This is a genomic window from Bradyrhizobium sp. 197, from assembly GCF_023073375.1.
Classification (GTDB): domain Bacteria; phylum Pseudomonadota; class Alphaproteobacteria; order Rhizobiales; family Xanthobacteraceae; genus Bradyrhizobium.
In genome coordinates this window covers 57,672-115,342 of record NZ_JADPJJ010000074.1, presented here as the reverse complement: position 1 = coordinate 115,342, position 57,671 = coordinate 57,672, and the positions used below count along the sequence as shown (strand labels likewise).

50 protein-coding genes and 1 pseudogene (2 of these 51 cut by a window edge) are annotated in these 57,671 nt (G+C 64.8%); 38 read left to right on the top strand and 13 right to left on the bottom strand.

Going from position 1 to position 57,671, the window contains the following annotated elements; genetic code table 11:
* From IVB27_RS17325 to IVB27_RS17315, 3 genes are all read left to right on the top strand, one after another.
* On the top strand, nt 1-232 hold the final stretch of the coding sequence (locus IVB27_RS17325) for an RND family efflux transporter (protein WP_247345100.1). The gene continues 698 nt to the left of window position 1, outside the view; the window shows 232 of its 930 coding nt (coding positions 699-930); its start codon lies beyond the left edge, outside the window; the stop codon is at nt 230-232.
* Nucleotides 232-3,381: an efflux RND transporter permease subunit gene (locus IVB27_RS17320; protein WP_247444599.1), complete on the top strand. Its 3,150-nt coding sequence runs from the start codon at nt 232-234 to the stop codon at nt 3,379-3,381. The genes IVB27_RS17325 and IVB27_RS17320 overlap by 1 nt, the downstream gene beginning before the upstream one ends.
* Nucleotides 3,382-3,445: 64 nt before the next feature.
* Nucleotides 3,446-3,685 carry a DUF433 domain-containing protein gene (locus tag IVB27_RS17315; protein WP_247345106.1) on the top strand — a complete coding sequence of 80 codons (240 nt, stop codon included), beginning with the start codon at nt 3,446-3,448 and terminating at the stop codon, nt 3,683-3,685.
* 11 nt (nt 3,686-3,696) lie between these two features.
* Here the strand turns inward: IVB27_RS17315 and IVB27_RS17310 are convergent, their stop codons facing one another.
* Nucleotides 3,697-4,371 carry a Crp/Fnr family transcriptional regulator gene (locus IVB27_RS17310; RefSeq protein ID WP_247345109.1) on the bottom strand — a complete coding sequence of 225 codons (675 nt, stop codon included), beginning with the start codon at nt 4,369-4,371 and terminating at the stop codon, nt 3,697-3,699.
* Nucleotides 4,372-4,632: 261 nt separating this feature from the next.
* Between IVB27_RS17310 and IVB27_RS17305 the strand changes: the two genes are divergently transcribed.
* From IVB27_RS17305 to IVB27_RS17295, 3 genes are all read left to right on the top strand, one after another.
* Complete coding sequence (locus tag IVB27_RS17305) at nt 4,633-6,699, top strand: AsmA family protein (protein WP_247345112.1); 2,067 nt, start codon at nt 4,633-4,635, stop codon at nt 6,697-6,699.
* A gap of 250 nt (nt 6,700-6,949) precedes the next feature.
* Entirely contained in the window at nt 6,950-9,397 is a 2,448-nt protein-coding gene (locus tag IVB27_RS17300; RefSeq protein WP_247444598.1) for an adenylate/guanylate cyclase domain-containing protein, read from the top strand.
* A 295-nt stretch (nt 9,398-9,692) separates the two neighbouring features.
* Nucleotides 9,693-10,520: a hypothetical protein gene (locus tag IVB27_RS17295; protein ID WP_247444597.1), complete on the top strand. Its 828-nt coding sequence runs from the start codon at nt 9,693-9,695 to the stop codon at nt 10,518-10,520.
* Here IVB27_RS17295 and IVB27_RS17290 read toward each other — a convergent pair whose 3' ends face one another.
* Together IVB27_RS17290 and IVB27_RS17285 are read right to left on the bottom strand one after the other, a co-directional pair.
* Nucleotides 10,521-11,789: a Spy/CpxP family protein refolding chaperone gene (locus tag IVB27_RS17290; protein ID WP_524536488.1), complete on the bottom strand. Its 1,269-nt coding sequence runs from the start codon at nt 11,787-11,789 to the stop codon at nt 10,521-10,523.
* Nucleotides 11,790-11,947: 158 nt separating this feature from the next.
* The gene (locus IVB27_RS17285) at nt 11,948-12,949 is read right to left on the bottom strand and encodes a LysM peptidoglycan-binding domain-containing protein (protein WP_247444595.1); all 1,002 of its coding nucleotides are present in this window, start codon (nt 12,947-12,949) and stop codon (nt 11,948-11,950) included.
* A gap of 261 nt (nt 12,950-13,210) precedes the next feature.
* Here IVB27_RS17285 and IVB27_RS17280 point away from each other — a divergent pair, with 261 nt between their 5' ends.
* From IVB27_RS17280 to IVB27_RS17255, 6 genes are all read left to right on the top strand, one after another.
* The gene (locus IVB27_RS17280) at nt 13,211-15,874 is read left to right on the top strand and encodes a bifunctional diguanylate cyclase/phosphodiesterase (RefSeq protein ID WP_247444594.1); all 2,664 of its coding nucleotides are present in this window, start codon (nt 13,211-13,213) and stop codon (nt 15,872-15,874) included.
* 314 nt (nt 15,875-16,188) lie between these two features.
* Nucleotides 16,189-17,184, top strand: a complete 996-nt coding sequence (locus tag IVB27_RS17275) for a helix-turn-helix domain-containing protein (protein ID WP_247444593.1) — start codon at nt 16,189-16,191, stop codon at nt 17,182-17,184.
* A 98-nt stretch (nt 17,185-17,282) separates the two neighbouring features.
* Nucleotides 17,283-17,573: a hypothetical protein gene (locus IVB27_RS17270; RefSeq protein WP_247444592.1), complete on the top strand. Its 291-nt coding sequence runs from the start codon at nt 17,283-17,285 to the stop codon at nt 17,571-17,573.
* A gap of 108 nt (nt 17,574-17,681) precedes the next feature.
* Nucleotides 17,682-18,887: an NAD(P)/FAD-dependent oxidoreductase gene (locus IVB27_RS17265; RefSeq protein WP_247444591.1), complete on the top strand. Its 1,206-nt coding sequence runs from the start codon at nt 17,682-17,684 to the stop codon at nt 18,885-18,887.
* A gap of 93 nt (nt 18,888-18,980) precedes the next feature.
* Complete coding sequence (locus tag IVB27_RS17260; RefSeq protein ID WP_247444590.1) at nt 18,981-19,898, top strand: MBL fold metallo-hydrolase; 918 nt, start codon at nt 18,981-18,983, stop codon at nt 19,896-19,898.
* Between the two features lie 207 nt (nt 19,899-20,105).
* Nucleotides 20,106-20,465, top strand: a complete 360-nt coding sequence (locus IVB27_RS17255; protein ID WP_247345139.1) for a hypothetical protein — start codon at nt 20,106-20,108, stop codon at nt 20,463-20,465.
* 29 nt (nt 20,466-20,494) lie between these two features.
* Here the strand turns inward: IVB27_RS17255 and IVB27_RS42990 are convergent, their stop codons facing one another.
* A complete protein-coding gene (locus tag IVB27_RS42990; RefSeq protein ID WP_279666951.1) occupies nt 20,495-20,617 on the bottom strand; it encodes a hypothetical protein in 123 nt (40 codons plus the stop codon).
* 96 nt (nt 20,618-20,713) lie between these two features.
* On the bottom strand, nt 20,714-20,890 hold the full coding sequence (locus IVB27_RS17250; RefSeq protein WP_247444589.1) for a hypothetical protein: 177 nt from the start codon (nt 20,888-20,890) through the stop codon (nt 20,714-20,716).
* A gap of 132 nt (nt 20,891-21,022) precedes the next feature.
* Here IVB27_RS17250 and IVB27_RS42985 point away from each other — a divergent pair, with 132 nt between their 5' ends.
* From IVB27_RS42985 to IVB27_RS17240, 3 genes are all read left to right on the top strand, one after another.
* On the top strand, nt 21,023-21,154 hold the full coding sequence (locus IVB27_RS42985; protein WP_256467631.1) for a hypothetical protein: 132 nt from the start codon (nt 21,023-21,025) through the stop codon (nt 21,152-21,154).
* A 120-nt stretch (nt 21,155-21,274) separates the two neighbouring features.
* Nucleotides 21,275-22,399 carry a lactonase family protein gene (locus IVB27_RS17245; protein WP_247444588.1) on the top strand — a complete coding sequence of 375 codons (1,125 nt, stop codon included), beginning with the start codon at nt 21,275-21,277 and terminating at the stop codon, nt 22,397-22,399.
* 313 nt (nt 22,400-22,712) lie between these two features.
* A complete protein-coding gene (locus tag IVB27_RS17240) occupies nt 22,713-23,600 on the top strand; it encodes an efflux RND transporter periplasmic adaptor subunit (RefSeq protein ID WP_247345150.1) in 888 nt (295 codons plus the stop codon).
* Between the two features lie 166 nt (nt 23,601-23,766).
* On the opposite strand, the gene IVB27_RS17235 is transcribed toward IVB27_RS17240, so the two are convergent.
* Nucleotides 23,767-24,615: a caspase family protein gene (locus tag IVB27_RS17235; protein ID WP_247444587.1), complete on the bottom strand. Its 849-nt coding sequence runs from the start codon at nt 24,613-24,615 to the stop codon at nt 23,767-23,769.
* 418 nt (nt 24,616-25,033) lie between these two features.
* Between IVB27_RS17235 and IVB27_RS17230 the strand changes: the two genes are divergently transcribed.
* From IVB27_RS17230 to IVB27_RS17220, 3 genes are all read left to right on the top strand, one after another.
* Nucleotides 25,034-26,764 carry a hypothetical protein gene (locus IVB27_RS17230; RefSeq protein ID WP_247444586.1) on the top strand — a complete coding sequence of 577 codons (1,731 nt, stop codon included), beginning with the start codon at nt 25,034-25,036 and terminating at the stop codon, nt 26,762-26,764.
* 129 nt (nt 26,765-26,893) lie between these two features.
* Nucleotides 26,894-27,634, top strand: coding sequence for a thermonuclease family protein (locus IVB27_RS17225; RefSeq protein ID WP_247444585.1), 741 nt, complete (start codon nt 26,894-26,896; stop codon nt 27,632-27,634).
* A gap of 161 nt (nt 27,635-27,795) precedes the next feature.
* Nucleotides 27,796-28,983, top strand: coding sequence for a pyridoxal-phosphate-dependent aminotransferase family protein (locus tag IVB27_RS17220; protein ID WP_247444584.1), 1,188 nt, complete (start codon nt 27,796-27,798; stop codon nt 28,981-28,983).
* Nucleotides 28,984-29,132: 149 nt separating this feature from the next.
* On the opposite strand, the gene IVB27_RS17215 is transcribed toward IVB27_RS17220, so the two are convergent.
* The 4 genes from IVB27_RS17215 to IVB27_RS17200 form a co-directional block, all read right to left on the bottom strand.
* Nucleotides 29,133-29,525: a transposase gene (locus IVB27_RS17215; protein ID WP_247444583.1), complete on the bottom strand. Its 393-nt coding sequence runs from the start codon at nt 29,523-29,525 to the stop codon at nt 29,133-29,135.
* Nucleotides 29,522-30,130: an IS5 family transposase gene (locus tag IVB27_RS17210; protein ID WP_247444582.1), complete on the bottom strand. Its 609-nt coding sequence runs from the start codon at nt 30,128-30,130 to the stop codon at nt 29,522-29,524. The genes IVB27_RS17215 and IVB27_RS17210 overlap by 4 nt, the downstream gene beginning before the upstream one ends.
* 81 nt (nt 30,131-30,211) lie before the next feature.
* The gene (locus tag IVB27_RS17205) at nt 30,212-31,639 is read right to left on the bottom strand and encodes a serine hydrolase domain-containing protein (protein WP_247444581.1); all 1,428 of its coding nucleotides are present in this window, start codon (nt 31,637-31,639) and stop codon (nt 30,212-30,214) included.
* 145 nt (nt 31,640-31,784) lie between these two features.
* Complete coding sequence (locus IVB27_RS17200; RefSeq protein ID WP_247444580.1) at nt 31,785-32,846, bottom strand: AraC family transcriptional regulator; 1,062 nt, start codon at nt 32,844-32,846, stop codon at nt 31,785-31,787.
* Nucleotides 32,847-33,128: 282 nt separating this feature from the next.
* On the opposite strand from IVB27_RS17200, the gene IVB27_RS17195 reads away from it, so the two are divergent.
* The 3 genes and pseudogenes from IVB27_RS17195 to IVB27_RS17185 all read left to right on the top strand — a co-directional run bounded on the left by IVB27_RS17195 (nt 33,129) and on the right by IVB27_RS17185 (nt 37,468).
* Complete coding sequence (locus IVB27_RS17195; protein WP_247444579.1) at nt 33,129-34,046, top strand: pirin family protein; 918 nt, start codon at nt 33,129-33,131, stop codon at nt 34,044-34,046.
* Nucleotides 34,047-34,123: 77 nt separating this feature from the next.
* A complete protein-coding gene (locus tag IVB27_RS17190; protein ID WP_247444578.1) occupies nt 34,124-35,038 on the top strand; it encodes a phosphoribosylaminoimidazolesuccinocarboxamide synthase in 915 nt (304 codons plus the stop codon).
* A gap of 213 nt (nt 35,039-35,251) precedes the next feature.
* Nucleotides 35,252-37,468, top strand: a pseudogene (locus IVB27_RS17185) (SulP family inorganic anion transporter).
* Nucleotides 37,469-37,588: 120 nt separating this feature from the next.
* Here the strand turns inward: IVB27_RS17185 and IVB27_RS17180 are convergent.
* Both IVB27_RS17180 and IVB27_RS17175 read right to left on the bottom strand, forming a co-directional pair.
* Nucleotides 37,589-39,082, bottom strand: a complete 1,494-nt coding sequence (locus IVB27_RS17180) for an NAD-dependent succinate-semialdehyde dehydrogenase (RefSeq protein WP_247444577.1) — start codon at nt 39,080-39,082, stop codon at nt 37,589-37,591.
* Between the two features lie 113 nt (nt 39,083-39,195).
* The gene (locus tag IVB27_RS17175) at nt 39,196-39,516 is read right to left on the bottom strand and encodes a hypothetical protein (protein WP_247351513.1); all 321 of its coding nucleotides are present in this window, start codon (nt 39,514-39,516) and stop codon (nt 39,196-39,198) included.
* 366 nt (nt 39,517-39,882) lie between these two features.
* Here IVB27_RS17175 and IVB27_RS17170 point away from each other — a divergent pair, with 366 nt between their 5' ends.
* Entirely contained in the window at nt 39,883-41,076 is a 1,194-nt protein-coding gene (locus IVB27_RS17170; RefSeq protein WP_247444576.1) for a serine hydrolase domain-containing protein, read from the top strand.
* Nucleotides 41,077-41,163: 87 nt separating this feature from the next.
* Nucleotides 41,164-42,858 carry an AMP-binding protein gene (locus tag IVB27_RS17165; protein ID WP_247444680.1) on the top strand — a complete coding sequence of 565 codons (1,695 nt, stop codon included), beginning with the start codon at nt 41,164-41,166 and terminating at the stop codon, nt 42,856-42,858.
* Nucleotides 42,859-42,957: 99 nt separating this feature from the next.
* On the opposite strand, the gene IVB27_RS17160 is transcribed toward IVB27_RS17165, so the two are convergent.
* Nucleotides 42,958-43,959 (bottom strand): adenosine kinase, encoded by a 1,002-nt coding sequence (locus IVB27_RS17160; RefSeq protein WP_247352882.1) that lies wholly within the window; start codon nt 43,957-43,959, stop codon nt 42,958-42,960.
* A gap of 126 nt (nt 43,960-44,085) precedes the next feature.
* Between IVB27_RS17160 and murJ the strand changes: the two genes are divergently transcribed.
* The 15 genes from murJ to IVB27_RS17085 all read left to right on the top strand — a co-directional run.
* Complete coding sequence (gene murJ / locus IVB27_RS17155) at nt 44,086-45,645, top strand: murein biosynthesis integral membrane protein MurJ (RefSeq protein WP_247444575.1); 1,560 nt, start codon at nt 44,086-44,088, stop codon at nt 45,643-45,645.
* 121 nt (nt 45,646-45,766) lie between these two features.
* Nucleotides 45,767-46,819, top strand: a complete 1,053-nt coding sequence (gene trpS / locus IVB27_RS17150) for a tryptophan--tRNA ligase (protein WP_247444574.1) — start codon at nt 45,767-45,769, stop codon at nt 46,817-46,819.
* A 107-nt stretch (nt 46,820-46,926) separates the two neighbouring features.
* Complete coding sequence (locus IVB27_RS17145; RefSeq protein WP_247352877.1) at nt 46,927-47,421, top strand: universal stress protein; 495 nt, start codon at nt 46,927-46,929, stop codon at nt 47,419-47,421.
* Nucleotides 47,422-47,593: 172 nt separating this feature from the next.
* The gene (locus tag IVB27_RS17140; protein ID WP_247444573.1) at nt 47,594-48,163 is read left to right on the top strand and encodes a NifU family protein; all 570 of its coding nucleotides are present in this window, start codon (nt 47,594-47,596) and stop codon (nt 48,161-48,163) included.
* A 168-nt stretch (nt 48,164-48,331) separates the two neighbouring features.
* The gene (tsaB, locus tag IVB27_RS17135; RefSeq protein WP_247352873.1) at nt 48,332-49,027 is read left to right on the top strand and encodes a tRNA (adenosine(37)-N6)-threonylcarbamoyltransferase complex dimerization subunit type 1 TsaB; all 696 of its coding nucleotides are present in this window, start codon (nt 48,332-48,334) and stop codon (nt 49,025-49,027) included.
* Complete coding sequence (gene rimI / locus IVB27_RS17130; protein ID WP_247352871.1) at nt 49,024-49,509, top strand: ribosomal protein S18-alanine N-acetyltransferase; 486 nt, start codon at nt 49,024-49,026, stop codon at nt 49,507-49,509. Before tsaB ends, rimI begins: the two co-directional genes overlap by 4 nt.
* Nucleotides 49,510-49,548: 39 nt before the next feature.
* Entirely contained in the window at nt 49,549-50,004 is a 456-nt protein-coding gene (locus tag IVB27_RS17125) for a Fur family transcriptional regulator (protein WP_247444572.1), read from the top strand.
* Nucleotides 50,005-50,685 carry an HAD family hydrolase gene (locus IVB27_RS17120; RefSeq protein ID WP_247444571.1) on the top strand — a complete coding sequence of 227 codons (681 nt, stop codon included), beginning with the start codon at nt 50,005-50,007 and terminating at the stop codon, nt 50,683-50,685.
* A gap of 190 nt (nt 50,686-50,875) precedes the next feature.
* On the top strand, nt 50,876-52,270 hold the full coding sequence (gene miaB, locus IVB27_RS17115) for a tRNA (N6-isopentenyl adenosine(37)-C2)-methylthiotransferase MiaB (protein WP_247444570.1): 1,395 nt from the start codon (nt 50,876-50,878) through the stop codon (nt 52,268-52,270).
* Nucleotides 52,271-52,274: 4 nt separating this feature from the next.
* A complete protein-coding gene (locus IVB27_RS17110; RefSeq protein WP_247352864.1) occupies nt 52,275-53,336 on the top strand; it encodes a PhoH family protein in 1,062 nt (353 codons plus the stop codon).
* 62 nt (nt 53,337-53,398) lie between these two features.
* On the top strand, nt 53,399-53,908 hold the full coding sequence (ybeY, locus tag IVB27_RS17105) for an rRNA maturation RNase YbeY (protein WP_247444569.1): 510 nt from the start codon (nt 53,399-53,401) through the stop codon (nt 53,906-53,908).
* A gap of 1 nt (nt 53,909) precedes the next feature.
* Nucleotides 53,910-55,028: a hemolysin family protein gene (locus tag IVB27_RS17100; RefSeq protein WP_247352860.1), complete on the top strand. Its 1,119-nt coding sequence runs from the start codon at nt 53,910-53,912 to the stop codon at nt 55,026-55,028.
* Nucleotides 55,025-56,638, top strand: coding sequence for an apolipoprotein N-acyltransferase (gene lnt / locus IVB27_RS17095; protein ID WP_247444568.1), 1,614 nt, complete (start codon nt 55,025-55,027; stop codon nt 56,636-56,638). The genes IVB27_RS17100 and lnt overlap by 4 nt, the downstream gene beginning before the upstream one ends.
* Before the next feature lie 210 nt (nt 56,639-56,848).
* A complete protein-coding gene (locus tag IVB27_RS17090) occupies nt 56,849-57,262 on the top strand; it encodes a helix-turn-helix domain-containing protein (RefSeq protein WP_007603895.1) in 414 nt (137 codons plus the stop codon).
* Between the two features lie 125 nt (nt 57,263-57,387).
* Nucleotides 57,388-57,671, top strand: partial view of a M20 family metallopeptidase gene (locus tag IVB27_RS17085; protein ID WP_247444567.1) — the beginning only. It continues 844 nt past the right edge of the window; 284 of the gene's 1,128 nt are visible here — the first part of the coding sequence; the start codon lies at nt 57,388-57,390; its stop codon lies beyond the right edge, outside the window.

Genomic DNA, 57,671 nt, shown 5'->3' with positions numbered 1-57,671 from the left:
CGTCGCGGTTCCCAAGACCGCGATCGACCATCTCACCGTGCAGGTCGTCAAAGGCAACATCGTCGAGACGCGCAAGGTACGAGTCGGACTGTCGTCCGACAGCGCCACGGAAATCCTGCAAGGCCTCGACGTCGGCGAAATCGTCGTGGCCGACGCCGGCTCTTCGCTGCATGACGGCGACCAGATCAAGACCATGTTCGCCGATGAACTCGATCGCACGCGGGTACGCTGATGGCTCTCAATATCTCGGCATGGTCGATCCGCAATCCGCTGCCGTCGGTGGTCTTTTCCGTCATCCTCCTGATCCTCGGCTGGGTGTCCTTCACCAAGCTCGCGGTGACACGGCTGCCCTCCGCCGACATCCCCGTGATCTCGGTCGCGGTATCGCAGTTTGGCGCCGCACCCGCCGAGCTTGAATCCCAGGTCACCAAGACCGTTGAAGACGCCGTCTCCGGTGTCGAAGGCGTCAGGCACATCACCTCGCAGATCACCGACGGCCTGTCGGTGACGACCATCCAGTTCGCGCTGGAGACCAACACCGACCGCGCGCTCAACGACGTCAAGGACGCGGTGACGCGCGTGCGCTCCAACCTGCCGCAGAACGTCACCGAACCGCTGATCCAGCGCGTCGATGTCATCGGCCTGCCGATCGTCACCTACGCCGCGATCTCGCCCGGCAAGACGCCGGAACAGCTCTCCTATTTCGTCGACGACGTGGTCAAGCGCGCGCTGCAGGGCGTGCGCGGCGTCGCCCAGGTCGAGCGCATCGGCGGTGTCGAGCGCGAGATCCTGGTCTCGCTCGATCCCGACCGCCTGCAGTCGATGGGGCTGACTGCCGTCAATGTCAGCCAGAGCCTGCGCGGCACCAATGTCGACGTCGCCGGCGGCCGCGCCGAGATCGGCAAGAACGACCAGGCGATCCGCACCCTCGCCGGCGCCAAGACGCTGAGCGACCTCGCAGGCACCATGATTCCGCTGTTCGGCGGCGGCGAGGTCCGGCTCGACGATCTCGGCACCGTGACCGACACCATCGCCGACCGCCGCACCTTCGCCCGCTTCAACGGCGAGCCGATCGTTGCGCTTGGCATCAAGCGCTCCAAGGGTGCCAGCGACGTGAAGGTGGCCGAGGCCGTGCAGAAGCGCATCGACTCGCTCAAGGCCACCTATCCCGACGTCGACCTGAAGGTGATCGACACCTCGGTCGAATATACCAACGGCAATTACCACGCGGCGATCTCGACGCTGTTCGAAGGCGCCATCCTCGCCGTCATCATCGTGCTGTTGTTCCTGCGCGACCTGCGCGCCACCGTCATCGCCGCGATCTCGCTGCCGTTGTCGATCTTCCCGGCGTTCTGGGCAATGGACCTGCTCGGCTTCTCGCTGAACCTCGTCAGCTTCCTCGCCATCACGCTGTCGACAGGTATTCTGGTCGACGACGCCATCGTCGAGATCGAGAACATCGTCAGGCACATGAACATGGGCAAGTCGCCCTATCGTGCCGCCCTCGAAGCCGCGGACGAGATCGGCCTCGCGGTGATCGCGATCTCGCTGACGATCATCGCGATCTTCGCACCCGCAAGTTTCATGTCGGGCATCGCCGGACAGTTCTTCAAGCAGTTCGGCATCACCGTCTCGGTGCAGGTGTTCTTCTCGCTGCTCGCGGCGCGCTTCGTCACGCCGGTGCTCGCCGCCTACTTCCTCAAACACGGCAATCACCAAGAGCCGCCGCCCGGCCGCGTGCTGCGGTCCTATCACAGGATCGTGGCCTGGTCGGTGAAGCACTATTTCATCACGGTGCTGGTCGGCTTCGGCGTCTTCGCCGCCTCGATCTGGAGCATCACGCTGCTGCCGCAGGGTTTTCTGCCGGCGCAGGACAGCTCGCGCTCACTGGTTGCCCTCGAGCTGCCGCCGGGCACCCAGCTCGCCTACACCGAAAAAGTCACCGAAGACATCGTCGCGCGGCTGCGCAAGCGACCTGAGGTGAAGAGCATCTTCGTCGACGGCGGGCGCGTTCCACCGGGCACCCAGGAAGTCCGGCGCGCCGCTTTGATCATCAACTACACGCCCAAGGACAGCCGCGACATCACCCAGCGCGAGCTTGAATTCTCGATCAGCCAGGAGCTGGAGAACATTCCAGACATCCGCTTCTGGTTCCTCGACGAGAACGGCCTGCGCGCCATCTCGCTGGTCGTGACCGGCGCGGACGCCAACATCGTCAACAACGTCGCCAGCGAGCTCGCGACGCAGATGAAGCGGATTCCGACCATCTCCAACGTGATCTCGGAAACCACGCTGGAGCGGCCCGAGCTGCGCGTCGAGCCGCGCGCCGATCTCGCCGCACGGCTCGGCGTCTCGACCGAAAGCCTGTCGCAGACCATCCGCGTCGCCACCATCGGCGACGTCGGGCCGGCGCTCGCCAAATTCGACGTCGGCGATCGTCTGGTGCCGATCCGCGTGCAGCTCGAGGATGCCGCGCGCGGCAATCTCAAGACGCTCGAGCAGCTCCGCGTGCCGCTCGGCGAGCATGGCGAGAAGGGCGGCGTGCCGCTTTCGGTCATCGCCGACGTCAAGCTCGACCAGGGTCCGACCAGCATCAACCGCTACGATCGCGAGCGGCAAGCAACTGTCGCGGCCGATCTCGTCGGCTCCGCCGCGCTCGGCGACGCCACCAAGAAGATCTACGACCTGCCGGTCATGAAGAGCCGGCCGAAGGGCGTGAAGGTCTCACCCTCCGGCGATGCCGAAAGCCTGAATGAACTGTCCGAAGGCTTTGCCACCGCGATCACGGCGGGTCTGATGATGGTCTACGCCGTGCTGGTGCTGCTGTTCGGCACCTTCCTGCAGCCGATCACCATTCTGTTCTCGCTGCCGCTCTCGATCGGCGGCGCGATCGCGGCCCTGCTGATCACCGGCAAGCAGCTCACGACACCGGTGTGGATCGGCATCCTGATGCTGATGGGCATCGTCACCAAGAACGCGATCATGCTGGTGGAATTCGCCATCGAGTCCATTCGCGCCGGCACACCGCGTGAAGAAGCCATGATCGACGCAGGCATGAAACGCGCACGCCCGATCGTGATGACCACGATCGCGATGGCCGCCGGCATGATGCCAAGCGCGCTTGCGGTCGGCGCAGGCGGCGAGTTCCGCTCGCCGATGGCGCTCGCGGTGATCGGCGGCCTGATCTTCTCGACCATCCTGTCGCTGGTGTTCGTGCCCGCAATGTTCATGGTGATGGACGATCTCGGCGCCCTGATCTGGCGCTCCGGCAAGCGGCTGGTCGTGCACAGCGAGGATGCGGAGGACGCCGGTCATCACGGCGCTGCGCCGGCAGAGGCAGCGCCGGTGCCGAAGGGCATCGCGCACCCCGCAGCGGAGTAGATTCCGAAAAGGCGGGTCAGAGGCGCGCGCTGGCACAAGTCGGTCGCGCGCGTTAGCTTACGACATGGCTTTTGTGCGTATCACGATGGACCCAGCCTGCTGCACTGGCAAAGCCTGCATTCGCGGGCTGCGGTTTCCAGTCGCACGATTGCTCGGCCTGCTGGCAGTCGGCGAGACGCGCGAATCCATCCTCAATGACTACCCGTATCTGGAGCGTGAGGATATTGATGAGGCGTTGCGATACGCGGCCTCCCTCGCAGAGGACACAGTCGCCGATCTCCCTCGTACCTTCCAAGCGAAGTGAAGTCGCTCGACTTACTCGTTCCGCGCGATCGCCGTCAGCTTGGTCATGTTCCTCAGCAGGATGCGGCCGCGCTGGAGATCGAGGATCGCTTCCTTGCGCCAGGCCTGAAGCTGGCGGTTGACGCTCTCGCGCGCGGCACCTACGAAGACGCCGAGCTGCTCCTGCGAGATGTGCACCTCCGAGCCGAAATCGGCGGCGAGCGCGCAGAGGCGCCGCGCGAGGCGAACCGGCAGCGGCTGGAGCATGGACTCTTCCATGCGCTCGCTCTGCCAGCGGATGCGCTGGCACAGCAGCGCGATGATCTTGATCCCGACCTTCGGCTCGCGTTCGAGGAAAGCGAGAAAGTCTTCGCGCCGCAGCACGAACAGCTCGCTGGCTTCGCCCGCGGTCGCATCGGCGGTGCGGCTCTGGCCGTCCAGCACCGCGACCTCGCCGAACAGGTCACCCGGCCCCATGAAGTTCAGCGTCAGCCGGCTGCCGTCGGAGGAGCCGGTCTCGATACGGACCTGGCCTCGACGTACGCCGAACAGCGCGTCGCCGCCATCGCCCTTCTGGAATAGCACCTCGCCGTTCCCCAGATGCTGGGTGTGGCAGAGATTCGACAGCCGCTGGAGCTCGTCTGCGCCGAGATCGGCAAACATCGCGTTCATTTTCAGGATGACCGCAAATTCGGCCTGCTTGCTCATTTCAATGTCCTTGTGAATTTCCGTGGCCAGTGTCCCTGGCCCGTTTCCTTGGCAAATCGCTTGGAACCATCAACATCAGGGTCGCGTAAAACCGCGCCCGGGAAGTGTGTCATAAGTCACATAACTTTGCAGCACCCCAAGACTATTTTTACGCGCTTGGAGCCGCTTCCCGTCCCGGGATAAACTCAGGCGCAAAGGACGGGTGCAAATGACGGTCATCTGCCGGATTCGACGCCGATTGTCCGTCGCTGGAAAGCCGATATGAGAGCAGTGAAATTCGCCGGCGCTGCGGTGGCCGCCGTCATCATCGTGATCGCACTCCTGCTGGTGGTCGGGATCCCCTCGGGCTTCCTGACCTCGACGATTGCCTCGCGGGTGGAGAGCGCGACCGGCTATCGCCTGTCGATCGACGGCACCACCAGGATCAGCCTGTGGCCGACGCTGAACGTGACGCTGAACGACCTCACGCTTGCCGACCCCAAGGACCGCAGCGGCATCACGCGCCTGACCATCGACAGCGTGCAGGCCGACATGTCGCTTTCGAGCGTGTGGTCGGGCCGCCCGAAGATCAGCGAGCTCGTCGTCACCCATCCCGTGCTCTACCAGCCGCTGCTGCGTGAGCGCCTGCCGAATGCCGGCGGCGCGTCGAAGCCGATCGCGCTCGATACCGATGGCGCCACCATCGACCGCGTCAAAGTCACCGATGGCGAGATCGCATTCGCGCGCGTGCGCGACCGCGTCGAGAGCCGCATCAGCGCCGTCAATGCCGATGCGATCGTCGATCGCGACCGCAAGATCAACATCACCGGCACCGCGCGGGTCGGCGAGCACCCGACCAAGTTCGACATCAAGGCGACGACGCCGGCGCCGCCCGCCGACCGGCCGACCATTCCGGTGGATTTCGCCATCGACATGCCCGACGTGCTGAAGTCCCAGCTCGCAGGTCACGCCGAGATGCGGCTCAACGGCGATGTCGTGATGATCAACGGCGTGAACGGCACGCTCGGCGATGGCGCCTTCAACGGCTGGGCCTCGGTCGATATCGCGAGCAAGCCTCTGGTCAAGGTCGATCTCGACTTCCAGCGGCTCGCGATCCCGCTGGCGAAATCGCCGGAAGGCGCGTCCGGACAGCCCTGGAGCGATGCGCCGATCGACGTGTCCGGGCTCAATTATGTCGATGCGCAAATCAGGATCTCGGCGCACGAGGCCGTCATCGGCGATGCGCGCCTCGCGCCGCTGGCGATCGATGCAAAGCTCGCCGGCGGCGTACTGAAGGCCGGCACCGCCAATCTCGGCGCCTATGGCGGCGAGGTCTCGGGCGAAGTGATCCTAGATGCGACCAGCGGCGCGCCGAGCTTCGCCATGCATTCCGACCTCACCGGCGTGCGCGCGCTGCCGCTGCTCCAGGGCCTTGCCGAATTCGACCGGATCGACGGCAAGCTGCAGGCCAAGCTCGCGCTGCGCAGCGCCGGCACCAGCCAACGCGCCTTGATGGCGAACATGCAGGGCACCGCCTTCGTCACTTTCCAGGACGGCGCCATCCGGGGCATCAACATCGCGCAGATGATCCGCTCGCTGACGTCGGGCACGCTGTCCGGCTGGCAGGACAACCAGAACAACAGCCAGGAGCAGAGCACCGATCTGTCACAGCTCTCGGCGTCCTTCCGCATCGACAAGGGTCAGGCGGTGACGACCGATCTCAATCTGATCGGGCCACTGGTGCGACTCACCGGCGCCGGCACCATCGCGCTCGACACCAAAATGATGGGTTTTCGCGTCGAGCCGAAGCTGGTGATGACGACCGAAGGCCAGGGTCGCGCCTCCGAGCCGGTCGGCTTCGGCATCCCCGTGATGATCCAGGGCAGCTGGTCGCAGCCGCGTATCTATCCTGACATGAGCGGCATGCTGGACAATCCGGACGCCGCCTATGCCAAGCTGCGCGAGATGGGCAAGGGCCTGTTCGGCCCCGACGGCGCCGGGCTCGACAATATTTTGGGCAGCCTTGGTCTCGGCGGCACGACCGCGCCGGGTGGCGGCAATGCAGCCGGCAATGCCAATCCGCAAACCCAGCAGCCGGGACAGAACAATCCGCTCGGCGGCCCCTTGGGCGAGGCGATCGGCAATCTGATCCAGCAGGGACTTTCCAGCGGTGCGGCAACCGGCACGGGCAACGGAACGGCCACCGGCCGCAGCCGCAGCCTGCCAGCAACGCCATCGACACCGGCGCCGCAGGCCTCCCCCGCGCCCCCCGCCCAGGAGGACCCGCCGACGGCACCGCAGGACAGCCAGCCGATGAACGACGTGCTGCGGCAGCTCTTCAATCGATGATGGGCGGACCAACGCTCTGGACTCCACGCCAATCCCTTACCTCGGCCTTGTCTCACCCTGCTTCATCCGAACGGATGAGACTGCGACAATTCACCACCCGTCCGGCCCAAACCGGCCTCCCCAGCGGGTAACCAGGCCTGCCGGTCCACCGGTCGTCCGGTCCAAATTATGCTAGCAAATTATGCTAGAAGGACCGCTGGGCCCGTACAGGCCGTAGCGCCGGCGTCGATGGCGGCGCGAGAGGATCGGGATGGCGGGAGCGAACGAGAAGACACGGTTTCTGCGCGAGGGCCTGTTCGCCAAATACGTCGTCTCTCTCGTCGGCCTCGTCGTGTTCGTGCTCGCCGTCAACGGGGCGATGGAGAGCTGGATCTCCTACCGCGCCACCAAGACACAGCTGACCGACGGTCTCGAGGACAAGGCGCAGGCTGCCGCGCGGCGGATCGAGCAGTCGATCTCCGAGCTCGAGCGCCAGATCAGCTGGGTGACGCGGGCGAGCCAGGACACGCTCGAGAAGCGCCGCGCCGACTACGCCCAGCTGCTGCACCAGGTCTCGGTCGTCAACCAGCTGTTCCAGCTCAACGGCGAGGGCCGCGAGGTGCTGCGCGTCTCGCGCCAGTCGACCACGACCGGCAGCAATGCCGACCTCTCCCGCGACATGCGCTTCACCGACACCGTCGCCCGCGGCGTCAGCTACGCGCCGGCGTGGTTCTCCGACCGGACCCCGTTCATGTCGATCTCGGTGGCGCATTCCGGTTTCAACGCCGGCGTCACCGTGGCCGAGCTCGACCTCAGCTTTCTCGCCGAGTACCTCACCGACGCCCAGGTCGGCAAGGCGGCCTTCGCCTATGTGGTCGATCCGCGCGGCCGCGTCCTGGCGACGTCGTCGAAGGGACCTGATGTCGGCAAGGATTTGTCGAAGCTGCCGCAGGTTGCGGCCGCGGTCGCGCCGGGCCACGAGCCCGACAATTCGGGCACCGACTTCAACGGCCATGCGGTGATGAGCGCCGCGAGCACCGTGCCGAAGCTCGGCTGGAGCGTGATGTTCGAGCAGCCGACCACGCAGGCCCTGATGCCGATCCGCGACCAGCTGGTGCGCATCGCGCTGCTGATCGGCATGGGCCTGCTGGTCGCGATCCTCGCCGGCACGTTGCTCGCCCGCCGCATGATCATTCCGATCACGGCGCTGCGCGACGGCGCGCACAAGCTCGGCGAGGGCGATTTCAGCCATCGCATCGACGTGCACACCTCCGACGAGCTGGAAGACCTCGCCGGCCAGTTCAACCGCATGGCCGGCCAGCTCCAGGAGACCTATTCGGACCTGGAGACCAAGGTCGAGGAGCGCACCCGCGATCTCGCGCAGTCGATCAACGAGCTCAAGGTGCTGGAAGAGGTCGGCCGCGCGGTCGCCGCCTCGCTCGATCTCAATGCCGTTCTGCCGACGATCGCCGCGCGCGCGATCGAGATCACCCACGCCGATGCCGTGCTGATCTACGGCTACGACGCGCAGGCGCGCCGCTTCAATCTGGTCGAGGCCAACGGCATCGACAAATCCGCCGACGGCGCCCATGTCACGATCGACGAAGGCCAGAACATCCTGAGCGATGCGGCCGGGAGCGGCGAGCCGATCGCGCTTGCCGATCTCAAGCAGGCTTCCGAGCAACCGCTGCGCGACGTCGCGATCGATGCCGGCTTCCACTCGGTGCTGGTGGTGCCGCTGGTGGACCAGCAGGGCACGCTCGGCTCGCTGGTGGTGCTGCGCCGCGCCAGCGGCGAGTTCGCCGCCAGCATCATCGGCCTGATGCGCACCTTCGCCAACCAGGCTGTGCTGGCGATGCGCAACGCGCGGCTGTTCACCGAGGTCGACCACAAGGGCCGCGAGCTCGCGGCTGCGCACGAAACCGTGCAACAGCAAGCGGCAAAGCTCCAGGAGCAGACCGAGCAGCTACGCAACTGGAACCGCTCGCTGGAGGAGCGCGTCGAGAAACAACTCGGCGAGATCGGCCGCATCAAGCGGCTCGAACGTTTCCTCGCCCCGCAAGTGGCGCAGCTGATCGCCTCCTCCGACGGCCACGACGCGCTGCTCGACAGCCACCGCCGCGAAGTCACCGTCGTGTTCTGCGATTTGCGCGGCTTCACATCATTCACGGAGGCGACCGAGCCGGAAGAGGCGATGAACGTGCTGCGCGAATATCACGCGGCACTCGGCGAGCTGATCCACCGCTACGAAGGAACGCTCGACCGCTTTGCCGGCGACGGCGTGATGATCCTGTTCAATGCGCCGATTCAATTCGCCGACCACACCAAGCGCGCGGTCAAGATGGCGGTGGAGATGCGCGACGTGATTGGCCAATTGACCGAGAAATGGAAGAACCGCGGCCACTCGCTCGGCTTCGGCGTCGGCGTCGCCATGGGCTACGCCACGCTCGGCCAGATCGGCTTCGAGCAGCGGCTCGAATATGCCGCGATCGGCAGCGTCACCAATCTCTCCTCCCGCCTCTGCGACGAAGCCAAGGCCGGGCAGGTCGTGGTCAGCCGCCGCGTCTACGGCATGGTCGAGCCCTGGGTCGAAGCCCGCGCGCTCGACGATCTCGTGCTCAAGGGCTTTAACCATCCCGTGCTCGCGATGGAGATCCTGTCGTGGCGCGAGGAGGTGGAGAACGTGGTGGATGCGGCGGCTGCAAGGCGGCGGATGTGAGTTTGCTTTGAACGACAGCTGAACTTGTAAGAAATTCTTACAAGTTGCCGCCGTCGCTTCAAACAAAAAGTGCGAAAACAACCCCATGCACAGTAGACGGCGGCTGCAAGATCAATGACTTACACGGGTGCCGAAGAGCTTTGACTCGTCGGGCAAAACACCGGCAGGACGGCAACATCCCGACGAACCACATCCCTCCTCCCCGCGACTAACGATCGCCTCCGCGTCGAGGCTAACATCCGGATGGAGTCGATCTGTGGCGTTTGCCTTGCCTTCGCGTGCGTATGATTTGCAGATGCTGGATCGTCCCGCCGATCGCGCGCGTGATCACGGTTGGGTCTATGGTCTGCCGCCGGGCATCAGCAGCGAGCAATGGCCGCTCGATCCCGTCACCGGCTTTCCACTGATGCACGGCTTCACATTGAAACTGCCGGAGGATTATCGCGTGCATGGCGAGGACATCGTCGCGGTGTCGTTCTTTGCCACGGCGCCCGATCACAATGACGGCGGGGCGCCCGATGATCCCGAGATTCGCGAGGCGGTGCAGGCGCGCGCCTCGCATCCACGGCTGTCACGCATGACTGACATCCTCGACTACGAGTATGCGGCGCTGCTGCTGACCGCCCGCGAATATGACGGCGCGTTGGCCACGCCGCCCGCGCCGCTTCCGCTTGCGACGGCCGACCGGCCGCGCTGGCTCGACGTCGGCGGCGCCAGCGCTTTCTTCGAGGTTGCCGCGCCTTACGCGACGAAGATGTTCGCGAGCCCTCCGCGCGGAGATCTCGCCGAGACCCGCGCGATCGCGTTGACACCGCGCGCGAGCGATCCCAATGCCGGCAAGGGCCCGCAGGACGAGCACACGCGGCAAAATCCGCCGAGCGGCTATCAGTCCTATTACTATTATGTCGGCGGCGTGCCGAGCCGCGACAATTTCCGCCTGCACGATTGGGGCAAGGAGCACGCCCACAATCATCTCGGCGGCACCATGCGGCCCTGCCAGGCGGTGCCGGAGATGAGCTCGTTCTACGTCGAGTTCGAGGAATATTTCGGCGGCTACAATTTTGGCGGCGGCAACGCGCAGCTCGACTTCAAGGAGATGAAGTTCGACTGGGCGTGCGGGTGATTACACCCCGCGCTTCGGCCCGATCGCCTCGAACCCTGCCTTCTGCTCGTCGCTCAGATCAGCCTCGAAATCGTCGAGCGCATCGCTGACACCGCTCACGGCCTGCAGCATCGTCTCCAGCCGCGCCTTCACAGTAGCAAGGCGGGCCTGCGGGGTCGGTGCTGCTTTTGACGGACAGGCGCTCAACGTCTCCATGGTGCGCAGCGTGGTGTCCTGAAGTACGTCGAGACGCGCGCGGGCGATGTCGTCGAGTTTGAGCGTGGACGCGATGTCGGCCGCGGGCCATTGCTGCTGCACGAGCTGCTCGTATTGGCGCTGCACTTTCTCGTCGTAGCGGGGATCGCTGTCCGCCTGGCAGGCCGATGCCGCCTGGGGATTCTTTTCCTGGATCGACGCGAGCGCGGCGCTGCGGTCCTTGGCCAGCGCATCGAGCTTTGTCTTCTGGCCGTCGTCCAGAAGATCGACGAATTTTATCAGCGCAGGTGCGACGGCGTCCGTTGCCTTGATCATGGCCGCGAGGCGCTCGCGCATCAGGCCGAGCCGTTCCATGGCCGTCGCAGGAACCTGCGTTGGGCAGGCTGCGCGGATCGTGTCGCGCGCCGCTAGCCAGGCGGTGGCGAGCTCGTCGAGCGCTGTGCGCTGCAATTCGTTCGGCTGCACGGCAGCGGCGATGCGGTCGGCCGGCAGGCCGCCGGTGTCGCTGGCATCGCAGACAGCCTCCGCGGTCGGCACTCTCCGTCCGCGCCTGCGTTGCGGCGCGGTGTAGGCGGCAAGCTCGGTTACCGCATAGGGCGAAAAGATCGCGGCATAGATGTCGCCATAGCCATAGAGCGAGAGGCTGGTCGCATCGCCGAGGATGATTGCGGTGGTGAGGTCGTCATGCGCGAACGGCCAGAACACCGGGCCAGCCCAGCCGTAGCTGCCATCGGGATGACGCCACCAGCCTTGCGGGCGCTTGCCGCCGTGCCAGCCCGACAGGGCAGCTTGCGCCGTGAGCGCCGCACGGAGGACGTAGGGATTGGCCGGCTGCCCGCGCTCAACACCACGAGGATCTTGTGATCGCAACGCTGCGGAGCGGTATCGGCCGCCTCGCACCGCCATGCGCGCGTGGCGCAGGCGCGACATGCCGATCACGTGGCCGACGGCGAAGCGCGCGACACCGAGCGGGCCGCCGCGCAATCCGAACTGCGCCTCGGCGCGATTTGGCAACAGCACCGCCAGCATCACGAGGGTTGCGCCTGTTAGCGCCAGCCCCAGCCTGGGCCCCATGCGTGATCTCGACATGACCACTGACCTGTCCACCCTGGCCCTCCTCCGGCGCCAAGCACGCATCGCGTCGCATCACGTTGACGCGCGGGGGAACCAAATGTTCCGGAAGCGGACAGGGCAAAGCGTCGCAACGCGCATCGGCAGTGGCGAAGCCCCTGTCACTCCGTCTTCTGCGGCACCACAAAGGTCTGGCCGGGATAGATCAAATTGGGGTTGTGGATCTTGGCGCGGTTGGCGTTGTAGATCACGGCAAAGCGGGCGCCGTCGCCGTAAGCGAGCCGGCTGAGCGCCCAAAGGCTGTCGCCGCGGGAGATCACCCGGTTGCCGCCTGCTTCCGCCGGTGCACCACCGACGACGTCCGCCGGCGAGGCCGATGCAACGGTCGTGGCCGCGGGAGCCCGCGCCAGGACCCCTGGCACGCCCCTGGGTTTCGGTGCACCCATCAATCTCGGCCGAGCCGCGGGCCGGTCCGATACCGATGCCACGACATCCGACTTGTCGTCAGGTTTCTCGGCCTTCGCATCTTGCCTCGCAACCGGCACAGGGCGCGTGGGCGGCGGCGCGGCTTCGGCGATCGTCACCGGCATGCTGCGGCCGGATTGCGTGACGGTGCCGTCAGGCGATTTCGCCCGCAGGGTCAACTCATAGGAACCGGCAGGAAGCTGCGGCGGCGTCATCACGAATTGGCCCGATGCATCCGCCACCACCGTGTCGAGCGGCTTGCCGTCGCGCAGCAGCTCGACCTTGGCGCCCGGCGTCGCCCGGCCCGCGATCACCGCCGCCTCGCCGTGATCGTCGATGCGCCCGACGTCGAACCGGGGGCCGGTATCCGCAACCGCCGGCGCCGGCTTGACCGGTGCAAGATCGCCAAGCGCGGCGGTGACCTGCTTCTGGGTTTCGGCCAGCGCACCCGCCTTCGGCTCGGGGGCCGGCGCCGGAGACACAGCTGGCGACGGCGGCGCGACGGCGGCGAGCTTTGGCTGTTCCGGCTTGAGCTCCGGCTTGGGTTCGACCTTGGCCTGCGGCTTGGCGGCGACCACGGTGTCGGTCTTCGCCCCGTTCGGCAGCAGGCGGCGCAGCTCGGTGGGGCCGATCACCAGCACGGTGCCGCCCACCGCGAGCAGACAGAATGCAATGAAGGCCTTGGATGCGATCGTCATCAGAAACGAACCTTGATCAGAAACGAAGCTTGCAAATCAGCCGGGGGCAGCAAATTGCGCCGTTTTGGCCACGGCAGCAAGACGGTCGATAGGATGATGAGCCAACGCGCCAGGGATGAACCGGCACCACCCCGCCGGCGTCAAATGATCGACCGCATCGCGGCACCCGCCTGAATCCGTTCCGATTCATATTTTCCTAACCCTCGCTGGTAACCGGCTCTTGTCGGTTTTGCTGCATCTTGCATCCCACGGGAGGGCTGCATGGGCACATCGATCAGGTGGACCGCGCGCATGCGCGGGTTGCTGCGCCGCTGGCGCGGCGCGCCACTGACTTGGCTAATCGTCGGCGGTTTCGTGCTGATGGCTGCAATGGCCATCGGCACCGCGCTAACGGTCGACCGCTTCCGGCAGAATGCGATCGAGAGCGGCCGCGACAGCCTGGAAAACTCAGTCCGGCTGCTCGCCCGTCATTTCGACCGCGAGTTCGAGGACTTCGCGGTGCTCCAGAAGAGCGTCATCGCGGAACTCGAAAGCCGTAGCATCGAATCCGCCGATGTCTTCCGCAGCCAGATGGCAACACTCGCCATGCACGAGGTGCTGCGCGCAAAGACAAGTGGTTGGTCCGATGTCGCCGGCGCCAATGTGTTCGATTCCAACGGCGTTCTGATCAACTCGTCGCGGCGCTGGCCGGTCGCCAACATCTCGGTCGGTGACCGCGGCTATTTCAACCGGCTCAAGAACGACGCGTCCGCGCAGGAAGAGATCGAAGTCGTGCCCGGACGGTTCGGCGGTGGCGCCGCGATCGTGTTCGCGCGCCGCGTCTCCGGTCCGCACGGCGAGTTCTACGGCATAGTCTCGCGTGCGATCACGCCCGACCAGCTCGAATCTTTCTTCGCCTCGAGCGGGCTCGGCGAGGAATCCTCGATCGCGATGCATCATCAGAACGGCCAGCTGCTCGCGCGCGTTCCGCATGCCGACGCGATGATCGGCCAGAATTTCCGCAACGGAACGCCCGAGCAGATGGCGGTGTTCGAGCGCACGTTCGTCACCACGCAGCTCGCAAGCCCGATGGACGGCAAGGACCGCATCGTCGCCTCGCGCATGCTGACCGGCGAGCCGCTGGTCGTGGTCGCGACCAAGTCGCTCGACGCGACGCTGGCGACCTGGCGCACGCAAACCAAATTCTTCGTCACCGTCGCCGTGCTGTCGATCGGCCTGCTCGTGCTCACGCTTTATCTGATCTTCCGCCAGGTGACGCGCCGGCTCTCGGTGGAGAAGCAGCGGCTCGACACCGCGATGAACACCATGACGCAGGGCCTCCTGATGTTCGATCAGGACGAACGGCTGATCGTCTGCAATCGGCGCTACATCGAGATGTACGGCCTGTCGGCCGAAATCGTGAAGCCCGGCGCCCATTTCCGCGAAGTGATCCAGCATCGCCACGACACCGGCTCGTTCCACGGCGACGTCGATTCCTATTGCGACGGCATCTTGAGCAATGCCGGGCAGACGCAGAGCGCGATCGTCGAGACCGCGGAGGGTCGCCTGATCGAGATCAAGAACCAGCCCGGCGCCGCCGGCGGCTGGCTCGCGACCCATGACGACGTCACCGATCGCATCCGCGCCGACGAGCGCATCGCGCACATGGCGCATTACGACGCGCTGACCGACCTGCCTAACCGCGTGCTGATGCGCGGCCATCTGGAGCGCCGCGTCGCGGAACTCAGCCAGGGCAAGCCGTTCGCGATCCTCTATATCGACGTCGACGAGTTCAAGGGCGTCAACGATTCGCTCGGACACGAGGTCGGCGACGAGCTGCTGCGCCAGGTCGCGAACCGGCTGCGCGCCTGCGTCAGCGGCAACGACATGGTCGCACGGTTGGGCGGCGACGAATTCGCCATCGTCAAGGCCGGCACCAACGATCAGGCCGAGCTGACGGCACTCGCCGAACAGATTCTGAAGGCGCTGCGCGCGCCCGTGAACTGCAACGGCCAGGAAATCCCGACCGATGCCAGCATCGGCATCGCGATCGCCCCCGACCACGGCGACACTCTCGAGGATCTGCTCAAGCGCGCCGATCTCGCGATGTATGCGGCGAAATCCGAGGGCCGTCGAACCTTCCGTGTCTTCGCGCCCGAATACGACGCCAAGGCAGGGCAGCGCCGCCAGCTCGAGCTCGATTTGCGCCAGGCGCTCGCCCGCGGCGAGTTCGAGGTGCATTACCAGCCGCTGGTCGACCTTGCGGCCAATGTCGTCAACGGCTGCGAGGCGCTGCTGCGCTGGTGCCATCCCGAGCGCGGCATGATTTCGCCTGCGGACTTCATTCCGGTCGCCGAAGAGACCGGACTGATCGGCGAGATCGGCGAATGGGTGCTGAGGCAGGCCTGCACCGAGGCCGCGTCCTGGCCCGGCGACATCCATATCGCGGTGAACGTTTCACCGGTACAGTTCCGCTCCAGGACGCTGGCGCTCAAGGTCGCAGCTGCGCTGGCGGAGTCAGGGCTGGCGCCCGGACGGCTCGAGCTCGAGATCACCGAGACCGTGCTGATCCGCGACGATGCGGAGGCGCTGACGATCCTGCAGCAGCTGCGCGAGCTCGGCGTGCGCATCGCCCTCGACGATTTCGGCACCGGCTATTCCTCGCTGAGCTATCTGCATCGTTTCCCGTTCGACAAGATCAAGATCGACCGCAGCTTCATCAGCGACATCGGCCAGTCCGAAGACTCGTCGCCGATCGTGCAGGCCGTGGTGCACATGGCCGCCGCCCGTCACATGGCGACGACCGCGGAAGGCGTCGAGACCGAGGCCCAGCGCGAGGTGCTGCGAAAGCTCGGATGCAGCCAGATGCAGGGCTGGCTGTTCAGCCCGGCCGTGCCGGCGGCGAAGTTGAGGCAGCTGTTGTCGGCGCAGGCGGTGGCGGCCTAGCTGCGCACCGGCAACCGTACCCCCATCAGGGGGATTTGTCGCAAAATCGGACAACGCTTGTTCGCTTCGAAATGCGGTGTTCCTGCGCCACAAACGGTCCAATCGTCACAGCCGCGTGACGGCCTGCCGCACCTGTTGCCATACCCCCGCCCGCCGTGCGTTCGCGCAAGTGCGCGCCGGCTTGGAGCAGGATCAGACAAAGAATCGCGGCTTCAGGAAATACGCCGGGCCTTCGCGACGCATAGAACACGCGCCGACCCGTACGAATACGGACGATTGGTCGGAATCCTGAGGCGATCAGGAGGAGCCACGCCATGATCGGAAGCAGCGCACTCATGCGCAATCCCCCGCACAAAAATTTGCCACCCGCGCCGGACGTGCAACCGGTCTTGCAACCAGATCTGCAACCAGATCTCCAGCCAGACGACAATTCGGCGCGCGAGCGGCGCGCCGCCAATCTGGAGATGGCGCGGGTCCTCAAGACGCAGCCGCTTCGCATGGCCTCCGATTCTCAAAGCGGCGCCATCGCCTATTGGAAACACGAGGCGCTGCACGACATTGTCGAGCCGATGGCCGATCACGTCATCATGGCTTATCCCGCCGGCTCGCAGGCGCTGGAACGGCGCACGGGAAAAACGGCTGCAATCGCGACGGCGCGTGCCGGTGTCGTGACGATCATTCCGGCCGGCTCGACGTCACGTTGGGACATCCACCGGCCCTTGCATGTCGTTCAGCTCTATCTTCCGCAACGGACGCTGCTGCGCATCGCCGATGAAGCCAACACGGCAAGCCCTGACGATCTGCTGGAAAGAACCGGGCATCCCGACGCCATCACGTCCCGATTGCTCCTGAGCGCGGCCGACTCGCTCGAAGGCAGCGCCACGCTGGACACGCTGTTCAGGCAGCAATTGACGGATCTTCTCGCGACGCGCCTGTTGGCCGCCCATGCCGGCGTGCCGGCCACGCTGCAGCCGATTATCGGCGGCCTTTCGCCGGCGGTCCTGCGCCGGGCGATCGAACGCCTGCGTTCTGACAGCGATGCAGATGTATCGCTCTCGGCGCTTGCATACGACGCAGGTCTGTCGCGTTTCCATTTCTGCCGATCTTTCAAGGAGAGCACCGGACTCTCGCCGCATGCCTGGCTGCGCCAGCACCGGCTCGAGCAGGCCATGAACATGCTGCGAGAGAGCGACGAATCGGTCGTCTCGGTCGCCGCGGCGCTTGGTTATTCCTCGCAGACCGCCTTCGCCGCGGCATTCAAGAAGCTGACGGGCGAAACGCCGAGCGATTGGCGCAGGCGCGTGCGTTAGCAGCAATCCCTCGACAGGGACGGCAATCGCGCTGGGGCAGCGGCAAATCGGGTGGGGTACATCATCACCATGTCCAGACCAATCGAGGGAGACCAAAGATGACCTGGAAAAACTTCGTCACCCGCCAGCTGATTGCATCACGCCGCCGAAGCCTCGCGACCGCGACCTTGTACGGACTCTCGCTGGCCGTTCGCTTCACGTCGGCGACGGGCGAGGAGGTGGAAATTCCGGCGTACTCCATGCATCCGACGCATCCGCTGGTTTCCATCATGACCCGAAATGGCCCCGGCCTGCCCTATCAGGACTGGGGTGCAATGGAGCCTCAGCCGCTCGTCCTTCGCTACAGCTTGCCGCCGCGTTCGCCGCTGCAACGCTGCATGGCCCCTTAATACCAGCCATCGACTTCACCTCTTCGTGCCGCTGCCGGACGCTGCCCTTAACGCAGCAACGCGGTCGCGCGCGGACTTTCGAAAAGCGAAACAACAAGGAGCAAATCCATGCGAATCATCATCATCGGTGCCGGCTTCGCCGGCATGTACGCCGCCCTTTCCGCAGCGCGTCAGCGCGAGATCCAGGGCGTCTCGCCAGAGCAGCTCGAGATCGCACTGGTTGCCCCCGCGCCCACGCTCGTGGTTCGCCCGCGGCTCTACGAAGCGAAGCCCGAGACCCTGACGGCGCCCCTGCTCGATGTGCTCGAGTCGATCGACGTCGCCTATGTGCAAGGCAGCGCCGAGACCATCAACACCGAAGCTCGAACGGTGGAGATCGCCACCGCCAAGGGCGCCACCAAAACGCTCTCCTACGATCGCCTTGTCGTGGCCACCGGCAGCCGGCTGTTCCGTCCGAACATTCCGGGCCTCGCCCAGCACGGCTTCAGCGTCGATACGCTCGACGACGCGGTCGCGCTCGACAAGCATCTGCACGGTCTTGCGAAGCGGCCCGCCGTGAACGGACGCGAGACGGTGGTGGTCGCCGGCGGCGGCTTCACCGGCATTGAAGCGGCCACGGAGATGCCGGCGCGGTTGCGCGATATCTTCGGCAAGGATGCCAGGCCCCGCATCATCATCGTCGACCGCAATATTGCGATCGCGCCCGACATGGGCGAGGGCGCCCGCCCCATCATCGAGGAAGCCCTGCGCAAGATCGGCGTGGAGACACGGCTCGGCGCCGGTGTCGCCTCGCTCGATCGATCCGGCGTGACGCTGTCGAACGGCGAGCACATCGAAACCGAGACCGTGATCTGGGCGGCGGGCATTCGCGCCGCGCCGCTGACCGCGCAGATACCTGCCGGGCGCGACAATTTCGGCCGGCTGCTGGTGGACCGCGATCTGCGCGTGCCCGGTGTCGCGGGCGTCTTCGCCACCGGCGATGCTGCGCGCGCCGCCTGCGACGACGAGGGCAATCACGCGCTGATGTCGTGTCAGCACGCCACGCGGATGGGCGCCTTTGCCGGCAACAACGCCGCGGCAGAGCTGCTGGGCGTGCCGACCAGGCCCTATCACCAGAAGGCCTATGTGACCTGCCTCGACCTCGGCGAAGCCGGCGCGCTGTTCACGCGCGGATGGGAGCGCGAGGTCGAGATGGTCGGCGCGACCGCCAAGAAGACCAAGCAGGAGATCAACACTGTCTGGATCTACCCGCCGAAGGCCGAGCGCGCCGCCGCGCTCGCTTCTGCGGATCCGGAGCGCGTGACTGAGCTCTAGACGCACCAAGCGATGACGGCTGCACGTTCCTGGCCGTGCGGCCTGCTCAACCAAGACCAGCCGGAAACTCTACCCTTGAAACAGGAGACCCACATGAATCTGCACAACACCTCATATCCCGTGTCATCGGGGCCCGAAGAGCTCGTTCCCTCGCGCTACGCGCTGAAGATCGGCGAGATCGACGTGCTGGTGGTCAGCGATGGCGTGCTGCCGCTGCCAACCACGATGTTGGCCCACAACGCCGACCCGGCCGTCCGGGCGACCTGGCTGCACGACATGTTCCTGCCGCAGGACGCTTTCGACTGGGCGCTGAACGCGGTGATGGTCCGCAGCGGCGGCAAGACCATCCTCATCGACGCCGGACTGGGATCGGACCCGAACTTGAACTTGCCGCGCGCCGGGCAGTTGATCAAGCGACTGGCGGCCGCCGGCATCGATCTTTCGTCGGTGACCGATCTGGTGCTGACCCATTTGCACATGGACCACATCGGCGGGCTGCTGGTCGACGGGGTGAAGGAGCAACTGCGTAAAGACCTGCGGATCCACGTCGCGGCTGCCGAGGTCAAATTCTGGGAAGCGCCAGATTTTTCCCGCACTGCCATGCCGGAAGGATTCCCGGACGCGCTTCGAGCGACCGCCAAGCGGTTCGTGAAGGAGTTCGGCCCTCGGCTGCGGCTGTTCGATGACGAGCACGAGGTTGCGCCCGGCGTCATCGCCCGTCGCACCGGCGGTCACACCCCCGGACACAGCGTGGTTCGCATGGCGTCCGGCGATGATGCGCTGACATTCGCCGGCGACGCCGTGTTTGCCGTCGGGTTCGAACAACCGGACTGGCACAACGGTTTCGAACACGACCCCGAGGATGCGGCGCGCGTACGCATCAATCTCTTGCGAGAGCTCGCCAAGACCGGCGAGATGCTGGTGGCCACGCACCTGCCGTTCCCGTCCGTGGGCCGGGTCGCGGTCGACGGCAACGCCTTTCGTTGGGTTCCGGTGTTCTGGGACTACTGAGCGCTTGCCGGATTAGCATCAACGCAGGGCGCGGACTCATGTCATCGATGAGTTCGCGCCCTTGAAAATAGGATCAAACGTCGGACCTCGCGGTTATCGCCCCAACTGAGACGGCTGGAACCCGGTCGGCGGGCGTCAGCCGGCATTGCGTCACGTGCAGTGCAGGCGGCTTCTCGTCTGCGCGCGCGCGAGATCGAGCGAGGCGATATGGCAATCGCGACTTTCAGGATCATCACGCTCGTAGCGGTTGCCGCCTTGATTGGGCCTTACGTGGAAGCCCGCGACGACGGTCGCTACGCAAACTCTCCCCTCAAGGGCTGGTTCGAGGGCCTGCACAGCAAGGGCGGCGGCGCCTGCTGTGCCGACGCCGACGGCACCGCCCTCGACGACGTCGATTGGGACACGCAAAACGGACATTATCGCGTCAGGCTGATGGGCGATTGGATCGAGGTGCCCGACGACGCCGTGATCACCGAGCCGAACCGTGCCGGCCGCACCATGGTCTGGCCGTATTATATCAACGGACGCGCCAAGATCCGCTGCTTCATGCCCGGCAGCATGATTTGAGGGTTCAGGAAATTTCGCAGGATGCGGGCTTACTTCGCCTGCTTGGCCGCCCGAATCTCGGCGAACTCCGCGTCGGGATGGGTGACGATGGTGGCGAACATGATGCCGCTGATGATGAGCGACCAGGCGGTGTCCCAATAAATCCAAAACACGTGCCAGCCTCCGTTTCGATCTCCTCAGCCCGCGGGATCAGGACAACGGAAAGGCGAGGCTGCTGTTCCAAATGCAAGTGCGGTGCGGGCGGGGCGCTATTCTGGTTTCGTCGGCACCGAGTTGCGATCGGTTTGACCGGTGTGGCGCTTTGCCACGACATCCTCATCGCGCTCGCCTTGATGCGGGCGCGGCGGCGGCTCGGGCTGGCCGGCTTCGCCGCCATGCTTGCCGCCCATGTCGGGCTTACCTTCGAGATCGTTTTCGCGGGGCATGCCCGTTCAATGCGCTGGCGCGGCATTGGTTCGTTTCCGCCTGTGAACGAGTTCATAGGATTGCCGCGGTTTGCAGTGCACGATCGCAAGGCGCGCCCCAGGGGCATTCATTTGAGGGACGGATTCGGCTTGATGCGGAAACCACTCATCGTCCGGACGATCCTGACCTGCGCGCTGCTCGCGGTCACCGTGTGGACCGTGCTCGGGTCGCCCAAACCTCCGCCCGGCCGGCATCTGCCCTCCCGCACAGCGGCGGTGCGGTAGACCTCCCCACCGATACCATTTCGGCATCGATCAATCCCAATTGGAATTTGGTGCGGCGGGGCGGCTGCCGCTATCCTCGCGACAAAACGACACTGCCGCACCGGCTTTCAGGAGGACCCCATGTTGAGACCGACCCGACGCGTCGCATCCCGCGCGCCCCGCACTGCGATCGCCACCACCCTCGCTTTCCTCACCCTCATTTCTGGAGTCCGCGCCGGCATGGCCGAGACCTTCGCCTATGTCGGCAATGCCGACAGCAACGACATCAGCGTGTTCAAGATGGCTGAGAGCGGCGAGATGGTTCCCGTGCAGACGGCCGCCTTCAGCGGCGTCGAAAAGCCCGGCTCCTCGACGCCGCTCGCGATCACGCCCGACCACCGCGTGCTGATTGCGGGCGTCCGCTCGCAGCCGTTCGTTGCGGTGAGCTTTGCAATCGATCCCAAGACGGGTCAGCTCAGCCATATCGGCAACGGGCCGCTCGCCGACAGCATGGCCAATATCGCCCTCGACCGCAGCGGCAAGTTCCTGTTCAGCGCCTCCTATGGCGGCAACAAGGTCGCGCTGAATCCGCTCAACGCCAATGGCGTCGCGGGCGAGCCGAAGCAGGTGATCCCGACCGGGCTGAATGCGCACGCCTTCCTGCCCTCGCCCGACAACCGCTTCGTGTTCGCGACCAATCTCGGCTCCGACCAGGTGCTGGCCTTCGCGTTCGATGCCGCGACCGGTACGCTCACGCCGAGCGATCCGCCGGCCCACAAGGTGCCGGAGAAATCGGGGCCGCGACATTTCGTATTCCACCCCAACGGCAAGTTCGTCTATCTCATCCACGAGCTGAACGGCGACGTCGCGGCGTTCGCGTACGAAGCCAAGAGCGGCGCATGGGACGAGATCCAGCGCACCACCGCGCTGCCGGAGGGGTTTTCGGGAAAGCCCTGGGCGGCAGACATTCACATCACCCCCGACGGCCGTTTCCTCTACGCTTCCGATCGCACCACCAACACGCTCACCGCCTACAAGGTCGATGCAACAAGCGGCAAGCTGTCCACGATCGGCAGCGTGCCGACCGAGAAGCAACCGCGCGGCTTCCACATCGATCCCTCGGGGCGCTACCTCGCCGCCGTCGGCGAACTCTCCGACATTATGACGGTCTATGCCATCGACCAGAGCGGCGGCGCGCTGACCAAGCTGAAATCCTACGCCACCGGCAAGAAGCCGAACTGGGTGGAGTTCGTGAACCTGCCGTGAGATTGCTCACCTTTGGAGGCTGCGGGATGAGTTCGGCCTGCATGGTTCGAGACGCCCGCTTTGGCGGGCTTCTCACCATGAGGGTCTGATATCTCGCCGCGAAGCACGACCTCATCCTGAGGGCCAGGCGGGCGTCTCGAAGGATGGCCGCAGGGGGGAAGACAGCGAACCTTGGCGTCGGTCCCGAAGACTAATTCAACGGGCGGCAACGCGCCGCCCGTGCTGCTGCGGCATTCTCATCCGGCCGGCCCATGGTCTGCCGCGGTTGCTTCTGTTATCGATGAGGCCGTCAAGGCCCCAACCGGAATGACCGATGCGTTCATTGCCTGCGCGTTCTTTTTCCCAGCATTTCGTTGCGCTCACCGGACTGCTATTGCTGTCCGCCCAGCCCGCGCCCGCCGCCGATGACGACGCGCCCAAGGGACCGGCAGTCACGGTGCTGAAGGTCGCAAAATCCTGTTTCTCCGACATCGTCGAGGCCACCGGCACGATCGTCGCGCGCGAGGAAAGCTCCGTGCGGCCTGAGCGACCCGGCCTGAAGGTGACGGAAGTGCTGGCAGAAGCCGGCGAAACCACTACCGCAGGCCAAGTGCTGGCGCGGCTGGCGCTGCCCGAGGGTGGCACGCTTCAGGTCACCGCCCCTGTTGCGGGCGTGATCGCGACGTCGACCGCGCAGATCGGCAACCTCGCCTCGGCCAAGGGCGAGGCGCTGTTCACCATCGTGGCGCGCAGCGAATACGATCTCGTCGGCCTCGTCGCGACCACCGATATGCGCAAGCTCGCGGTCAACCAGCAGGCGACCGTGCGCATCGCCGGCGCCGGAGATATCGACGGCAAGGTGCGCCGCATCGGCCCGACCGTCGAGCCGAACATCCAGCAGGGCATCGTCTATATCGGCATCTCCTCGCAGAAACGGCTGTTGCTGAATGCAAGCGGGCGCGCGCTGATCAAGTCGGGCCAGAGCTGCAACGTCGCGGTGCCGCTGACCTCGGTGCAGTACTCCTCCGCCGGTACCGTCGTGCAGGTGATCCGCCGCAACCGCGTCGAGACCAAGCGCGTCGAGGTCGGGCTGATGTCGGGCGGCAATATCGAGGTCCGCGACGGCCTCAACGAAGGCGATGTCGTCGTCGCCCGCGCCGGTGCGCTGTTGCGCGAAGGCGATGCCGTGCGCCCGGTGATGGCCGCGGAAGCTGCGAAGTAGGGTTGCTCTGGTCCCGGACGCGCTGCAGCGTGTAATGCTGCTGCGCAGAGCCGGGACCCATCTCTCGTCCAGGCGATAGCCTAAAAAACCAGGCCCCGGCTCAGCGTCGCATCATTGCATGATGCGCCGCGTCCGGGGCAGGAGACTTGGCAGAACCTAAGAAAAACTAGCCGCCGGCTTCGCCGAAATGGATATCTTCGAGCAGCGAGGAAGAGACCGACGGGACCTGGTCGCCTTCGCTCGCACGGGAGATGGCAACGCGGGTCTTGTTGAAGACGCTCTCGGCGCTGCCCTGCGCATTGAGATTGGTGAGGAACTCGCTGACCAGCACGCTGTGCTCGCCCTTGCCGTCGTCGACGACCTTGCCGGGCGAAGCCGAGGAAAGAATCAGCGCGTTGTCGGGCGCGGTGATCGGCGCGAGGCCGTGGCTGTAGGAGCGGAAGCGGCGCTCATAGGGATTGCGGCGGGAAGCCTCGACCACGACGAGCTTGGTCTTGGCGCCCTGCTCCTTCATCATGTCGAGCACGCCGTCGATGGAAACGCCCTGGCGGCGGACGTCGCTTTCCTTCCAGATCACGGCGTCGACCGGCAACATGTAGCTTTGGCGGCCGGCCTCTACGCCGTAGCCGCCGAAGAACAGCATGACGACGGTGTCGCGCTTGATCCGGGACTTCAGGCGATTGACGGCGCGGACCATGTCGTCCCTGGTTGCGTCTTCCACCATGTCGACGTCAAAGCCGCTCTTGCGCAGCGACGAGGACAGCGCGCGGGCGTCGTTGATCGACTGCGTCAGCGGCGCGCTGGCGTCCGGGTAATGTCCATTGCCGATGACAAGCGCGAGACGCGAGGTCTGGCCGCTCGAGCCGGTGACCTGGTCGGTCGAGATGGCCTTGGCGGCATCGAACGTACGCATATTGAGGGCAGCATGGGCGCCGATCACGAGCGACACCGTGCCGATGAGGGCTGCGGCGACGGCGATCGTGCGTCGGGAAAGGTCGAGCTGCTTTACATTCATCTCGGTTCGTTCCTGTGCCAAAGACCAGCCAAGCACGCGCACACTGTTTGAGTAGCGCGATAGCGTCTTTAGGTTTGAGGGGTTGGCCGGGGTGTGCCCCCGAATTGCGCGCAATTTGCGGCGCCGCACCAAACAAACCTTTAACCGGATATTGCCTCCCCGGCAATAGATTGCGCAAAACTTGAGCTAAACCACTGAAGATATTAGGTAATTCCCTTCGCCCAATGTGTGATTTTTTTGCGTCTTCGTAGCCTTCCGGGGCTTGATTATGCAGACTTCGTGCCGGATCTTTCTGTGACCGCTATCACATTTGTATTTCCTGCGAATCCGGGTAGCTTTTCAACGAGTTGCAGGGGGTGGTGCGCGGCTGGGAGCGTGCCGGCCGGCCCCCGGCCAAATTCCGGCGACCAGGTATTTCATGAGCTTTCAATATTTTGCCGGCGCCACCTGCCGGGCGCTGACAGCGCGGAAGGACGGCCCCTCGCTTTACGACGTCTGCGATCCCGTATTGTCTGTTGCGGCCAGCGGCGATCCGCATCTGGCCAGGTTCTACAAGACCGCGCTCGGCAATTCCGCATTGCGGGTGCTGCTGCGACGCGCGGGCCTGCCCGAGCTGCGCGACGAAGCGAAACTGGCCCGGCTGCGCGAGGCGCTGGTCCGCGCCCGCGACGAAGCCGAGCCCGATTGGGCGGCGGTCGGCCAGCCCGTCGCCGATCTCGTCGACAGCATCGCGCTGGATCATCCCAAGCCGCCGCCGGCCATGTTCACCGGCGCGATGCCGCAACAATCGCAGATCGACGGCGTGATCCGCGACTGCGCGCAGCATTTGCTCGGCTCGTACCGCAAAAATGGCTTTCTGCCGACCTACGCCGCGTTCAACCTGATCGGCGATCCCGATTTCCGCGGGCGCGAGCTGACCATGGCGCTCACGGGCCTCAACGCGCGCGGCTACAAGAACTCCTCGCTGCTGTTCAATCTCGCCCGCGTCTTCATTGCGCGCTCGCCGGCGCGCGCGGTCGTCAATCCGCCCTGGACCGGCATCGCCGAGCCGATGTGGGAACCGGTGCAGATCCGCCACCGCTCGGCTTATTACGACGCGTTCTTCATCGAGGCGCTGTTGAGTTACGTCGAGACCGGGCTCGCCTCGTCCGCCGACAAGATGGCGGCTGAGAGCGCGATCGCCGACATGGTGGATTTTTGCGTCAACATCAGCCGCGAGGAAGTCGAGGGCCTCGATGGCGCACGGTTCAACGTCATCACCGCGCTGGCGCCCGCGCCGCATCCGCGCTTTTCGCGCTACTTCGCCCAGATCAAGCAGGATCTCGGTTTCGGCGTCTACGTGCCGGATTGCGACACCACGGCCTGCTCGATCTCCGCGGCGACGCAGGCCGGCTGCACCGATCCGATCCTCGACCAGCCGCTGCTGGATTTCTACGCGGGCTATCAGGTGCGCGCGGGCGTCAACGAGCCGCGCGTGACGGTGCCGATCAACGACAATATCGACTATGAGGGCGGTGTCGCGACCTGGATCGACAATCTCAAAGGCGAGCGGCCCTACGGCAACGATCTCGATCCGACGCTCAATCTCGACATTCTCGAGGTCAGCTTTCGCAACCTCGCGCGCTGGAAAGTATTGGAGACGCCGGCGCGGCTCGCCACCGTGCATCGCATCATCGGCTTTCAGAAGCGGCTTGCCGCGAGCGGCGCCTTCGCCAATCCGCGCTCACACATCTATTACCTGCCGGAGCTCTACAGTGCCTATTTCGGCCGCTGCTACGCAGCCTTCCTGGCGCTGCCGCTGGCGGCGCAGGCCGCGGTCGATCCCGATGGCGATTTCGATTTCATCCGTCACCGCGTGCTCTCCTACGTCCAGGGCGAGCTGATGGCCGCCGAGATGAACGTGTTCGACGCGGCACTGGCGCTGATCGCGCTCGGCCATCTCGGCGCCGACCCGCGCGCCTTTGCGCCGGCGCTGAACGTGATCGTCGCGAGCTTGGGCGAAGGCGGCCGCCGCGGCCCGTTTCGCGCCTATGAGTGGAACAAGATGAAGACGCCGACGCGGATTTTGGTCGGGGGGCCTGAGGTGACGTCGGCGTTCGTGCTGATGGGGCTGGCGGTGGCCAAGCGGGCGATGGCGGGACGAGGGTGAGATGGTCTCGTGCCCCGGGCGCAATGACAGGAAGTTGAAAGCCCATCTGCCTGGCAAACGCTGGCCGGGCGGACAAAAGCCGACCACAATCGCGAGGTCTATCGCAATTTTCATCACACGCGGACCGGCATGTTGCGAAAATTTCTGATTGCGCTGTCACTGCTCGCCTTATCCTTGCCCGGCTTGCCGTCGCCGGCTGAGGCCGCCGACATCACCGGCACCGCAAAAGTCCGAGCCGGCGACGCAGTCGTGATCGGCAACACGCGGATCCGGCTCGGCGGCATCGACGCGCCCGCGGTCGACCAGCTCTGCCTCAACACCAAGGGCGAGCGCTGGACCTGCGGCATCGCGGCCCGCGACGAGCTCGCCAAATACACCGAGGGCAAGAGCTGGGTCTGCCATGCGCGGTCGATCGACCGGCGCGGCCGCACCGTGGCGCGCTGCGATGTCGGCGGCGAAGACATCCAGAAATGGCTGGTTCGCACCGGCTGGGCGCTGGCCTATACCCGCGTCTCTCGCGACTACGAACATGATGAGGCTGGCGCGCGGGAGGCAAAGGCCGGGATGTGGCAGGGCGCCTTCATCGCGCCCTGGGACTGGCGCGTGCGCAACAAGAAGACGACGATATTGGGCGCCACCAAGCCGCCCGAGGGCGCGCATGCGATCCTGCTCGCTTCGGCCTCGGGGCCGGTCGCGCCCTCGCCGGACTGCACCATCAAGGGCAACGTCAACACCGGCGGCGAGTGCATCTATCACCAGCCGACCAGCCGCTGGTATGCGCAGATCAAGATGAAGATCAGCAAGGGCACGCGCTGGTTCTGCTCGGTGGAAGAGGCGGAAGCCGCCGGCTGCCGCGAGACCAAGAGATAGAGCATGGTCCGGAAAAGTGTGAAGCGGCTTTCCGACAAGACCATGCTCAGAACAAAAGACCACTCCAGACCTGCGTTTTACGTGCTTTTCTTGGGCTTCTGCGGCGCGTAAAAGAAGAAAACAACCTCCAGACCGTCTTCACGACACAAGGAAGCATAGCAATGACCGTTCGCGCGGGCCGGGAATTTCTGGCCATCCCCGGGCCCACCAATATGCCCGACGAGGTGCTGCGGGCGATGCATCGTCCGGCGATCGACATCTACTCCAAACAGATGACCGATCTGACCGAGAGCCTGCTCGGCGACATCTCAAAACTGTTTGCGACCAAGGGCAAGTCCTACATCTACATCGCCAATGGTCACGGCGCCTGGGAAGCGGCGCTGAGCAACGTGCTGTCGCGCGGCGAAAAAGTGCTGGTGCTGGAGAGCGGGCGGTTCGCGATCGGCTGGGGCCATGCGGCTTCCCTGATGGGCGCCGAGGTCGAGGTGCTCAAGGGCGACTGGCGCCGCGCGGTACGGCCGCACGAGGTCGAGGAGCGCCTGCGCCGCGACAAGGAGCATGCGATCAAGGCCGTCGTCGTCGTCCAGGTGGACACGGCCTCGGGCGTGCAGAACGACATCGAGGCGATCGGCAAGGCGATCAAGGCGAGCGGCCATCCGGCGCTGTACATGGTCGACACCGTAGCGTCGCTCGGCTGCATGCCGTTCGAGATGGACAAATGGGGCATCGACGTCGCGATGTCGGGCTCGCAGAAGGGCTTGATGACACCGCCCGGCCTCGGCTTCGTCGCCGCCAATGCGCGCGCGCTCGAGGTGCACAAGAAGGCCAACATGGCGACGCCCTATTGGAGCTGGAGCGAGCGCGAAGGCACTGAGCACTATCGCAAATATGCCGGCACCGCGCCGGTGCATCTGCTGTTCGCACTGCGCCAGGCAATCGACCTCCTGCACGAGGAAGGGCTGGAGAACGCCTTTCGCCGCCATAGCCTGCTCGGCGAAGCCGCGCGCCGCGCCGTCGGTGCATGGTCGGAAGGCCAGGTGCTCGGCTTCAATATCGCCGATGCCAGCGAGCGTTCCAACACCGTGACCACGGTGACCATAAGCAACGGCCATGATCCGGCAGTGCTGCAAAGCTATTGCAAGGAAAAATGCGGTGTCGTGCTCGGCAACGGCATCGGCGACCTCACCGGAAAAGCCTTCCGCATCGCCCATATGGGCCATGTCAATGCCCCGATGCTGCTCGGCACGCTGGGGGTGATCGAGATCGGCCTCAACGCGCTGAAGATCCCGCACGGCAAGGGCGGGCTCGAAGCGGCGGTCGCGTATCTTGGCGATGAGGTGGCGGTGTAGGCCGGCTTCGCGTCTCTCCCTTCTCCCCTTGTGAGGGCTTTGCGGAGAGGTCACTGCGAGCGCTTGGGGTCTGTAGCGGGCTTTTTTGATGTGAGCCTGCTGCGGTGAACCGTATTGTGCTCATTTCATCCTCCATTATCCCCTGCTTTTCAAGCGCAGGCGGACTGCTGGCGTGGTGCGGCCAAGGCGCCGGCCGCGCGACGCAGATTGTAGGCGCAACAGGCGAGCACGATGAGTACCTGGTTGCGGACGAAGTTGAAGAACCGCATTCGTCGCAGGCCATAGTTCTCTTTGAATACGGCGTATGGACGTTCGACGGCTGAGCGCACCTTGGCGATCAGCTTGTTACGCTTCTTCTGCCGCGGCGGGAGCTCGGGATGATGTTTGTTGGGGCGACGCATCAAGCGGTCCTTGATGCCGGCTTCGGTCAGGCGCGCGTGGCGGGCATGCGTATAATAGGCCTGATCGCCATAGACCGCTTTCTCATCGCCGCAGAATAAACGATCTGCCGGCTCGGTGTCGGTGACCGAAGCGTCCGTCATGTGGATGCGGCGAATGATCGTATGGCCTGCATCACTCCCGTGTGGATCTTATAGCCGAATACGCTCTTCTTGCCTTTCCGGCCCCAGCGCGCATCACGATCCGCAGATGGTTTGGGCAGTTCTCCCTGCGCATCCTTGCGAGCCTTGCCGGGCGGTTTGGCCCGAGCCGGGATCAACGAGGCATCGACCAGGGTGCCCTGCTTAAGGATCAGCTTCTTGTCCTCCAATTGCCGATTGATCTCCGCGAAGATCTTCTCGATCAGCCCGTCACTGGCGAGTTCCTGCCGAAACCGCCACAACGTGGTGTGATCCGGCGTCCGATCGTGCAGGCTCAGGCCGACAAAGCGACGGAACGACAACCGATCCGCGATCGCGGCTTCGAGCGCTGGATCGGACAGATTGTGCCATATCCCGGCCAGTAAGCCCCGAAGCAAAACTTCCGCCGGATAACTGCTGTCGCCGGCACCGTCACTACCCCGCTTGCCCAGCAAGGCTCGCAACGGCGCCCAATCCACAACGGCCTCAACCTCATCCAGGATGCTGCTTCGCGGCGCCTGAACCAGGCCATCCGCCAAGCTCATCTGACCTACATTGCGCTCAACCATGGCTCTCCTCGCCAGAATCAGAGAATCACGCTCCCTCAATTGCGCAAAGCCCTCACAAGGGGAGAAGGGAAGAGGGGCACCTCAATTCGTCCACGCCGCCTTTCCCTTGTCGTGCATCGTTGCCACTACGTCGCGTACCAGATCGAACACACCGTCCGATTCCGGCGGTGCATTCGGCGAGCGGCCGAGCCGAACGATCACGAGTCGTTCCGAGGGAATAATGATCGTGTACTGCCCGATCGTGCCCTTGGCGAAGAAGGCATCACGCGGCCAGCCGTGTGTGGCGCGAAACTTTGCGCCAAAGCTGTCGCCCTGGTTGGTCCAGAAGCCGGCGCCGATGCCGACCCAGGCATTCGGCGTGGCCGTCGCAGAATAATTCACCCAGCCCTCGGGGAGGATGCGCTTGCCGCCGGCGACGCCGTCGTTGAGATAGAGCTGGCCGAAGCGCGCCCAGTCGCGCGCGGATGCCAGCATCTCGCCGGAGCCCTCGATCGTGCCGGCTCCGTCGAGCTGGAGCGTGACGTTGTTCATGCCGAGCGGCGCAAACAATTCGCGGCGCGCGAAGGCAAGCGCATCGGCGGGCTTGCCGCCGGCGGCGTTACGGATCAGATGCGCGAGAATGAGGAAGTTGCCGTCATGGTAATTCCACGCCGTGCCCGGTGCAGTCGCAAGCGGCGCGTGCTCGGCAAAGCTGGCCATATCGTCCTCTGCGTATTTCATGGCATTGACCGGCTCGAGCGCGGAGCCGAGCGAGGCCTGCAACGAACTACCGAGCGCAATGCCGGCGGTGTGACGCAGCAACTGATCGACGGTGATGACATGGCGCGGATCATCCGGATTTTGCCAGGCGGCGATTGGCGCGGGCCCGTCGAGCTTCAACTTGCCCTGGCGCACGAGGATGCCCGTCAGCGCTGACATCACCGACTTCGTCATGGAGAAGCCGAGCAGCTGCGTCTCCAACCCGACACCATCAGCATAGCGCTCGGCAACGATGCGCCCGGCCTTCATGACGACGATCGCGCGGGTGCGGCGATAAGGCGGTTGCGCGGGTTCGGCGAAAGCGCGGTCGAGCGCGGCTGACAACCCCTCGCTTTGCGGCGGCACGAGTCCCGGACCTGCGATTTCGGGCAGCAAGGCGGGCTGCTTGTCATTCGACGGCAGCGCGACGTCGGCGATCCCCTGGCCGTGCTCGAGCGTGCAGCCGAGCCCCTCGCGATAGACGGCATGGCTGCGGCCGATGCCGAACAGGCTCACGGTGACATCCCTACGCGCGCGATCGACCTGAACATCCATCGCCCAGGTCAACAGACCCGCGCCTGGCATCGCGTCGGTGGTCTCGGCGAGGTCGCGCATGGGATCGAGGCCGGAGACGAACGTCTCCGAGCAGAGCGTGTCGGCGATGAAGCCGGTGGCAACCTTCGGCACGTCGCGGGCCCGCGCCGCGCCGAGGGCGAGGCCGGCAAGGGCGATGGCGGTGGTGGCGAGGATGATCTTGCGGCGGCGGGTCACGGGCTTTCTCCGGCTTCGGGGCGAGTGGCGGAGAAGGAGCCGGATGCGGGCGAAGGTGCTCGCCGGATTTGAAATACGGCCTCGTCGAAACTGACCGGGGCTAGCCGAGTTTGAAATTCTGATGTGATTTCAGTGAGCTAATAGTCTAGACGGCTTCCGCCTTGAGCCGCCGATACTCCGTCGGGGTCACGCCTGTGACCGCCTTGAAGGCGCGGTTGAACGGGCCGAGCGACTGGAAGCCGGCGTCCATCGCGATGGTGATGACGGGGACCTCGGCCTGGGTGCGATCGGCGAGCGCGGCCTTGGCCTCCTCGATCCGGTGATTGTTCAGAAACACATTGAAATTGCGATAGCCGAGCCGCTGGTTGATCAGCCGGCGCAGCCGGTATTCCGGAATTTTCAGCCGGCCCGCCAGCACGCCGATGGTGATGTTTTCCTGACGATAGATCCGCTCGTCCGCCATCAGCCGCATCAAGGCATCGATGAGCTTTTGATCGGCGGCGTCATCGGCCGCAGGCTGAATGAAAACGACTGCCGGTGCGGGCTCCGCAACGGCCGGAAACAGATCCGCCCCGTCAACGCGCATCATGGCATAGACGATCGCCGCGACGGTGCAGGTGAGCCCGCCGGCATTGATGGTTTCGGCGACATCGCCGACGTGGTGCCCGGCGACGGCGATCTGGAGCACCGCATTCAGCCCGCCATAGAGCGCGGTTGCGCAGACGATGAAGACGCGAACGCTGCGGCGGCGCTCGACCAGATCAGCCGGCCAGGAGGCGATCGTCTGCCCGATCGCAAGCGCAATGAGGCCGAGCACGATCAGATTGACCACCGTCACGGAGAACCGCACATGGCCGCTGGGTGCAATCCAGACGCAGCCCGCGAAGCTGAAGGCCGCCACCAGCGCCCAGACCGATCCGTGCCACCAGCGGAGGTGAAACTCGTCGTCGAACAGGGAACGTGTGAACAGCCAGAACACCACCATGGTGCCGGTCGACAATGCGATCAGCGGTGCATGCCAGAGCTGGATCCGCGACGTGACATCCAACGAATAGCTAACAGCATGCGCGGTCGCGCCCAATGCGAAGGCCGCGCCGAGGCGGGCAGCCAACACATTGCGGAAGTCCTGCAGCAGTGACGCCGCCAGCACCAGCAGCAGCGCGACGCTGGCGGCGCGAAAGGCGAGCTCGGTTGCGGCAAGTGTCATCGGGCGGTGCGATCAGTCACGATTGAAATCAGCCGAACATCGTTCGTTGGGCTCCTTTTTTCAAGGACCATCCTCAGGCCAGGGCTAGCGCGCCCACCGCTGTCATCGTCTGGCTTGACCGGGCGTCCAGTAATCCGAGACAGTTTTGAATCGATAGGCCTCGGCGTATTGGATCGTCCGTCTTCGCGGACGACGACGGCGGAGTATGTGGCCGGGCTTTGGGGCGACGGCCGAACGAAATCCTGCTACGATTTAGCTCGAAAAAGCCAAAAGGAGTCCACCATGAGCTGGCAACCCTCGAACGATCCCGTGCTTGGCGATCCCATGTCCTGCGACGCGCTCGATCTCGTTATCGTGCCGCGTACCCGCGATCTCGGCGACGGGTTCGCGGTGCGGCGCGCGTTGCCGCATGGCAAGCGGCAGATGGTCGGGCCCTTCATCTTCTTCGATCATTTCGGGCCGGTGCAATTTGTCTCGGGCAAGGGCATGGACGTGCGGCCACATCCGCATATCGGGCTCGCCACCGTCACCTATCTGTTCGACGGCGCCATCATGCATCGCGACAGCGAGGGCAACATCCAGGAAATCCAGCCCGGCGCGATGAATTTGATGACGGCCGGGCGCGGCATCGCGCATTCCGAACGCACGCCGGATGTGCAGCGCGCGTCGGGCCAGAGGATGCTGGGCCTGCAAAGCTGGATCGCGCTGCCGGCGGGCTCTGAAGAGATCGCGCCGTCGTTCCAGCATTATGGGGCCGGCGATCTGCCGATGATTTCCGAGCGCGACTTCACCGCGAAGGTGATCGCGGGCTCAGCCTTCGGCACCACCTCGCCTGTTACGATGGTATCGCCCTGGTTCTACACCGAGGTCACGGCGGTCGCGGGCGCGATCGTACCGCTCGACCCCGATCACGAAGAGCGCGCGATCTACGTGGTCGACGGCGAGATCGAGATCGCGAACGAGCGCTATGAGGGGCCGCGACTGCTGATCTTCCGGCCCGGCGACCGCATTACGGTGAAGGCGCTCAAGGCCACGCGGATGATGTTTCTCGGCGGAGATGCGCTGGAGGGACCGCGCCACATCTGGTGGAATTTCGTCTCCTCCAGCAAGGAGCGGATCGAGCAGGCCAAGCAGGACTGGAAAACGGGTCGCTTCGCGGGGGTTCCTCAGGAACATGAGTTCATTCCGCTGCCGGAATAGGCTAATCCGGTTTCCGGTCGCGCTATCAGGCGCGGCCGGATTTCCTGTCGCAAGGCCTTGCTTCGAAAGTTCTGCCGATGACCCCCATGCTCTCCAGCGACTTGCCCCTCCCCAAGATCGGACGCGGCAAGGTGCGCGATATCTACGCCATCGACGACGATCGCCTGCTGCTCGTCACCACCGACCGCATCAGCGCCTTCGACGTCGTGATGGGTGAGACCATCCCGATGAAGGGCGCGGTGCTGACGCAAGTGAGCGCGTTCTGGTTCAACGAGCTCGAAGGCGTGGTGCCGCATCACATGATCAGCGCCGACACCGACGAGATCATTGCAGCCATTCCGGCGTTGAAGCCGCATCGCGCCGAGATTCTCGGCCGCGCGATGCTCTGCCGCCGCACCACCGTGTTTCCGATCGAATGCGTGATCCGCGGCTATCTCTCGGGATCGGCCTGGAAGGAATATGCCGGCTCCGGCACGCTGGCCGGCGAGAAGCTGAAAGCAGGCCTGGTCGAGAGCGAAAAGCTGGAGCCAGCGATCTTCAGCCCCGCGACCAAGGCCGAGACCGGCCACGACGAGAATATCACCATCGCGAAGATGCGTGAGGTCGTGGGCGACGAGACGGCCTACACGCTCGAGAGCATGACGCGCGCGATCTACACGCTCGGCGAGGAGCTCGCCCGCGAGCAGGGCATCATCATCGCCGACACCAAGTTCGAGTTCGGCCGCGACAAGGACGGCCGCATCATCCTGATCGACGAAGTCATGACGCCGGACTCCTCGCGCTTTTGGGCGGTCGACGCCTACAAGCCCGGCCAGCCGCAGGCGAGCTTCGACAAGCAGCCGCTGCGCGACTATCTCGACATCGAACGCCGCGCCGGCCGCTGGAACGGCGACGCCCCGCCGCCGCCACTGCCGGCGAGCGTGGTGGAGGCGACCAGCAAGCGGTATCTGGAAGCGTATCGGCGGGTGACGGGGACGGAGCTGAAGATTTAGCGCAGGCGTTATCGTCGTCCTGGACCAGCGAACGAAGTGAGCGCCGATCCAGGACCCGGACGACACCGAATTTGCGGAGATAATTTGCGGAGATTGAGCAAACAACCTCGCCGCGAAACTGTCCGGTACTTCATACTTTCAAGAATCCTGTTGCGCTAAGCCTGTAGTCGTCTACGTCTCAGACGAGATTTTTTCAGGGGCGAGCGCCACGGCGTGACCGATCCAGCAATTACCCTCCGTCCGGCTCCGCGATTAGAACCGGCCCTCAAGCGCGCGCTGAATGATATATTGGGCGGGAGCGCCGCCAGCGTCCTGACCGTCACGTTCGGCCTGTCCTACGCGCTGCTGATCTTCGCGGGGCCGTTGTCGCCCTATCTGTCCTACGGCATCACGGCGACTTTCGTCAGCTCCGCGGTGCTTGCGGCCGTCATCGGGCTCGGCAGCTCCCTGCCCTTCGCGATTGCAGCTCCTGACAGCTCGACCGCCGCGGTGACGGGTATCCTGGCCGCCTCGGTGGTCGAGCGCATCGAGACGGCGAACCTGTCGGAGCCGCTGCTCTCGGCGGTCCTGATCACCCTCGGCCTGTCGACGATGCTGACAGGATTGGTGCTGTGTGGACTGGGCCTGACCCGGCTTGGCCGCGCCATCCGCTACGTGCCTTATCCGGTGGTCGGCGGCTTTCTCGGCGCTACCGGCCTTCTCATCGTCATGGGTGCGGTCCGGGTGATCACCGACCACCCGCTGCAATTCGCGACACTGTCGCACTTCGCCGACCGCACCATCTTGCTGGAGCTCGGTGCCGCCTGCGCGATGGCGCTGGTGCTGTATCTCACCTGGCACCGCTCGCGCAGCCCGTTCGGCTTGCCGATCATTCTGGTCGGCGGCGTGCTCACCGCGCATCTGGCGTTCTGGATCACCGGCGTTTCCGTCGATGACGCCCGCACGTTGGGTTGGACCTTTCAGCCTCCGCCGCAAGCGGTCTTCATGCTGCCCTGGCATATCGACGATCTCGCCCGCTATCCCTGGTTTGCCATACCGGACCTGCTTGGCAATGTCGTCGCCGTCATCTTCGTCACGGCCTCGAGCACGCTGTTCAACACCACCGGCATCGAGGTGGCCACGCATCGCGAAGCCAATCTGGAGTGTGAGCTGAACGTCACCGGCGCCGCCAATATCCTGACCAGCATGCTGGGCGGCTATCCCGGCTGCAGCTCGACCAGCCGCTCAATGCTTAACTTCAGCAGCGGCGGCCGCGGGCGCCTGTCAGGCCTCACCGTCGCGGCGCTGTCGCTGCTGATGCTCGCTGTGGCGCCCGAGCTGCTTGGCTTCATCCCCAAATTCGTGCTCGGCGGCCTGTTGCTCTATCTCGGCGCGGACCAGCTGCACAAATGGATCATCGAGTCGCGCAAGCGGCTTTCAAAGCTCGAATATCTGTCGCTGATCGCCATCATCGCGATCATCGTGGCCTGGGGTTTCGTGCCGGGCATCCTGATCGGTGTTATCATCGGCTGCGCGACGTTTGCGTTCAGCGCCGCGCGGGTCGAGTCGATCAAATACAGTTTCGACGGCTCGGAGTATCGCTCCTCGCTCGACCGCTCGAGCGACGACCACGAGGTGCTGCTGGCCCATGGCGGCAAGATCCGGGGCCTCAATCTCCAGAGCTATCTGTTCTTCGGCTCCGCCAACCGGCTCTACCAGCACGTCAAGCAGCTGCTTCAGGAACGCCCCGAATGCCGCTATCTGCTGTTTGACTTCAAGCTCGTCACCGGCGTCGATTCATCGGCCGCCTATAGCTTTGCCCAGATCAAGCGCAGCGCTGGCGAACTCGGCGTCGAGCTGATCCTGGTGCATCTGTCGGCTGCGGCCGAGAAGGTGCTGCGCTCCAGCGACTTCGTCGGCGAGGGCGTCACCATCATCCCCGAGCTCGATCACGCGCTGGAGTGGTGCGAGAACGAGCTCATCTCGCAGCATCAGGAGCTGGCGCAGGAAGAAGCCAGCCTGCGCGACTGGTTCACGCGAATGCTCGGCAGCGAGGACAGCGCCGACGAGCTGATCCGCCGTTGCCAGCGCATTGAGGTCGAAGCCGGCGAGGTCATCGTGCAGGCTGGCGCCCCCGCCGATTCCATGCATTTCATCCTCGACGGCCGCGTCGGCATCATGATTCCGGCCGAGGACGATCGCACCACGCGCGTGCGCAGCCTCGGTCGTTACACCACGATCGGGGAGATGGGGCTGGTGTCACAGACACCGCGCAGCGCCACCATCTAGGCCGAGGTCGACAGCGTGCTCTACGTGCTGAATACGCACCAGTTCGACGCGATCAAAGACGAGGACCCCGCGCTCAGCCACAAGCTGCTGACCTATTTCGTGTCGGTCATGGCCGAGCGGCTGACGTTCGCGAACCGGACGATCGCGGTGCTGAGGCGTTGATTGGCCTGCAGCTTCGTCATTGCGAGGAGCTCTTGCGACGAAGCAATCCAGACTGTCTCCGTGGAAAGATTCTGGATTGCTTCGCTTCGCTCGCAATGACGTGGAGGGATAACGGCGGCCTTACACCCCCGCCATCATCACGTATTTGATCTCGACATATTCTTCCATGCCGTGATGCGAGCCTTCGCGCCCCAAGCCGCTTTCCTTGACGCCGCCGAAGGGTGCGACTTCGGTGGTGATCAGACCGGTGTTGACGCCAACCATGCCCGACTCCAGCGCTTCGGCGACGCGCCAGACGCGGCCGAGATCGCGGGAGTAGAAGTACGAAGCCAAGCCAAACGGCGAGGCGTTGCACATCGCAATCACATCGGCCTCTTCCTTGAAGCGGATCACCGGCGCGAGCGGGCCGAAAGTTTCCTCCTGTGCCACCAGCGAGTCCGGCTTGACGTCGGAGAGCACCGTCGGCTCGAAGAACGAGCGTCCGAGCTCGCTGCGCTTCCCGCCGGTGACGATTTTGGCGCCGCGCTTCACGGCGTCGGCGATGTGGCGCTCGACCTTGTCGACCGCTTTCAAATTGATCAGCGGGCCCTGCGTAACGCCGCTCTCGGTACCATCACCGATCTTCATCGCCGCGACCTTCTTCGACAGCTTCTGCACGAACTCGTCGTAGATCTTGTCCTGGGCGTAGAGGCGGTTGGCGCAGACGCAGGTCTGGCCCATGTTGCGGTATTTCGAGACGATCGCGCCTTCGACAGCCGCATCGATATCGGCGTCGTCGAACACCACGAACGGGGCGTTGCCGCCGAGCTCGAGGCCGAGCCGCTTCACGCCGACGGAGGCCTGCTGGTACAGAATCTTGCCGACCGCGGTCGATCCGGTGAAGCCGACGAAGCGCACGGCCGGATGCTCGCACAGCACCTTGCCGATCGGCGCTGCATCGCCGGTGACGATGTTGAACACGCCCTTGGGCACGCCGGCTTTCTCGGCGAGCACGGCAAGCGCCAACGCCGACAGCGGCGTTTCATTGGCGGGCTTCAGCACCACGGTGCAGCCGGCCGCAAGCGCCGGCGAAACCTTGCGCGTGATCATCGAGTTCGGGAAATTCCACGGCGTGATCGCGCCGCAGACGCCGATCGGCTGCTTGATCGCGAGCAACCGCGCATCCGGCCGCTGTGTCGGAATGGTCTCGCCATAGACGCGGCGGGCTTCCTCGGCGAAGAACTCGACATAAGCGCCGCCGATGTCGACCTCGCCGAGGGCTTCACTGAGCGGCTTGCCCTGCTCGGAGGTGAGGATCAGCGCGAGGTCCTCGCGATTGGCGATAATCAGCTCGAACCATTTGCGCAAAATATTGGAGCGTTGCTTGGCGGTGTGCTTGGCCCAGGCCGGAAACGCGCGCTCCGCGGCTTCGACCGCCTTGGTGGCATCATCCGCCGAAAGCTGCGGAACCTTTGCGAGCTCGACGCCGGTCGCGGGGTTGTTGACGGCGAAGACCGGCGAGCCGACCCAGGCGCCGTCGATGTAGCAGGCCTCCTTCAGCAGCGACGGGTCCTTCAACCGGTCGCGCAGATTGGACGCGGCGTGCTGAGCGCGTGCGGCGGCGGTCGGGGTCATGGCGTTACTCCCAGGGGCTTTTTCAGGTTCGCCCGCAATATAGGGACAGGCGGCGCGCAATGCACCGTCCCGCAACGCACATCTGCTGGGAGCTGGGCTCGGAGCAGGGGGATTTACGCCGCGCCGCTCATATAGGTCTCGCGCCGTCCGATCATGCGTTCGGCGGCGGCCCTGGCGTCGGCCTTCGAGGAAGTCGCGCACGTCCGGTATTCGAGAGCGGGGGCGTCGGAGGTATCGCGGCGGCCGAACCAGGATTTCGAGCCGACCGGCAGCAGCGCAAGCGCCTGCGCCAGATTGTCGACCGCGCCGAACGAATAGAGCGCACCGGTGCCCGCGGTGCGGACTTCGTAAATGCCGGGTGCGATCGGCGCTTCGAGATTGTCGCCCCGTCCGGGACGGGGATAGCGCTTCCATTCGCTCCAGGTCGAAATCATCTGAGGTCCCCTCGCGGCCGGTGGACGGCCGCCAAATTTGCATCAAATCTTAACGTGGTCCGCAGATCGGGCCGAGAGTTGAACGCCGCAACGCACAAAATGGTTCAAGTGCTTCAAACGCTCAAAACATTTTGCCCGTGCGCATCCACGGTCACGGCTGGTTGCGGCGATCCACCGCAGATTGTGACGGAGTGTTGCAGTTCAGCCGCCTTGTCGTCCTGCGAGCACCCTGTCGTCCTGCGCGGAACGTGGACCGTCAAGTCACGACATCGCGACCGGCGCAGATCCATGGATGTGCTTGCCGCGCGGAGCACGCGGGAGGACAATCGATCGCTTCCAACAATAATCAAACCGGAGGAAATGCGGATGCAAAGCAAAGCCCAGATCGACGAGATTCTGCGCCAGAAGAGCGAGGCCAAGGAGATTCCCGGCGTCGTCGCCATCGCCGCCAGCGGTACCGACGTGCTTTATCAGGGCGCGTTCGGCAAACGCGATCTCTCCAAGCCGGATGCGATGACCGCCGACAGCGTGTTCTGGATCGCATCGATGACGAAGGCGGTGACATCAGCGGGCGCGATGCAACTGGTCGAGCAAGGCAAGCTGTCGCTGGACGCGCCGATCGGCGAGGTGCTGCCCGATCTCGCCAAGCCGCAGGTGCTCGAAGGTTTCGATGCCAAGGGCGAAGCCAAGCTGCGGCCGGCCAAGGGGCCGATCACGCTGCGCCAGCTCATGACCCACACCGCCGGCTTCTGCTACAACATGTGGAACGGCGATCTCGCGGTCTATCTGGACAAGACCGGCATCCCAGCCATCACCAGCTGCCAGAACGCTGCGTTGAAGACGCCGATCATGACCGATCCCGGCACGCGCTGGGAATACGGCACCAACATCGATTTCGTCGGCAAGGCGGTGGAAGCCGTCAGCGGCAAGCGGCTCGATGCTTATCTGCGCGACAATCTGTTCGCACCGCTCGGCATGAGCGATACCGCCTTCAAGATCACCGACGACATGCGCAAGCGCCTGGTCGGGATGCATGCGCGCGGCGAGGACGGCCAGCTCGCCGCGATCCCATTCGAGCTCGAGCAGGAGCCGGAATTCCACATGGGTGGCGGCGGCCTCTATTCGACCGCGGCCGACTACATCAAGTTCACCCAGATGATCTTGAACAAGGGCCGCGGCAACGGCAATCAGGTGCTGAAAGCCGAGACTATCGCGACGATGGGGCAGAACCACATCGGCGATCTCGCCATGGGCAAGATGACCACGGCGGCGCCGATGTACACCAACGACGTCGATCTCTATCCGGAGCAGGTGAAGAAGTGGGGCCTCAGCTTCATGATCAACACCGACAAGACCGCTGAGGGGCGCAGCGCGGGCAGCCTCGCCTGGGCGGGCCTCGCCAACACCTATTACTGGATCGACCCGGCGCGCGACGTCACCGGCGTGATCCTGATGCAGTTGCTGCCATTTGCCGATGGAAAATGCCTGGAGGCTTTTGCTGGCTTCGAGCGCGGCGTCTATGCCGGGCTCGATGCCGGCAGTGGGCAGAAGGCGGCGTAAGACCCCGCCTTAGCTCTCACGACGCGTCATGGCCGGGCTTGTTGTCCCGGCCATCCACGCACCTGGCTGGAGGACACTATTTTGATTTTGGCAGACAAAGCCGACAGTTACGTTTGCGGCATCTCCGACACGCCGCTGCTCGGCGACACCATCGGGCGCAGCCTCGATCAGGCAGTGCAGCGCTGGAGCGATCGCGAGGCGCTGGTCTCGCCCAGTCACGGCGTGAGATGGACATGGAAGGAGTTTGCCGCGCGGGTCGACGCGCTCGCCGCCGGTTTTCTCGCGCTTGGCCTCGAGCGCGGCGCACGGATCGGTATCTGGTCGCTGAACCGGCCGGAATGGACGCTGACGCAGTTCGCCGCCGCCAAGGCCGGTCTCATCCTGGTGACGATCAATCCGGCCTACCGGCTGAGCGAGCTGGAATTCGCGCTTCACAAGGTCGGATGTAGCGCCATCGTCACCGCGACGGCGTTCAAGACCAGCAACTACATGGACATGCTCAACACGCTGTTGCCAGAGCTTGCGAGCGCCAAGCCCGGGCAATTGCAGGCGGCGCGGCTGCCGGTCCTGCGCATCGTGATCCAGATCGGCGGCCCCGCCTGCCCGGGCGCGATCCCGTTCGACGAGGTCGCCGGCATGGGCGGGGCCGTGCATCGGGAGCAGCTCGCCGCGCTTGGTGCCTCCCTGCAGTTCGACGATCCCGTCAACATCCAGTTCACCAGCGGCACCACGGGATCGCCCAAGGGTGTGACGCTGACCCATCACAACATTCTCAACAACGGCTATTTCGTCGGCCGCGCCATGCGCCTGACCGAAGCGGACCGCATCTGCATTCCGGTGCCGCTCTATCATTGCTTCGGCATGGTGATGGGCAACCTCGCCTCCGTCACGCTCGGCGCAACGATGGTCTATCCCGGCGAAGGGTTTGATCCGCTCGCGACGCTGCGCACGATCGAGCAGGAAAAATGTACCGCGCTATACGGTGTGCCGACGATGTTCATCACCGAACTCGATCACGGCGAATTCTCAAATTTCAATCTGACATCGCTGCGCACCGGCATCATGGCCGGTGCACCCTGCCCGATCGAGGTGATGAAGCGCGTCAATAGCGAGATGAACATGGGCGAGGTCACAATCGCCTATGGCATGACCGAGACAAGCCCGGTCAGCTTCCAGAGTGCCGTCGACGATCCGCTCGAGCGCCGCGTCTCAACGGTCGGACGAATCCATCCGCATGTCGAGGTCAAGGTCGTCGATCTCGACGGCAAGATGGTCAAGCGCGGCGAACGGGGCGAGCTCTGCACCCGCGGCTACAGCGTGATGCTGGGCTACTGGGAGGAGACGGAGAAGACCGCGGATGTGCTCGACGCCAACGGCTGGATGCACACCGGCGACATCGCCGTCATCGATGACGCCGGCTATTGCAACATCGTGGGCCGCATCAAGGACCTGGTGATCCGCGGCGGCGAGAATCTCTATCCACGCGAGATCGAGGAGTTTCTCTATCGCCATCCCAAGATTCAGGACGTGCAGATCTTTGGCGTTGCGGATGCCCACTACGGCGAGGAGCTCTGCGCCTGGATCCGCGTCAGGCCCGGCGAGAATTTGACGATGGAAGAGGTGCGCGCTTTCTGCGACGGGCAGATCGCCCACAACAAGATTCCGCGATACGTGGAATTCGTCGACGAGTTTCCGATGACGGTGACCGGAAAGATCCAGAAATTCCTGATGCGCGACGACGTGGAAAAGCGGCTGGGATTGAAGGCTGCGAGGACTGCGTGATTTCCCTGTCGTCATTGCAAGCGTAGCGAAGCAATCCAGAATCTTTCTTCGGGGACAGCCTGGATTGCTTCACTCGCAACGACGGGCAAAGCGTCCGCGCTACGCCGTCAGCCCGCGCTGCCCGGCGAGCTCCTTCAGCGACACCTGCGGCCGCGCGCCGATGTGCTGGATCACTTCGGCGGCCGCGAGCGCGCCGAGCGCGCCGCACTGCTTGTGCGAGAGATCGCGCGAGAGGCCATACAGGAAGCCGGCGGCGAACAGGTCGCCGGCGCCGGTGGTGTCCACGAGTTGCGCGATCGGAGACGCCGGCGCTGCGACGGCCTCTGTTGGCGTCACCACCACGCAGCCTTTGTCGCTGCGCGTGACCACGCCAAGCTTGACGTCGTTGCGCAATTGCTTGAGCGCGGTGTCGAAGTCGGACGTTTCGTAGAGCGAGTGCAGCTCAGACTCGTTGGCAAAGACGATGTCGGCGGTGCCGTTGCGCATCAGGCCCAGAAATTCGTCGCGATAGCGACTGACGCAGAAGGAATCCGACAGCGTGAGCGCGACCTTGCGGCCGGCCTCGTGCGCAATCTTGGCCGCCTTGACGAAGGCCTCCTTGGCCCCCGGCGGATCCCAGAGATAACCCTCGAGATAGACGATGCCGGCGCTGGCGATCTCGGCCGGGTCGATGTCGGCCGGCGACAAATCCTGCGCCGCGCCGAGATAGGTGTTCATGGTGCGCTCGCCGTCGCCCGTGACCAGGATGTAGGAGCAGCCGGTGGCGGGGCCGTCCTTCGCGGCGGGCGTGTTGAAGGCGACGCCGGCAGCGCGGATGTCGTGGACGTAGAGCTTGCCGATCTGGTCGTCCTTGACCTTGCCGACATAGGCGGCGCGCGCCCCCAGGCTGCCGATGCCGACGATGGTGTTGGCGGCCGAGCCGCCCGAAACTTCCGTCGCCGGGCCCATGTCGTTGTAGATGGCGGCGGCCCGCGCCTCGTCGATCAGGGACATGCTGCCCTTGGTCATGCCGTGCTTGCCTAAAAAGGCTTCATCGGTCTTGACCAGCACGTCGAACAGCGCGTTGCCGATGCCGAGAACGTCATATTTCACGTCAGCCATTCACCTTGATCCTGTTTGGCGGATTGCGATACCTGCGGAAATCCGCTTCCTGTCGGTCTGAAATCTGGCTCGCGGCCTATCACGACCGGGCCCGCGCGAGCAAGCAACGGTATTATAACAGCTCCGATGATCCGCTCCTTCCTGACTGTCTCGACGGGAACACTGGCCTCACGACTGCTCGGCTTCGCCCGCGATTCCCTGATCGCGGCGCTGCTCGGCACCGGCGCGGTGGCGGACGCGTTTCTGGCGGCGTTCCAGCTCGTCAATGTGGTGCGGCGCCTGCTCAGCGAGGGCGCCCTGAATGCGGCGCTGATCCCGGCATGGCTGCGCGTTCGTGACCGCGATGGCGAGGCCGCTGCGGCGGCGTTTGCGGGACGCGTACTCGGAACGGTCAGCGCGGGACTGATCGCGATATCGATCGCGATCGCGGTTCTCATGCCGCTGATCATCATGATCATCGCGCCGGGCTTCGTCGGCAGCGCGACGCTCGATCTCACCGTCCAGAGCGCGCGGCTGATGCTGCCTTATCTCGCCTTCGCGGGACCCGTCACGGTGCTGATGGGTCTGCTCAACGCGCAGGGGCGGTTTGCCCTCACCGCGTTCTCGCCGCTGCTGTTCAACATTGCCCTGATCGCCGCGATCGCAGCACTCCTGCTGTGGCACGCCGATGCAACCTTCGCCGCACGGATGCTGGCGGCCATCGTCGGCATCGCCGGCCTGCTACAACTCCTGATGCTGCTGTCGCAGCGAAGTGCACGCCTGGCGGCACCGCTGCGTGCGAGCTTCGACCAGGAAATGCGTGGCTTCTTCGCTAAGGCCATTCCCGGCATGATCGCAGGCTCGGGGCCGCAGTGGCTGATGGTTGCCGGCGCGGTCATCGCCTCGGCCACGCCGGCCGCGGTGTCCTGGCTTTATTTCGCCAACCGCCTGATCGAGCTGCCGCTCGGCATTGTCGGCGTCGCCATGGGCACGGTGCTGGTGCCGGAGCTGACGCGCGCAGTGAGCAGCGGCGACGGTGATGCGGTCGCGCACGCGGAATCGCGCGCGCTCGAACTCGCGACCGGGCTGGCGCTGCCGGCCACGCTGGGCCTGATCGTGCTGGCCGAGCCGATCGTGCGGATGCTGTTCGAACATGGCGCCTTCGGTGCGGAGGACAGCGCGGCCACAGCGCGCGCACTGATGTGGCTGGCGCTGGGCCTGCCGGCGCACGTGCTGATCAAGGCGCTGTCGCCGGCGTTCTATGCCCGCGGCGACACGACGACGCCGCTGCTGGCAACGGCCAAAGGCTTTGTGGTCGCGATCGCGCTTGCCGTCGTGCTCGGGCACTTCTTCGGTGCGACGGGAATCGCCGCGAGCATTGCGGCCGGCGCCTGGAGCAGCGCGATCTCCCTGCTCCGGAAAGGCACGGGCGAATTCGGCTTCTCGGTCGATGCCGCCGCTCGCAAGCGGCTGCCCCGGATCGTGCTCGCCGCAGCCGCCATGGGCGCCCTGCTCTGGCTGACTGTGTATCTTGTGCCTGCCGAGGCCCATGGCCTGATCCGCTTCATTGTGCTGGGCCTGCAGATCGCGGCGGGGATCACCGTCTATGGCCTGCTCCTGCAAGTCCTCGGCGTCGCTTCCTGGCGCGAGGCGGTTAACGCCCTGAGGAAGCCTGCCCCCAAGGCTCCTGACGCGCCATGCTCCTGACGCGCAGGCTCCTGGCGCGTAGGCTCTCGAATTACACTTGACGACGCTCCGCCGCTGTTGGAAACGACGGCCAATGACCTTCAGGAAGGCTTGCCACGAAGGCTTGCCAGGAAGACTAACCATGCCATTCGTTGAACGGGTTTTTTCGGGCGTCCAGCCGACGGGCAATCTGCACCTCGGCAATTATCTCGGCGCGATCGTCAACTTCGTGAAGATGCAGGAAACCCACAACTGCATCTATTGCGTCGTCGACATGCACGCGATCACGCAGGGCGTGGACGTCTGGGGTGGACCGGTCGAGCTCGCGCGCAACACCCGCGAGGTGACCGCGGCGTTCATCGCCAGCGGTATCGATCCGAGCAAGCACATCGTGTTCAACCAGAGCCAGGTCTCGGGCCATGCCGAGCTCGCCTGGATCTTCAACTGCGTCGCGCGCATGGGCTGGCTGGGCCGCATGACCCAGTTCAAGGAAAAAGCCGGCAAGGATCGCGAGAATGCGTCCGTCGGGCTGTTCGACTATCCCGTGCTGATGGCGGCCGACATTCTGCTCTACCGCGCCACCCATGTTCCGGTCGGCGAGGACCAGAAGCAGCATCTCGAACTGTCGCGGGACATCGCGCAAAAATTCAACAACGACTTCGCCGACTCGATCCGCAGCCAGGGCGCCAATGACGGCCTGTTCTTCCCGCTGCCGGAACCCTTAATCACGGGCCCGGCCACGCGCGTGATGAGCTTGCGTGACGGCACCAAGAAGATGTCGAAGTCGGACGCGTCCGATAATTCGCGCATCAATTTGACCGACGACGCCGACACCATCGCGCAGAAGGTGCGCAAGGCCAAGACTGACCCGGAGCCGCTGCCGACCGAGGAGAAGGGACTGGAAGCGCGCCCCGAGGCCGACAATCTCGTCGGTATCTTCGCTGCCCTCTCCGGCCGTTCCAAGGCCGAGGTGCTCAGGGATTTCGGCGGCGGCCAGTTCTCCAGCTTCAAGAACGCGCTGGTGGATTTGTGCGTCACGAAACTCGCGCCGATCGCCGGCGAGATGAAGCGCCTCGTCGCCGACCCCGGCCATATCGACGCGATCCTGAACGACGGCGCCGACCGGGCGCGCGCGATCGCCGATGAGACCATGAAGCTCTCGAAGGACATCGTCGGCTTCATCCGCCGGCGTTGATTCCCGCATTCAGGAAACGCGCCGACGCCACGGCGCCGGCCGCTTCTCCTCTCCCCAAGCGGGACGGAGTGTGGCAGCATGTCGACCGTGCACATTCCGGGACATGCATGACCAGCAAGCGACTTTGCTTCCAGCCGGGTCACAAACCCAAATGCCTCGTCATCGTCGACGACACCGCCGAGTGGGATCGCGCGGTTTATTACGCCAGCCGCTGGGCGATCCGCGCCGGCGGCGGCGTGGTGATGCTCCGCATCATCGAGCCCGACCAGCAGAGCCAGGAATGGCTGGGGGTCGCCGACATCATGCGCGCCGAAGCGCATGAGGCGGCGGAAGCCGCGCTCGACCGCGCTGCCGGCCGCGCCAACGGCATCGCCGCGATCACGCCGGAGCGGGTCATCCGCGAAGGCGGCGCGATGGAGCAGCTGCTGGCGGTTATCGACGAGGACCCCGACATCGCCATGCTGGTGCTCGCCGCGAACCCGGGCGCGGAGGGACCGGGGCCGTTGGTCGCGCTGCTCGCGCATGCGCTGGGCACGTTCCCGGTGCCGGTGACGGTCATTTCGGGCGCGCTGAGTGACCAAAGCGTGGATTCGCTGTCGTAGGTTGCTGCTCTTCACCTCGCATCGCTTGCCTTGGGAGGGAGAAGCGGGCGCCCTAACCCGCTGATATAACAGGTAAACGGCCAGCTCACCCCTTGACCGTGCGTTCGCCGTCGCCATCTGCTAGTGGATAGAGCACGCGCCGGCCTTGAACCGGCGACGTCTGGAGAAAACCATGTTCATTCAAACCGAAGCCACCCCCAATCCCGCCACGCTGAAGTTCATTCCCGGCCGCGTCGTGGTCGACGGCGGTCCGATGGAATTTGCGAACCGCGAATCGGCCGCACGCTCGCCGCTCGCCGAAAAGCTGTTCGACGTGCCCGGCGTCATCGGTGTGTTCTATGGATCGGACTTCATCACCGTGACCAAGGCGAACGGTGAATGGCAGCAGCTCAAGCCCGCGATCCTCGGCGCCATCATGGAGCACTACATGTCCGGCGCGCCGTTGCTCGCCGACGGTGCGGCCGCGAGCAATGTCGATATCGATGACGAGGACGAATTCTTCGACGAGGCCGACGCCGAGACGGTCGACGTGATCAAGGATCTGATCGAGACCCGCGTGCGGCCGGCGGTCGCGAATGACGGCGGCGACATCACTTTCCGCGGCTTCAAGGACGGTATCGTCTATCTCAACATGAAGGGCTCCTGCGCCGGCTGCCCGTCATCGACCGCGACGCTCCAGCACGGCATCCAGAACCTGCTCAAGCATTTCGTGCCCGACGTGGTCGAAGTCCGGCCGATGTAGGCGCGATGGTGGGCACGGCGCAAGTGCGCCTTTGCCTACCCTGCGAGGTCTGACCGGGCACGCGGCATTCACGTTCTTGGAGCGCAAAGGCGTGGATGGCCGGGACAAGCCCGGCCATGACGGCAAGAACATCGGGCATCATGCGATTGCCAATGCTATGATCGCCTTATGCTGATCCTTGCCATCGATACCGCGCTGGAAGCGTGCGCGGCCGCCGTGCTCGACACCGACGCCGGCCAGCTCCTTGCGCAGGAGCAGCTTCTGATGAAGCGCGGCCACGCCGAAGCGCTGATGCCGATGATCGCGCGCGTGATGCTATCAGCCAATCTCGCCTTCACCTCGCTCGATCGCATCGCGGTCACCATGGGCCCCGGAAGTTTCACCGGGCTGCGCGTCGGCATCTCGGCGGCCCGCGGCCTCGCGCTTGCGGCGAAGCGTCCCGCCGTAGGCCTGACTACCTTGTCGGCCTATGCCGCCACCGTGGTCGGCCAGAGCGGAACGGCGCCGGTGATCTCGGCGATTGATGCCCGGCACGATCACGTCTACTTCCAGATCGTGGCCGGCGACGGCAGCCAGCTGGTACGGCCGGGCGTCGCGTCCGTCGACGAGGTGATCGCCGCCTCGCAATTCGGCGCACCGCATCTGGTCGGCAATGCCGCAAAGATCCTCGCGGAGCGCTGGCCGAAAGATATCCCGCAGCCGGTCGCGGTCGACGCGCAGCCCGCGCCTGACATCGGCTGGGTCGCGTGGCTTGGCGCCGCGGCCGATCCCGAGACAAATCCGGCGCGGCCGTTCTATCTGCGCGCGCCCGATGCAAAGCCGGCCGCACACCTGCCGCTTGCAGCACAAGCTGCAAGCTCATGATGAGATGGTTGTCGGAATGGTGGCGCGGCGGCACGGCCGTTGTCGAGCCGGCTGTCGCGCGCGACGTCGCACGGCTCGCGCAGCTTCACGGCGCCTCCTTCGCGCGCGGCTGGGGCGAAGGCGAGTTCGAGAGCATGCTCAGTGAGCGCAACACGCTGGTGCACCGGTTGCGCCTCGGCCGCAGCACGATCGGCTTTGCGGTGTCGCGGATCGGCGCGGACGAAGCGGAAATCCTCTCGATCGCGGTCGACCAGGCCCATCGCGGCCGCGGTCTCTCCCGCACGCTGCTGATGACCCATCTCGGCCACCTGGCCGGACGTGGCGTGCGCACGATATTTCTCGAGGTCGAGGAAAATAACCAGCCCGCGCGGCGGCTCTACGACCGAACCGGATTCATGGTGGTCGGACGCCGCGAACGCTACTATAAGCAGCCGAACGGGGAACAATTGAACGCACTTCTGATGCGACGTGACTTGTCGTAACATTGGTGGCAGAAAGCGCCCCGCTAGGCAGACAAATCTATGACCGTACTGAAACCTTCTTCCGAATCAAAGGCGTCCGGCATCGAGGCGCGCTGTGCCGCAACGGGCATGCGCATGACCGAGCAGCGCCGTGTCATCGCCCGCGTGCTCGCGGAGGCGGTCGATCATCCCGACGTCGAGGAATTATACCGTCGCTGTGTCGCGGTCGACGACAAGATCTCGATCTCGACCGTGTATCGCACCGTCAAATTGTTCGAGGATGCGGGCATCATCGAGCGCCATGATTTCCGCGAAGGCCGCGCGCGTTACGAGCAGATGCGCGACAGCCATCATGACCACCTCATCAACCTGCGCGACGGCAAGGTGATCGAGTTCACCTCCGAGGAAATCGAGAAGCTCCAGGCGGAGATCGCCCGCAAGCTCGGTTACAAGCTGGTCGATCATCGGCTCGAACTCTATTGCGTCCCGCTCGACGACGACAAACCCACATGTTAAGTGCCAATCGATCTCGTCATCTTCGATTGCGACGGCGTGCTCGTGGACAGCGAGGTGATCTCCTGTCGCGCGCATGCGGATGTGCTGTCCAGGCACGGTTATCCAATTACCTCGGATCAGGTGTTCGAGCGCTTTCTCGGCCGCTCGACGCGGCAAGCCAATCTCGATATCGAGACCGAGCTCGGCCGCAAGCTGCCCGAAGCCTATCACGGCGACCTGCAGGACGAGCTGTTCCGCGCGTTCGAAGCCGACCTTGAGGCGATCCGCGGCATTCGCGACGTGCTTGACGTCATCAACCAGCGCGTCTGCGTCGCCTCGAGCGGCTCGCATCAGCGCATGCGCGTGAGCCTGGGAAGCACGGGCCTCCACGAGCGCCTCGCGCCAAATATCTTCTCGGCTTCCCAGGTGAAGAACGGCAAGCCGGCACCGGACCTGTTCCTGTTCGCAGCGAACGAGATGGGCGTGCCGCCCGAGCGCTGCGTCGTGATCGAGGACAGCCTGGCCGGAATTGCCGGCGCGCGGGCGGCCGGGATGACGGTGTTCGGCTTTCACGGCGGGAGCCATTGCCGCGAGGGCCATGCCGAAACATTGCATCGGGCCGGCGCCGACCTGCTCTTTGCCGACATGCATCAGCTGCCGGAGCTGGTCCGGCGGGTCGCGGCGGACGCCTTGGCGGGTTGATTTCGGCCATCTGGCGTCAGTCCCGAGGGACGCGTCCAGCGCGTGAACCGGGAATCCGGAGGTTTTAGGTGGAGATTTGGGGCTTGCTTGGCTTGCGGCGCCCCGAAATGCCTTTGATGGACCCATTCGCTGGATTTTCGCCGCTCCAGCCTATATTTGAGGGCTGTCCTCCACCTCAACTCCGGGTTCCATGACGCCGCCGCGCAAGCTGCACATCAAATCATATGGCTGCCAGATGAACGTCTACGATGCCCAGCGCATGGTGGACACGCTGGCGCCGGAAGGATTCGTGGAGACGGCCAGCGCTGATGACGCCGACCTCGTCATCCTCAACACCTGCCATATCCGCGAGAAGGCCTCGGAGAAGGTCTACTCGGAGCTCGGCCGGCTGCGCATCGCCAAGGACGAGGCTGCGCGCGCGGGCCGCACCATGCAGATCGCGGTCGCGGGCTGCGTGGCGCAGGCCGAGGGCGAGGAGATCGTGCGCCGTGCACCCGCGGTCGACGTCGTGGTCGGCCCGCAGAGCTATCATCATTTGCCGCAGCTGTTGAAGCGCGCCGGCAATGAAGGCCGTGCGATCGAGACCGAATTTCCGGCCGCGAACAAGTTCGGCTTCCTCGCCCAGCCCAAGCCCGACGCGATCCGCGCCCGCGGCATTTCCGCCTTCGTCACGGTCCAGGAGGGCTGTGACCAGTTCTGCACCTTCTGCGTCGTGCCGTACACGCGAGGTTCGGAAGTCTCGCGCCCGGTGGCAAAGATCGTCGACGACGTGAGGCGGCTCGCCGACAACGGCGTGCGCGAGCTCACGCTGATCGGCCAGAACGTCAACGCCTATCACGGCGAGGGGCCGGACGGAAAAAGCTGGCCGCTCGGCAGACTGCTGGAGCACCTCGCGGCGCTCCCGGGCGTCGCGCGGCTGCGCTATTCGACCAGCCATCCCCGCGACGTCGATGACAGTTTGATTGCAGCCCATCGCGATCTCGGCGAGCTGATGCCGTTCGTGCACCTGCCGGTCCAGTCGGGCTCGGACCGGATTTTGGCGGCCATGAACCGGAAACATACCGCCGATGATTATCGGCGTGTTGTCGACCGTTTCCGGTCCGCGCGCCAAGACATTGCTTTTTCATCGGATTTTATCGTCGGCTTCCCCGGCGAGAGCGAGCAAGATTTTCTCGCGACACTCGCGCTTGTCGCGCAAATCGGCTACGCTGCGGCGTATTCGTTCAAATACTCCGCCCGGCCGGGAACGCCGGCCGCGGACATGCAGGAGACGGTGTCCCCAGCCGAGATGGACCAGCGATTGGAGCGGCTCCAGGAACTGATCGACAGCCAGCAATCGGCCTTCAACAAGGCTGCGATTGGCTCAACGGTCGACGTGCTGTTCGAACGCCCGGCCCGCAAGGACGGCCAGATCGTCGGCCGCACCGCGTTCCTCCAGCCCGCGCACGTGATGGCCTCGCCCGACATCATCGGACAAATCCTGCCGGTCCGGATCGACAGTCTCGAACGCTACAGCTTTCTCGGCGAGCTCGTGACGCCGCGCAACGCGCGCGAGCCCGCTTTATCGCAAGCCAGTGGAGCCTGAACCCTTGCCCAAAAGCGCATCGGATTCGTCTTCTTCTATCGCTCCCAGCCGCAAATTTGACCGCGACATGCAGGTTCCACCCGAGACCCAGGTCGTCATCGACTTCGACGACAATCGCGCCGCATCCGCGCTGGTCGGCCCCTACGGCCAGCATCTGGCGCAGATCGAGCGGCGGCTCGGCGTCGTCGTCGATTCCAAGGGCAACCACATCACCATCGGCGGCTCACGCGACGGCTGCGATGCCGCGCGCCGCGTGCTGGAGACGCTCTACGCACAGGCCGTGAAGGGACAGGATCTCGACCAGGGCGAGGTCGAGGGCGCGATCCGCGCCGTGATCGCGCAGGGTTCGCTGTTCGAGTTCGACGCCAAGTCGGCCAAATCCACCTTCGACAGCATCAATTTGCGCAAGCGCCCGGTGCGCGCGCGCACGGCGGCACAGGATTCCTACATTCGCGCGCTGAAGCGCCACGAGCTGGTGTTCGGCATCGGCCCCGCGGGCACGGGCAAGACCTGGCTCGCGGTCGCGCATGCCGCGCAACTGTTCGAGCGCAAGGAAGTCGACAAGATCATCCTGTCGCGCCCGGCGGTGGAAGCCGGCGAGCGGCTCGGCTTCTTGCCCGGCGATCTCCGCGAGAAGGTCGATCCTTATCTGCGCCCGATCTACGATGCGCTCTACGACCTCATGGATGCGCGCATCGTCGAGCGCGCGCTGCAGACCGGCGAAATCGAGATCGCGCCGCTCGCCTTCATGCGCGGCCGCACGCTGACCAACGCGGCCATCATCCTGGACGAGGCGCAGAACACCACGTCGATGCAGATGAAGATGTTTTTGACGCGTCTCGGCGAGAACAGCCGCATGATCGTGACAGGCGATCCCTCGCAGATCGATCTGCCGAACGGCCAGACCTCGGGTCTCGCCGAGGCGACGCGCCTGCTGAGCGGCGTCGAAGGCATTGCGCAAGTTCATTTCAAGGCCGAGGACGTGATTCGCCACGAACTCGTGGCGCGGATCGTTTCTGCCTACGAAGGCTTGCCGCAGCGGCCGGCCGCCGGCAACAAATCCTGACGGGACAACAGCCGGACCATAGCGGGCACAGACACGGCGCCCCTTCGTTCCGAACAAAGACAATGTCACACCCCAATCTTCCCAATACCGAGGTCCTCGTCGTCGCCGATTGCTGGCAGAGCGAGCCCGATTCCGAAGCCGTGATCCAGCGCGCCGTGGCGGCCGCCGCCGAGAATGTCGACGAAGACGTTGCGGAGGCGGAACTGGCGGTGATGCTGACCGATGATGTCGGCATCCGCACCCTGAACAGCAACTGGCGCGGCATCGACAAGCCGACCAACGTGCTGTCGTTTCCCGCGCTCCAGCCGGAAGGCGAATGGAAACCAGGCGATGCGCCGCGCATGCTCGGCGACATCGCGATCGCCTACGAGACCATGCGGCGTGAGGCGGACGAGGAACAGAAACCGTTCGATCATCATTTAAGCCATCTCGCCGTGCATGGTTTCCTGCACCTGGTCGGCTACGACCACGAAAACGAAGACGACGCGGAAGAAATGGAAGCGCTGGAGCGGGAGATCCTGGCTCATCTCGGCATTCCCGACCCCTACGCAGACCGCCCGGGGACGCATTGAGATGCCGGATTCCGACCCAATTCACGACAATCCGCGCAACACGGCCAATTTGCCGGCCGTGGTGACCTCAGGCGAGGTGATGCGCCCAAGCGCAGACGGCTGGCTGCTGCGCGCCATCCGGACCTTGTTCGGCTGGAAGGCGGGTTCGGTGCGCGACGACCTTCAGGTCGTGCTCGACGCCACTACGCCCGACGACACCGGCTTCTCGACCGTCGAGCGCACCATGCTGCGCAACATCCTCGGCCTGCACGAGCGCCGCATCGCCGACGTCATGGTGCATCGCGCCGACATCATCGCGGTGAAGCGCGACATCCCGCTCGGCGAGTTGATGGACCGGTTCGAGAGCGCCGGCCATTCGCGCCTCGTGGTCTACAACGAGACGCTCGACGATCCCGTCGGCATCGTCCACATCCGCGATTTACTCGCCTTCATGACCGCGCGCGCGCGCGTGTCGGGGGTCACCAAAACCAAGCGCAAGAAACCGCTGCCGGCCGGGCTCGATCTGCGTACGGTCGATCTCGCGCTGCCGCTCGAAGAAGCGCGCATCATCCGCAAGCTGCTCTACGTGCCGCCGTCGATGCGGGCGATCGATCTGCTCGCGCAGATGCAGGCCACCCGCATCCATCTGGCGCTGGTGGTCGACGAATATGGCGGCAGCGACGGGCTGGTCTCGCTCGAGGACATCGTCGAGCAGATCGTCGGCGAGATCGACGACGAGCATGACAGCGACGAGCCGCCCTCGATCGTGCGGCTGCCCGACAACGCCTTCATCGCCGATGCCCGCGCCAGCCTCGACGACGTCCGCACCGTGATCGGCCAGGACTTCGTCACCGGGGAGGCCGGCGAGGAAGTGGAGACGCTGGGCGGCTATCTCGTCAGCTTCGTCGGGCGCCTGCCGGTGCGCGGCGAGGTGATCTCGGGCCCCGGCCATTACGAGATCGAGGTGCTCGATGCCGACCCGCGCCGCGTCAAGCGATTGCGGATTTCGACGCGGAAGGAGCGTCCCGCACCACGCACCCAGCGCGAGAGCCGGCGCCGCGAGACTGCGCCGGATGGCAGCCAGCCGACGGCCAGCGACACCCCCACCCCGCCGCCAAGCGACGGGACCGGTCCGCAGTGAGCCCACTCCAGCGACTTCGCCAGATCGCGCTTGCCATTATCCTCACCTGGGGATGGAAGCGCGCGCTCGTCGCGATGGCGGCCGGGGCGCTCTCGGTGCTGGCGCTGGCGCCGTTCAACGCCTTCCCGGTGCTGTTCATCACGTTCCCGGTGCTGGTCTGGCTGATCGATGGCGCCGGCGCCGGACGATATGGCGGCGTCCCCGCGGCGGCGCTGACCGGCTATTGGTTCGGACTGGGCTATTTCGTCCCCGGCCTTTATTGGATCGGTTACGCCTTCTTCGTCGACGCCGATGTGTTCGCCTGGCTGACGCCGTTCGCCGTGCTGGGCCTGCCGGCCTATCTTTCCATCTTCACGGCGATGGGCTTTGCGCTCGCCCGCCTGCTCTGGACCAAGAACGCCACGCGCGTGCTTGCGCTTGCGGCAAGCCTCACCATCACCGAATGGCTACGCGGTCACGCGCTGACCGGCTTTCCCTGGAACGCGTTCGGCTACGCGCTGTCCGAGCCGCTGCCGCTGGCACAAACGGCCTCGCTGATCGGCCTGTGGGGCATGACGTTCCTGGCGGTTGCGATCTTCGCGAGCCCTGCAACGCTGATCGACCGCACGCCCGATCGCCGCCTGGCGTGGCGCGTGCCGGCCGCGGCCGTGGCGCTCCTGCTTGTCATGAGCATCTTCGGCGCGATTCGCCTGTCGCTGTATCCGACCACCATGGTCGCGGGCATCAAGCTGCGCCTGATGCAGCCGGATCTCCAGCAAGACGCGAAATTCAACTACGCCGCCAAGGCGGAGGTGATGAAGAAATATCTGGCCTTGTCGGATCGCGCCTCCGGACCGCAATCGACCGGCGTACGCGATGCCACCATCCTGATCTGGCCGGAATCTGCGTTTCCGTTCTTCCTGACCCGCGAAGCCGATGCGATGGCGCAAATTGCCGAGCTTCTGCCCAGGGGCACGGTACTGATCACGGGCTCGGTCCGCGCGCCCGACCTGCCGCGAGGCACGCCGATCACCCGCGCCTATAATTCGATCTACGTGATCGACCACGACGCCAGCGTGCTCGCGGTGTACGACAAGCTGCATCTGGTGCCGTTTGGCGAATTTCTTCCGTACCAAGGCCTGATGGAGAAGCTCGGCTTTGAGCAACTCACGCGTGTGCGCGGCGGCTTCATTCCAGGCACCGTGCGCCATGCGCTGCCGGTCCCCGGCGCGCCGCCCGCGCTGCCGCTGATCTGCTACGAAGCAATCTTTCCCGGCGAGGTGGCTGGACGCAATGAGCGTCCGGGCTGGATCGTGAATCTCACCAATGACGGCTGGTTCGGTATCTCGACCGGCCCCTATCAACACCTGGAGCAGGCGCGGATGCGCGCGATCGAGCTCGGATTGCCGCTGGTCCGCTCCGCGAATACCGGCGTCTCCGCGGTAGTCGATCCGGTGGGACGCACCGTCGCCAGTCTCGGTCTCGGAATCGAGGGCATATTGGACGCAAACCTGCCCGCCGCGATCCCGCCGACGGTCTATGCGCGGGTGGGCGATGTGCCCGCGGCCATGCTCGTCGCGCTGGCCATATTTCTGGCGGTCCGCCGACGTGTTGCCAAACGGCACCCTTGATCACGCCGTCGCGGCCGGAAACTTTTGACAACCGTAGTCCCACGGTTGACAGACTGCACGCGGCCTCCTCATTCTGCACCATCTGCAAAAGACAGTGGGCATTGCTAAATTTCTCCGCAATGTTTCTCAATAACAGGGTTTGATTTTGACGGTGCTGACACCTGAGGCATTCCTGATTGCGCCGAAGGTGATGTTTGGAGGGCTGAGGAAATGTCGAAAGCGCCCAACCCTGTTGACAAATATGTCGGCAGTCGCGTGCGGATGCGCCGCATCATGTTGGGCATGAGCCAGGAAAAGCTCGGTGAAGCTTTGGGGCTGACTTTCCAGCAGGTCCAGAAATACGAGAAGGGCACCAACCGGGTCGGCGCGAGCCGCATCCAGCAAATTGCCGAGATTCTCCAGGTGCCGGTGTCGTTCCTGTTCGAGGGCGGTCCGAGCGGCGTGCCGGGTCCGGATGGCTTCAGCGAAGGCGCATCGCCGTCTTACGTCTCGGACTTCCTCGCGACTTCCGAAGGACTCGCTTTGACCAAGGCGTTCACGCGAATCACCGATTCGAAAATGCGCCGCTCGATCGTCGATCTCGTCGAGCAGATCGCGGCCCGCGAAGGCCCTGACAAGCGCTGACAAGCGCTGACGCGCCGTCTCAATCGGATTTGAGACTGCGTCAAATCTGGCCTATGTCGTCATTTGCGGCCGCGCTTTGATGTGCGTCCTTCCCGATGATGTGATTCAAAGGCACAGATGCGCCCATGACCAGCTCCAATTGGTTCGATTCCCAAACTATTCTCGATGGCATCCGCCGCTGGGTGGAGGTCGAGACGCCAACGGAAGCGCCTGAACAGGTCAACAAGCTGATCTCCATGGTCGCGGAGCAATACCGCGATCTGCCTGTTACGCTCGAGCGCGTCGCGGGCGTCGATGGCTGCGGTGATCATCTCGTGGCGCGCTCGACCTGGGGCCAGAACCGGCCGGGCATCCTGGTGCTGAGCCACCTCGATACCGTTCACCCCATGGGGTTCATCGAGCGCCTGCC

Bases quoted from the DNA above. Each gene is read 5' to 3' on its own strand.
- IVB27_RS17175 (WP_247351513.1), bottom strand. From the start codon at position 39,516: ATGATTTCGACCTGGAGCGAATGGAAGCGCTATCCCCGTCCCGGACGG.
- IVB27_RS17300 (WP_247444598.1), top strand. From the start codon at position 6,950: ATGGCGGGAGCGAACGAGAAGACACGGTTTCTGCGCGAGGGCCTGTTC.
- tsaB (WP_247352873.1), top strand. From the start codon at position 48,332: ATGCTGATCCTTGCCATCGATACCGCGCTGGAAGCGTGCGCGGCCGCC.
- IVB27_RS17145 (WP_247352877.1), top strand. From the start codon at position 46,927: ATGACCAGCAAGCGACTTTGCTTCCAGCCGGGTCACAAACCCAAATGC.
- IVB27_RS17200 (WP_247444580.1), bottom strand. From the start codon at position 32,846: ATGACACTTGCCGCAACCGAGCTCGCCTTTCGCGCCGCCAGCGTCGCG.
- rimI (WP_247352871.1), top strand. From the start codon at position 49,024: ATGATGAGATGGTTGTCGGAATGGTGGCGCGGCGGCACGGCCGTTGTC.
- IVB27_RS17320 (WP_247444599.1), top strand. From the start codon at position 232: ATGGCTCTCAATATCTCGGCATGGTCGATCCGCAATCCGCTGCCGTCG.
- IVB27_RS17180 (WP_247444577.1), bottom strand. From the start codon at position 39,082: ATGACCCCGACCGCCGCCGCACGCGCTCAGCACGCCGCGTCCAATCTG.
- IVB27_RS17250 (WP_247444589.1), bottom strand. From the start codon at position 20,890: ATGCCCCGCGAAAACGATCTCGAAGGTAAGCCCGACATGGGCGGCAAG.
- IVB27_RS17290 (WP_524536488.1), bottom strand. From the start codon at position 11,789: ATGGGGCCCAGGCTGGGGCTGGCGCTAACAGGCGCAACCCTCGTGATG.
- IVB27_RS17170 (WP_247444576.1), top strand. From the start codon at position 39,883: ATGCAAAGCAAAGCCCAGATCGACGAGATTCTGCGCCAGAAGAGCGAG.
- IVB27_RS17215 (WP_247444583.1), bottom strand. From the start codon at position 29,525: ATGACGGACGCTTCGGTCACCGACACCGAGCCGGCAGATCGTTTATTC.
- IVB27_RS17275 (WP_247444593.1), top strand. From the start codon at position 16,189: ATGATCGGAAGCAGCGCACTCATGCGCAATCCCCCGCACAAAAATTTG.
- IVB27_RS17315 (WP_247345106.1), top strand. From the start codon at position 3,446: ATGGCTTTTGTGCGTATCACGATGGACCCAGCCTGCTGCACTGGCAAA.
- IVB27_RS17195 (WP_247444579.1), top strand. From the start codon at position 33,129: ATGAGCTGGCAACCCTCGAACGATCCCGTGCTTGGCGATCCCATGTCC.
- IVB27_RS17265 (WP_247444591.1), top strand. From the start codon at position 17,682: ATGCGAATCATCATCATCGGTGCCGGCTTCGCCGGCATGTACGCCGCC.
- IVB27_RS17255 (WP_247345139.1), top strand. From the start codon at position 20,106: ATGGCAATCGCGACTTTCAGGATCATCACGCTCGTAGCGGTTGCCGCC.
- IVB27_RS17260 (WP_247444590.1), top strand. From the start codon at position 18,981: ATGAATCTGCACAACACCTCATATCCCGTGTCATCGGGGCCCGAAGAG.
- trpS (WP_247444574.1), top strand. From the start codon at position 45,767: ATGCCATTCGTTGAACGGGTTTTTTCGGGCGTCCAGCCGACGGGCAAT.
- IVB27_RS17285 (WP_247444595.1), bottom strand. From the start codon at position 12,949: ATGACGATCGCATCCAAGGCCTTCATTGCATTCTGTCTGCTCGCGGTG.
- IVB27_RS17140 (WP_247444573.1), top strand. From the start codon at position 47,594: ATGTTCATTCAAACCGAAGCCACCCCCAATCCCGCCACGCTGAAGTTC.
- IVB27_RS17310 (WP_247345109.1), bottom strand. From the start codon at position 4,371: ATGAGCAAGCAGGCCGAATTTGCGGTCATCCTGAAAATGAACGCGATG.
- IVB27_RS17295 (WP_247444597.1), top strand. From the start codon at position 9,693: ATGCTGGATCGTCCCGCCGATCGCGCGCGTGATCACGGTTGGGTCTAT.
- IVB27_RS17100 (WP_247352860.1), top strand. From the start codon at position 53,910: ATGCCGGATTCCGACCCAATTCACGACAATCCGCGCAACACGGCCAAT.
- IVB27_RS17210 (WP_247444582.1), bottom strand. From the start codon at position 30,130: ATGGTTGAGCGCAATGTAGGTCAGATGAGCTTGGCGGATGGCCTGGTT.
- IVB27_RS17240 (WP_247345150.1), top strand. From the start codon at position 22,713: ATGCGTTCATTGCCTGCGCGTTCTTTTTCCCAGCATTTCGTTGCGCTC.
- murJ (WP_247444575.1), top strand. From the start codon at position 44,086: ATGATCCGCTCCTTCCTGACTGTCTCGACGGGAACACTGGCCTCACGA.
- IVB27_RS17305 (WP_247345112.1), top strand. From the start codon at position 4,633: ATGAGAGCAGTGAAATTCGCCGGCGCTGCGGTGGCCGCCGTCATCATC.
- IVB27_RS17235 (WP_247444587.1), bottom strand. From the start codon at position 24,615: ATGAATGTAAAGCAGCTCGACCTTTCCCGACGCACGATCGCCGTCGCC.
- miaB (WP_247444570.1), top strand. From the start codon at position 50,876: ATGACGCCGCCGCGCAAGCTGCACATCAAATCATATGGCTGCCAGATG.
- IVB27_RS17190 (WP_247444578.1), top strand. From the start codon at position 34,124: ATGACCCCCATGCTCTCCAGCGACTTGCCCCTCCCCAAGATCGGACGC.
- IVB27_RS17160 (WP_247352882.1), bottom strand. From the start codon at position 43,959: ATGGCTGACGTGAAATATGACGTTCTCGGCATCGGCAACGCGCTGTTC.
- IVB27_RS17245 (WP_247444588.1), top strand. From the start codon at position 21,275: ATGTTGAGACCGACCCGACGCGTCGCATCCCGCGCGCCCCGCACTGCG.
- IVB27_RS17225 (WP_247444585.1), top strand. From the start codon at position 26,894: ATGTTGCGAAAATTTCTGATTGCGCTGTCACTGCTCGCCTTATCCTTG.
- IVB27_RS17090 (WP_007603895.1), top strand. From the start codon at position 56,849: ATGTCGAAAGCGCCCAACCCTGTTGACAAATATGTCGGCAGTCGCGTG.
- IVB27_RS17270 (WP_247444592.1), top strand. From the start codon at position 17,283: ATGACCTGGAAAAACTTCGTCACCCGCCAGCTGATTGCATCACGCCGC.
- IVB27_RS17280 (WP_247444594.1), top strand. From the start codon at position 13,211: ATGGGCACATCGATCAGGTGGACCGCGCGCATGCGCGGGTTGCTGCGC.
- IVB27_RS42985 (WP_256467631.1), top strand. From the start codon at position 21,023: ATGCGGAAACCACTCATCGTCCGGACGATCCTGACCTGCGCGCTGCTC.
- IVB27_RS17230 (WP_247444586.1), top strand. From the start codon at position 25,034: ATGAGCTTTCAATATTTTGCCGGCGCCACCTGCCGGGCGCTGACAGCG.
- ybeY (WP_247444569.1), top strand. From the start codon at position 53,399: ATGTCACACCCCAATCTTCCCAATACCGAGGTCCTCGTCGTCGCCGAT.
- IVB27_RS17220 (WP_247444584.1), top strand. From the start codon at position 27,796: ATGACCGTTCGCGCGGGCCGGGAATTTCTGGCCATCCCCGGGCCCACC.
- IVB27_RS17125 (WP_247444572.1), top strand. From the start codon at position 49,549: ATGACCGTACTGAAACCTTCTTCCGAATCAAAGGCGTCCGGCATCGAG.